The sequence below is a fragment of the Bacillus cereus group sp. MYBK15-3 genome (assembly GCF_051916765.1).
GTDB lineage: Bacteria > Bacillota > Bacilli > Bacillales > Bacillaceae_G > Bacillus_A > Bacillus_A cereus.
Window position 1 is genome coordinate 1 of sequence record NZ_JBQAHG010000011.1, and the last position, 54464, is coordinate 54464.

The following is a 54464-nucleotide window of genomic DNA, read 5'->3' on the forward strand; positions in this document are numbered from 1 at the left end:
TTGATCCGTCTCTTGGTGTGGACTTTCTATAATACTTCCAGTCTGCGAAAACTGTTTTTGCTCTACTGTTTCAAAGTTCTTATTTAGTACCTTTGGGGTACTTTCTGGTTGATGAAATTCTTGGTTGATGTGCTGTGATAACTTAGAGGATTGCTTTTGCAATTTCCCTTGATCCGTCTCTTGGTGTGGACTTTCTATAATACTTCCAGTCTGCGAAAACTGTTTTTGCTCTACTGTTTCAAAGTTCTTATTTAGTACCTTTGGGGTACTTTCTGGTTGATGAAATTCTTGGTTGATGTGCTGTGATAACTTAGAAGATTGCTTTTGTAATTTCCCTTGATCTGTCTCTTGGTGTGGACTTTCTATAGTGCTTACAGTTTGCGAAAACTGTTTTTGCTCTACTGTTTCAAAGTTCTTATTTAATACCTTTGGAGTACTTTCTGGCTGATGAAATTCTTGGTTGATGTGTTCTGACAGTTTGGATGATTGCTTTTGCAATTTCCCTTGATCCGTCTCTTGGTGTGGACTTTCTATAGTACTTACAGTTTGCGAAAACTGTTTTTGCTCTACTGTTTCATGTACCCTATCTACTACCTGTACTGCACTTTCTTGGGGGTGAAATTCTTGGTTGGCATGTTGTGACAGTTTGGATGATTGCTTTTGTAACTTATCTTGCCCTGTATCCTGTTGTGAGCTTTCTATAACGTTCTTAGCTTGCGAGGTACTTTTTTGCTCTGCTGTCTCAACATTCTTATCTAATTCCCTCATAGCACTCTCTTGTTGCCGAAAATTACTATTTGATTGATTAGATGATTTTTTCCTAATCAAGTTTCAGCAGCTCCCCTCATCATGCATTTGCAGTTGCTCTCAAATGCTTAATCTCCTCTGGTTTTGTTGTCATAACCGGATATAAGGAATTGTTTTTAGGGAACTTATCCTTAAATGGTAAAATGACACCTGAATAAACAATTAAACCTTCTCCCTCTTTAGAGTTAGTTATATAGTTTGCTTGATAATCACTAATACCAAATTTGCTTTGTAATATTCTTCTATCGCTTGTTGCTTGATTTAAGAGATAAACAAAGTCTGTATTATCAATGATTGTTTCAATCTTTGGACTTGATAATAAATCTTTAACGTTTTGCGTCATACCTGTTGGTATACCGCCCCATTTTCTAAATCGCTTCCAGAACTCTACACTATAATTTGCTGTTTGTTCTTCAGCTAAAAGTTTGTGGAATTCATCCATGTAATACCATGTCTTTTTATCTAAATTACGGTTTATCGTTACTTTGTTCCAAACGTGATCCTGTAGGACTAACATGCCTAATTCTCGTAAGTTAGCACCTAACTCTTTAATATTGAAACAAATCAAACGATTATTAACGTTAACAGATGTACGATTATTAAATACATTTAATGAGCCATGAACATATAATTCTAATGCATCCGCAAGTTCTATTCCTTCTGCTTTCCCAGTCTCATTTAAAGCATTATATAAATCCTCTAAAATTGGTATATTTTCATCTATTGGATTGTCAAGGTAGGAACGATATATAATACGAACACATTTATCAATAATTGTTTTTTGTTTTGCTGTTAACCCTGATTTCCCTCCTGCAACTACTTCCATCATGGTAAGAACAAACTCCGTTTTGAAAGAAATTGGATTTTCTCCTTCCCCATAATCTAATGAAATATCTAAAGGATTAATAAATTGCTTTGAGTTTGCGGATATTTTAATTATTTCTCCACCAAGCCTGTAAACAAATGGAGTATATTCCGCCTCTGGATCACAAATCAGAATATCGTCTGTAGTTCTCAAGAAAGTATCTATTATTTCTCGTTTTGAAGAGAAGGATTTCCCCGAACCAGGTGTACCTAAAACTAAACCATTTGGATTTTTAAGTGCTTTTCTACTAACTTGAATTAGGTTTTTACTTAGTGCATTTAAACCGTAATAAACAGGTTCTTTTTCTTCTTGATATAATTCTTGTGTTGTAAATGGTACGAATATAGCGGTAGATGAAGTTGTCAGTCCACGCTCTAATTCCGTTTCGTTTAAGTTTTCTCCAAGTGGTAAAGCACTAATAAAGGCTTTTTCTTGCTGTAATTTTAATCTTTTCAATGTACAATTTTGTTTTTGAGCAACTGAATTCAATCTAAAGATTGCATTATCTAAGTCTTTACGAGAGTTTTCAAAAACCACTATAGTGAATGTCAAGTAGAAATACCTTTCATTTTCCCTTTGTAAATCTTTTAAAATTTTCCTACTTTCTTCAACATGCATATTTAAATCAGTTGGAAGAATATCCATGTCATAACCACTACGCAAAGCCTTTTTTTGTTCCTCGATTTTTATACTATCAAGGTCAGAAGTTTTTGATTTAACCATTTTGACAGCTTGTTGTTGTCCAAGGCTACGAATGTGCATACTTACAAGCAATTCGAGGTCTAAATCTAAAAAATCTGCTAAAACCCTATCTGATAATTCTGTAGCTTCAATTTTCAAATGCAATACTGATCCATGTTTGTTATTTACTTTGAATTCATCTGGATAGGACTCAAAATCTATATTCTTTGGTGCAATCAAGTCTTTAGTTGTTCCGCTATTTAATTGTTCTTTTGATAAATTTCCTAATTCTATATAGTGTTTAGAATTATTATTTAATAAATAATTAATGATTGATAATCTTTCAATTCCGTTTAGTTCTTCTACTCCTACGCCTAATGTTTTAAAGTGATCTTTAATATTCTCTTCAATACTTGCCAAGCGTCTAACAGCATTGGTATAGGATTCATCTGTAATTGAAAAGAGTAAATATTTATTTCGAGAAATACCATTATTACCTTTCTGTCTTTGTTCATCTAGAAAAGAAAAGTACTCCTCTCGCATGACTTCAAAGTCCTCAATATTACTCATACTTTTGGTATAAGTAAGCACTTCCTCGTTTTGTTCGCCAGTCATACGATAATTAATAAAACAAAATTGTATTCTAATACTGTCATCGAACAAGTTTAGTAATGTACTATATTGTGCGAAGATCCTTTGTTTTATTTCGTCCTGTGATAATTGATACGATATATCCGAAAAGCAAATCATTTTGTTATATACATTTTTTCCTACATGACAAACTCCATTTGGATACATCCTGTTGTAATTTAATGTTTCTTGAGTGGTTTTTCTTTTTACACGCTTAGAATCAATCAGCTTTTGTAACGCTTGAAATAGATTTAGTCTTTCTAACCTTGCTGCGTTTTTCATTCACCATATTCCTTTCTTTTGCTACTTTAATGTTCCTTTTTGATACTTTAAAGTATCTCTTTTGCGGATTTAAATATTTATATTCTAAATAAAGCTTAATCCACGTTTCAGCAGGCATACCGTCTTTAGTGAAGATTGTAGCGAAAATCACTGGACTTGCTGTAAAGAAAAGACCATATAAAGCTGCATCTAAGCTAAAGCTTTTTAGGAAGAAAAAGACTGGCAATCCCAACGCTAAAGCGACTGAAAATCCTATTAATTGTCTTTTTGTTAAACCGAAAAACAATTTAGATTTTATATTCTTTAACTCTTTGGGAATAGATACAACGAAATTGTTATTCATTCTTATCTAACCCTCTCTTCAGTTCACTAGGCATATCTTTCAAAAATCGTAATTCCTCTATAAATAAGGCATTGTTTATTACCTTTTTATTTGGAAAGATAACCTTTAGAAAGATAAAGATAAATGTAAATGTCCAAAGAGCAAGAAGTGTCAAATTGAACACACCTAGTAAACCAACAGTCTTTAAATTATCTGAAATGATATTTTTTGTTGAGTATTCGTATAAATCTTCTGCATTACTTACAATTAAGTTTATTTCAAAAAGTGTTACTATCAATGTCATTAGGGAAATTACACCAAACGTGATTAATAACTTCCTATTTTTAGTGATCCATAGCTTCATTTACATTGCCCCCACTACAGATTTAGCAAGTGAATGCGTTCTAGTTAACGTTACTACCAGAATGGCCATAGAAACGATCATTAACATTAATCCGTATAAGCCAGTTCCTTCCGTACTTATTAAGCCACTTGCTTTTTCAAGTAATCCAGCATATACAACCAAGCAAACTAACATGAAAAATCCCTGAAGCATTAAAGCCAATAAATTTTTAACGTATGCTTGCCCGATACTTCCAATCCATTCACGATTTAAAAACGTTGCAAACGGAAGAGGAGCAACCGAAATGTAAAGCAGAATTGTAACGATTCGACTCCAAGCTACTAAATAGATAATCCCACTCATAACGAATGTTATGACCAATGCAATACCTGAAACAAACCACATTGAGATTGCAGCTCCTACATCGCCTTCTTCCATTGAATTAAGAAGGTTATCCTTTATAGAATCAGGAATCTTTAATGCCGAGGATGGAACTTGATCTGTTATCCATTTACCGAGATCGAATACAGCAAGTGTTATATCGAAAGCATTAGTTAACAAGTAAATCATTGCACTTGTTTTAATAATTAAAAACATCAATTGTCCCGTTTCAAAATCGCCACCGCGGTTTTTTTCAACAACTAGTTGATATAGTTCGTAACAAAACACATATGTTAAAATCAGCCCTGCAACGGGCAATATGGCGGTGTCGGATATTACCCTAAGATTATCAACAATTGTTTGTGAGAACTCTGTTGGTGTTTCTGAAACATTTGTTTGAACTGTATCAACGCTTTTTTGGAACAATTCGGTAATCATATTAAGGAAGCTTTCTGTACTCCCCTTAAACATTTCAAAAAAGAATTCTTTTATGCCATCGATGATACCGTCTAACATTTAGCCACCTCGTTTAATTCAAGTCAATATAAACAAGTTTGTTTGTATTATTTAATTTTTGAACTACTTTTAGTTGTAAATTTTTGTTTTCAGCGTATTTATTCGGTATTGCTAATAAAACTTTTCCCTGTTGCTCTGAAGTCGATTTTGCTCTCCAATCGGTAGTAATATATTTTTGCTGGTATTCTAAGAATTCATTCTCACTAGCTAATTCATTTTCACCGATTACAAGCCCTGAACCTTTATTTAATAGATAACCTTCATGTGGGTTACTTCTCGCTGTTTCATTTATTTCATGTTTCATATTAATGATTAGTAGTTTAAAATCATTTTTGAGGTTTAAATTTTTTTTAGTTATATAATCGTTATGTCGATCCCGAAAATCAAGTTCAGATGTTTGGTCAAAATCTTTTATTTCAATATTTGTAATACTGCGAGTGAATGTAACCTTTTGCCCTTCAATGTTATAGTTGTTATTTTCGAAAATATTGACTGGCAAATTTACTGAATCATTCTTTTTGACACTTTTTATTGGTGTCTGCTGGTGTTCTTTTACAACACTGTCATTTTGACCACTACATGCTGATAACATTGAAACTGATAACATTAAGAATAAAGCTTTCTTTTTTAACTTCAGTTTAATTTTCTCCTTTCTCATTAAATTTTAGGAATAACATGCATTAATTTTGTGAAATTTTTCATTACAATATAATGTAGGAAGTGTAGTGTTAACATGGTGAGTACATCATAATGAATAGTAAGTAACGGATCTTTCATTCTTCTTTCTTTGCACTATACGTATTTGGTTCAAACAGATATTCAAGGGGTTCTTGCAGACACAGGCTAATGGCCTTTGCTCTTTTTGCATTTACTCCACTCTTTCCTACCTCAATTCCATACAAAGTGTTCTCAGGCACATTGGATTTTTGAGATACATCTTGAATAGTTAGACCTTTAGCTTCTCTAACCATTCTTAAAACTGTTGAACCATCTTTCGGGATATTGACCAAGTTACCACCCCCTTAATTACATTTTATTGGATTATTAATCCAATGTCAACGTTTAGTTCAAATTATTTTAACTATTTGTTCACAACGTTTAGTTTATAACCTTTAAACCATACGTTTAATTTTACTTGCATTTTTAAAAGACTGGATTTAATACTATTTGAGAGGTTGATTCGAATGGAAAATAACACTTTTGGACAGAATCTTAGAAATTTAAGAACACTAAAAAAGATTAGTTTACACAAGTTAGGTGCAGAGTTAGATGTGACAGGAAGTGCAATATCTGCTTGGGAGCTTGGAAAAAAAGAACCCAACTTTGATATGTTAAAAAAAATCGCGAGCTATTTTATGGTTAGTACTGATTATTTGCTAAATCATCAAGTTCTGAACAATGAAGAACAAAAAAAGGCAGTTGTTACGCAGTTAGCAGACGAATTATACGAGAAAAGTCAGGATATTCCCGTATTCAAAGAGGAACTACTTTCTTATATTGCTTATTTGGATTTCAAGAAAAAATCTGAACAAACAGCTTTAGAGAACAATGAAAATGAGGATACAAAACAAAATTCTTAAAATAGTGTATAACTCAATTAAAATTTATAGAAGTAGAGCATCTATTAAGATGCTCTACCCTCTTTTCTTTCTATATAATTAAGTACATTTAATAGTTCATAATAAAATTCCATTGGATTACTTTGGTCATGTAATACTTCTTCAAGTAGAGCTTTAGTTATATTCTCCTTATTTCTTTCCCCTTCATTCGCTCGCATCATCTCTTTACATCCCTTCATATGTTTTCATGAACCCTCCATACTTGCAAGTGCACTTGTAAGTACACTTGCGATAAAGCGATTATTAAACTTTTATTTTGATGTAATTTCTTGATGTTTATTAGTTTTAAGGATTTAGCTCTTGTCTCAGTTTATATAAAAATTATATGACTTTTTAACACCGTTGTACAGAACATATATTCGCATATACTTTGTGAAAAATTAGCATTTGGAATAATTACTCCCCTTTTTAAGAAATTCATTCCATCCCTTAAAAGTACAAAATGACACTGCAAGTGCAGTGTCATTTTCTTAATGCTATGATATTTTTCGAATTCTATGTAATAATCAACCTCCGCCAACACCGGGATCAACCATCATTCGTACAACCGTGGCGACAAGAGGACTAGCTAAGATACTGAAAGTAGTAATATAAATAACGGTTTTTAACTTTTTCATAAATTGTCACCCCCCTTGTAAAACCCCATATCTATTATAACTTATCTTGAGGCAATTTTGCATAATATGGATTTTTTTTGCGCAAAAATTCGAAAAAGGATTTTTTTAGCATTTCCCTATCTCCAGTTGCAATGCCCCAATAATACATCCAAAACTCAGAAACTTTAGGAGATTTTTGTTTTTGTTCTTTTAAAATCAGTATTGCTTTCTCTTTATCTCCTTTTTGAATATATAAGTAGGCTAATTCCAATGGATCTACAGGCTTAATTTTATCTAAATCTACTTTCCAATGAATATGTAAAAAATCCAATGTATTTTTTACTTTTAAATATCTATACTTCATTTTTTCATTACACGGATTTTCAACCAATTGTAAACTTTTTTCAAGGAAATGCTTCGATTTTTCAAAATCCGTCAATATATATGATTCTCCAATCAAACCGTACGCTATAGCCTTTGTCAAAGGAAAATGGTTTTTCTCACTATTAATAATTTCTTTACACAGCTTTCTGCACTCTTCTAACTTATTATCTTTATGTAAACAAGATGCTATCATTTCATTTTTCCGTAAACCTAATGTAAATTGAAAATATTTATTTTTCACCTTATTAATCGATGGTTCAAGTCTTTTTGTGTATTCATGTACTATCTCATACTCTCCTAAATCAAAAAAGGCATAAATTAAAGCGAATTCTAACAAAATTTCAATCTCTTTACTTACTTTTTTTGTATCCGTGCTTTTAACTATATTCCGTACTTCTTGTAAGTACTCTTCTTTAGACTTTTCCTCAGCGTTTCGTGAGTGCAATAACTCATATACGTTACAAAAGTCTTTATTGGTTTTATTATCAGATGTTTTCCCTTTTTCAATTAGGGTTTTTAATAATTCTAATTCACCCGTCAAATTTGTGTACTCTAACTCTAATGGGAGATTATTTTTTCGTTTTGTTGTATCACAGAAATTATAAACTTCGTTTTTTATTAGTTGCAGATCCTCAGGATATAATAAGTTAAGGATTCCTGTATATATAGAGAAGTCAAAATCTCTTTTCCCTGACAACATATCATTTATTGTTGAATGACTAGTATCAAATATATCTGCTAGTTTTCTGTTACTTATTCCCTTGGAATAAAGATCTTTATGAATTTTTTCTAAAATCATAAGTAATTCTCCTCCTTAAACACACAGTCAACCTAACCATTACAAAATCAGAATATTTAAATATTTCTAGATAAACTTTTGCTTATTAGTCAAATTATACAAGAATTTAACAAACAATCTATTAATACATAACAAATTTACCAATAAACTACATTTGATAAAATTTTTTCAGAATTTTCAATTTTAAATTCCGGAATTTTTTTAAGTAATGTAATCCAATTGCGCACATAATGTTTTCATTTTGTTGAATTTTTCGGAGAAAAAATATAAAATATATAACTAAGTAAGAGACAATCTTGTGGTATAGTTGTTTTATAGAAAAAATTATAGAGAATTTTGGAATAAATTTCAAATTAAAATAAAAAAGCACAAAAAAAAACTCCACCCACAGTTTTTAATTGGTTCAAAGTTTGGCGACCGAGACCAATTAAAAACTCCCGTTAGTAGAGTTCTTAATCACAAATATTAGTTATGAGTAAATTATAACATAACTAATTATATTTTGTGAATAAAAAACTCGCTAATTTTCCGATATTCGGGTGGAAAAATTAGGGAGGTTTTTTTAATGGTATCACGCTATGAAAATGTATCGGCTACTGATCTAGTTGATGGCATTCAAGTAAACACACAATTACCAAAAACAAATATGAATCTTTATAAAAAGATGACAAAACAAAGGTTCCTCATACACGGTCCAAAGTTTTTTTATGGACTCCTCAAACTTCTAAAAGGTGAAGATGAACTCAAAGAACTTCCAGCATCCGCATTAGCTGTATATGTTGGGATGCACTACATGGTAAGTGATATTGGATTATTACCAAGCGATTTTAAAATTACTCAAATTGCAGAAAAAATCCGTTTACCTTATACAACCGCACATACAGGCTTTGAAATCCTTTTACAGCGTGAACTCGTAAAAGAAGTATTTACAAAAGATGGATTACCAATGTACGAGATTTGTCATTATGCGTTAAACAATCGAACAAAGAGTGAAGGTAATCAAGAATACAAAGGATTATCCTATTTCCGTATTCCAAACTCACTACTGGATACAAACATCTTACGTGAATTAGTTAGACATCGTGACCGTAAAGGTATTTATTTATTATTAGACCTATGCATAAATTTTACACATAAGCTCTATCAAGACAGTCATGATGATGTACAACAATACACTGTTGAAAGAACAATGAAAACATTAAAGAAGTATTTTAATAAGAACGCAAAAAGAGTAAGAGAATATGTAGACTTACTGTCACCTATTTTTTCTTTTGTTCCTACGTATACAAAGGTACGACAAGCAAAAGAATCACGTATTACACGTATTCGTAAAGCTGTAGCTCAAATTGTAGTTCCTAAATTTAATATCCATATGGCTGCGTCATGTGTATTGGAAAATACTGATACTGATGTGAAACAATATGAAGCGAAAATGCGAAAAGAAGCGGTATCACGTTTGAAATCTATAGGCTATGCACTTTCTAATAAAGACCGTAGAGATCTTGTTGTTACATTCCGTGATGAAATATCTAAGATTGCCTATTTATTAGAAAATAAGACTGCTAGAGCAAAATTAATGACTTATACAATGTCCTATGCGCTAGATGCATTAGAAAAGTACGTAAATACTACTAATAAAAAGGTGAAGTCGGTTGGTGCTTTTGTACGTAATAAATTACGTGAATCACTTCCATCATGGCGTTTAACATATTTAAGTGAGCACGACCGCTACGAATTGTTTATCGCTTTTAGTAATAAAAAGCTTGAAGTTCCAGAATGGTTATATATGAACTACAAACCAGATTTGGATACAGCCATATAAGTTAAAAATTTAAAAACAAAATACTTATTTTAGCTTTGTTCAAAAAATTTCAAGTGAACAAGGCTATTTGTCATGTAAATATACAATAAGCGTAAAATATCCTGTACTCCTGAATGAAAAACAATAGGTTTTCCACTTAAAATCTATTGTTTTTTTATTTTTTAGGATTACGATACTTCACTTGTGAATTGTTGATACTCCAGATTAAAACTTGTGCAATCCGTGAGTAATTGCTTTCTTAACTTGTGAATTGTGATTTCTTTGGTAATTAACTTGTAGATTGTGAGTTTTACATTTTATAAATTATTAAATCTCTCAAATCCCTTGGGCCCCAAAGGATTCAACGATTTCCATTTTGCCTATATATATATTTGATTCTTTTATATATTTTTTTGATTACTTTATATATCTATTTGGAAATTTATACATTTTATATGTGTTTTATACTTAAAAAATGAAAAAATAATAATAAATAGAATCTCTTCAATAAGATTTAAATGTTTCAAAAAATTTAGGGAATCTTGATATTCCTTGTAAATGTATAACATTTTTTTTAGGGAGACTTGACTAGTTTTGGAGAAGATACAGGCATCTTTTATAGTGTGTAGAATGTTTGCAATAACTCGCTCGATCTTCAAATCTTATTTTAGGAGTTGATTGCATGAGTCAAGTTATCCACTTAGAACGTTTACAACGTCCATTAAACAGTTTGGACGTTGCAAGCACACTAAACATACCTCCAAGTACATTACGGACGTATACGGGGCATTTCAGACGTCTAGGGCATTCATTTGAAAAAAAGAATGGCCGTATAGTGTATACGATACGTGATGTAGAACTATTTAAAGAAATGCTGAAGCTACATGAACAAGGTTTTGGGACAATTCGTGAATGTGTTTACAACGTTATAGACGTCCAAAACAACGTTGTAAACATTGAGGACACCAAGGACAACGTGGACAAACAAAACGAACAATGCAAACAAACCCAGGACACCTCTTCACCAAATGAAACAGAAAATGAGATAGCAAGGATCAAACAAGAAATGACGGAATTACGGAAATATGTTGATGAAAGCATAAAGAAGCGTGATGAATTATTGCTGCAAACATTACGGGAAGTATTAGAATCAAAACAAAGGAAAAAGAAAAAGAAGTGGTGGCAATTTTGGAAGTGATCCTTTTACTGCTTAACTATGAAAATTAGAGTTTTTAAATATAGAGTCCTAGATGAGTTGTACATTAGGACTCTTTATTTTTCCCCTCACCAATTTTAATTTTCTATTTTTAATTGGTATTCCGCATTAGTATTTAAAAAACTTACATTGTATCAAGCTCCCTAAATACATTTTTTATATGATTTTCATAGATTACTTGCGTTACATATATACCTGAAAGATACTTAAAATACGTTTTTAGAAAGATTTTGAAATTGCAAATTAATATTATATAAAATACATATAAAAAATATATAAAAATTATATGAAAAATGTATATTTTGTGTTGAAAATTCAGAATAAAATGTTTATAATGTAATTAAGATATAAAAAGGCTATAAAAAATATATAAAAGGTGGTTGTTAAATATGATGATGAGAACGGTCGCTGATATTGGAAATAGTGAATTGAAAATGGTGATTAATGGTGGGGAGATAATCAAACTACCAAATGTGAATAAGCGTGTATTTGGCCGCGTGAAAAATAAAGAAGGAAGTTTAAAACAAAGCGTAACTAACTTAATGAAAGAGATTTGTACTCATGTAACGAGTGATGCAATTGAACGTGATGGAAAATTCTATATAGGATACCGTGCTGCACACTCAAATGGTAAGCCTGATAGCCTTGACATTGAATTAGGAGATAAATATAAACGAGATATACCAGTGGTTAATGTTCTATCTGTTATGGCAACTAAAGCGGTTCAAACGATTTATGAAGAAGTAGGAGAATTACCAAAAAGTATAGAGGTACCTGTATCTCTAATATTAGCAATTCCAGCTTCTGAATATGAAGGGAAGAAAGCTCGTTTTCTAGAAAGTCGTTTTAAAGAAAATGTGCATATTGTGATCGTGTATGTGGGTGAAGAAAAAGTAACAGTACAAATCGAATTTGAAACTGTAAAAGTAACTCGCGAAGGTATTCCGGCTTTATATGCCATCTTTGAAGGAAATCAAGATATGTTTGATGACTTTAATAAATTGTATAAAAAAGAAACAGATAGTAAAGAAGATGATAAAGAGGTTAAAAAGAGAAAAGCTAATCTAATGCTAGAAGAAGAAGTAAATGGTGAATATTTTAAAAACAAAAAAATTCTGCACGCTGATATTGGAGATGGTACCTCTGAATACATTTTCTCTGAGGGTTTAAACCCTGTTCCATACGCTTGTTGGGGAGATAAAAAGGGGATTGGTCATGCAATAGAGGGGGCAATTAAATTATTGCAAGAAGAATATGAGGGTGGCGTAGATATTAATCGTCAACAATTCAGTGAATTAGTTACTGATCCTAACGATAAAAAATATGATAAGGCTGTAGAGTTTTTAGAAGAAACTCGTTATATACAAGCTCAAGGGATTTATGATGATATCGAAAAAGCATATGTTTATAAAACAGCTAGCCAAGCTGAAGTTCTCGCGGTTTATGGAGGGGGAAGCATTGCGCTAAGAGAAGATTTGTATAAAAAAGCATTTGAGTTTTGTGAAGTAAATGATATGCAATTACTGTGGATATCACCAACTTATGCAACAGAAATGAATGTTAGAGGTATGGAGATTTTAAGCGGAAAATTATTGTCTAAGGTGAGTCAGAAATGAGCGAACAAAAACAGAGAGAACAATACAACTGGAATTTTAAAAAAGAAAAAAATTTAAAATTTCATGATTGGCTAAATGCACAATCTAACATATCAGAATCATTAATTACATTAGTTTTACATTTTGTCGATCAATATGGAATAAATGATGTAACAGACTATGAAGTATCTAAACAAATGCAAAGAGATCTCTTCATGAAAGAAGAGTTTTATCAAGGTATTTCTGCTTTATTAGAAAAAGAAAATGTAAACAATATTAACCTAAATAATAACGCATCAACTGTTAAAGAAGCCATCCCGAAAGAAATTGTAAAATTCAATGAGAAAGTAAAGAAAGAAGTAAATGTATCAAAAGAACACGAAGAACCTAATTCAATTGAAAAAAAAGATGATGATTATATAAAAAAAGTTGATGAGAATAAAATATTTGGTGACTAATAAAAAAATAATAAAAACCTCTTACTGATAAATTTGAAGTAAGAGGTTTTTATATTTACTTTACGATGATATTTAAAAGATCTTCATAATCTATATTTTTTTAGTTTCATGAATTTCTAAGGTTAAAGATTGATTTAAAGCCCTCAGAATAGAGCGAGAAACTTTTAAAAAGATATACCTTAGAAAAAGGGTACTGTGAAAATAAAAAACCCACCAGGAGACGACAGGAGGGTTTAAAAGGTTTAGAAACATAGTTTTATTTAAATTTAATTAAAAGTCTCTCCTTTAATTTAAGGAATGTGTATCACATTAAAAATTCATCCCTTTAATACTTTTGGGTCCTTGATCCAAAAGCACCGAGAGTAAAAATAACTAATGCAAAAAAAACTACAAACTTAATAACTGCAAATGAAATTGTGATTGTAAATATCAATAGCTTTAAAAAGGCCCTAATAATAAATTTAAGAATACTCATAGATATTTGCTCCTTTATAACTCTATATCATGACTCTTTCGTTTTACTTTCTTCTCTTTTTTCTCGTCATTATCCTCTTCTATTTCTTTATTGGTTGAGTTTTTTACTTTGTCCAAATCTCCAACAGTTTGAACAGAATTTTTTGTGTCGTCTATATCTATGCGATCAGGTGTCCCATCATTATCTAAATCCCGTTCTTTTGTTATCTCCTCATAGCGCATACGAATGATTGGATCTTTAGCCATTATTGTATCTAATGTACCAGGTCCTAATTTGGTGTCTATTTCTTTTAAATCTAATGATTCAATACTTGTCAAAAATGACTCTTTATATTGTTCTTCAAATAGGTCTTTAAAAGAGGTGTAAGTAATTACTTGTGAAGGAAACATTCTCTCTTTATCTTCCAAATTAAATGAGGAAAATTCTATGTTTCCATCATTTTTTTCTTTGAAATTTTCAAGGAAACTTTTTTCAAATTCACATAATGTTCTATATGGGATTTCTTCTCTTTCTTTATCCATAATATTCATTCCTCTCTTTAGATTATTTTAAAAAAACGATAGATAAAAAATATCTATCGTTTTAAATACCTATCGACTAATGGATTGCTTCTTGTTCTTATCTTTTGAAGTTTCTTTTTCTTCTTTTTTAATTCTGACATCTAGTTCCTTAACGCCATCCATTGAAAACTCAACTTTCTTTTGGTTAGGCGTATCTTTTTCTTTTGCTTTCTCTTTTGCTTTTTCTATAGCCATTTCTTTATTCATTTCTTTCTTCACATCTGTAAAAATACTTTGAAAATTGTCAACGTGAATTTTCCCATTTTCTTTCTCGGTTGAATATGAAGCTGTAGTAACATTTTGGTTAACAACAGCAGTCACTTTTTCAATTTGCTCAGGAGTGAAATTTTTCACCATCTCTTGAAATTTATTTGACTCTTTATTTGAACTTTTATTTGTAAGCTGATTATTTAAACCTTCTAACATAACTTTTGTATGTTGAACCATTAATTTCTGTTCATCATTATCCAATGAATTTAGCATATTTCTGACTTGATCTTTATTATCTTTAGTATTTGTTTTAACTTGAGTTTGTTCTTTCATTGATTCATTTTTAACTTTTCTCAATAAGTCAGAAAATACATTGGCATTAATTTTTCCTTCTACAATGGCCCCAGGTTTAATGTCTGAACCAATATTTTCAGAAGCTATTTTTTCAATTTTTTCGATTTGTTCTGGTGAGAAGTTCTTTTTCGTTTCATTGTATTCATTCTCACCAATCTTTCCAGCAACTAATCCAGCCTTCTTCTCTAAAAGATTTTGCTCTTTTTCATCCAAATTAGATGCAATTTCTTTTACTTTTTCTAAAGGTTTCTTTTCTCTTTCTTCCGTAACAATTTCTTTTACTTTTTCCAAAGGTTTTTCAGGAAGATTTTCTTTTTCCACAATATTTTCCTTAATTGATTCATTTTTAACTTCGTTTAATAAATCATCAAATATATTTTCAACCTTCTCAATTTGTTCAGGTGAGAAATTCTTTTTCATTTCATTGTACTCATTTTCGCTAACTTCTCCGGCAACTAATTCAACTTTTTGGCCTAAAAGGGATTGTTCTTTTTCATTCAATTCAGAAACCTTTGTTCTCACTTTATCCAATGGAGTTTTAGAAGGAATATCTTTTTCCGTTTGCTTCTCTTCCTTGCTAATATCTGCATCTTGTTTATAACGATTTTCAAAAAGTTTTTCAACACGATTTACTTCTTGTGAGTATAAACCTCTTTTAACTTCATCGAGCTCTTCTAGTTTCGCATAAAGAAGCTTTTCTTGTTTTGATAAACGATCATAGTTAATATTATTTTCTTTTGGTTCTTTCTTTTCTGAGGTTGTAATTTTATCATAAATTGCTTTTACTTTTTCAGCTTGATCTGGAGTTAATTCTTGACGTATTTCTTTCAATTCTTTTTCCGCTGTCTTTACTTCTTCTTTTTCTAATACTGCACTTTTTCTTTCAACAATATTTTTTAATGCTTTTTCAATTACATTTGCCTGTGCTGCTGAAAAGAAGAAAGAATAATCTTCTTTACCGTTCCTCACTACAGAAAAATCCACGCCTAATTTTTTTAACTCTTTTTGATAATCATTTAACTGTTGTTTCGTTAAGTTTTCATCTAAAGCAACTATACCGCCAGTTTTTTCATGTTTTCTCATAAGATCGCTAATTTTTTGTTTTCCAACTTTAGTTTTATCATCAAATATAAAATCTTTTGGTTGTTGTTCTTTGCCTTCAAGTAATTTTGATAATGCTTCTAAAAGACGTAATAAAGTTTGCTCTGATATTTTTAAAGATTGTGCTACGACTTCCATTGCGACCTGTGTATGTTCATCGACAGAAACCATTTTCAGACCAGCCCCTTTATAAAATATTTAACTAAATTATACCATATTTTGGTTTGAAATGATATAATTTTTAGAAAGAAATATTGTGTTTTTAGCAAAGGGCAAGCTACGGGTGTGTGACCACACACCCCAAAAACGTTGTTTTTGACTTGGTAGGAGATTCCTACGACCTTTACAAATATAAATAAGCGATTTTTTGCAAAATCACTTATATATTTGTTGTCGCTGCGCTCGAATTTTTTTAAGAAAGAAAGGAGTTTTTTTATATGGCAAGAATTAAAACTGATTTAAAAATATCGTTATCAAATGAGGATAAAGAATATATAAAAAATAAAGCTAATGACTTAGGTTATAGAACCGTATCTGCATTTCTAATTGATAGTGCAAAAACACATTTTAAACTTAATGTAGATATGAAAGTTTATAGGGATTTAACTAAAGAAATAAACTATATTGGTAAGAATATAAACAGCTTAATTAGAAGGATCAATACAGACGGAATTTATACAGATAGTGATATTGATTTTTTAAGAGTTAATCAGAAAAAAATTATAAATTTAATTAATACTGAATATGACCGTTTAATTGATTTGAAAACCAAGTTTAATAGCGACAGCTTGAGTAAAAAACAAAAGGAAAAATTAATACAATCGTTAACTGAAAATCAAATACAGATACCAAAAAAACTAGCATTAGAGGAAGTGTACGAAAAGATTAAAGAAGATTTTATTTATATCATTGAATGTATAGAAAACTCGCCTGAACAAGATAAAGAAGTAACAGAATATGTTTGGCAATATTTATATGGAGATACGCTATATAAGTTGGATGATAATCAATTAATTGAATTGGCCGATAGTATTTTTCTTTTTGCACAGAAATTGAAATTTAAGTTGTCAAAACTTGATAATGTTTTTGAAGATGATGATTGGTTTAAACTTAAAGATATATTAGATGAATTTGAAATTTATTAGGTAGGGATTGATTATAATGTCTATTGTTAAAATACAAAAAGTTAAAGACTTAAAAGCTGTCATTAATTACAGTACGCAAGACCATAAAACAAATGAAGATTTAGTTACGTCTTACGAGTGCTCTATAGAAACGATAGATAGGGATTTTAAAAGTGTTTTAGTTGACTACAACGAAAAGAATAATAATGATAAAAACCTAAGTGCAAGAATGATAATTCAATCATTCGATAGTGATGATAATTTAACACCAGAACAAGTTCATCAATACGGAGTGGAATTTGCTGATAATTATCTAAAGGGGAATCACCAATATGCAGTAATTACACATACAGAAACGGATAATTTGCATAATCATATTATCTTTAATGATATTGATTTTAATAACTTAAAAATGTTTGATTCTAAGCGTGTAAATACTTTAGACAGATTACGAGAAGAAAATGATAAAATCTCTGAAAAGTATGGTTTATCAATAATTGAAGAGGGAAGAAAAGGGAGAAAAAAATATTTAGCTTTTAATGAGTATGTAGCTAGATCAAAGAAGAAATCGTTCAAAGGAAAATTAGAAGAGATAATTGATAAAAACATATCAAAAGCAAATTCGTTTAATGAATTTTTAAACTTAATGCAAAAAGAAGGTTTTGATCCTAAACAGGGCAAATATTTATCATTTATGAATCCGAAGTCTGGGAAATTTATGCGAACCAAAACAATGGGATTTAATTACCTTGAATCCTCTATCAAATATAGAATTGAAAATAAAAATTATAGACCAATTAAGACAAGTATAATTAACAGACAGTGGATAGATAAATCACAAGAAAAGTTTAAAAATAATAAGGGACTTCAAAGATGGGCTACTAAACAAAATATTAATTACCTAAATGAATTAAGTTCTAAACTATATAAACTCAATGTTTCGCTTTCGGAACTTGAGGAAATTGAAGCGAATAAGGAAGCTCTAATTGACAGTTTTGAAAAGCAACTTTTAGGTATTGATAACGAGATTTTTAGATTAAATAAAATGAAGGGCTGTTTCCGTACTTATAAAAAGAGTCATTCTTTAATTGTTGCCTATAAAAAAGCTGAAAACAAAATGGCATTCAAGCAAGAACGTTATCATGAATTTAAAGAATATGATGTTGCAAAACGTGATATGAACTATCTTAAAAAGAATTATGGTATTACTGATGAATCTGAATTACAGTATAAATTATCATTACTGACCAAAGAAAGAAATTTACTTTATGGAAGTTTAGGAAAAGAAAAAGAAGTGGAAGTAAATAAACAGGAGCAACAAAGACAACAGCAACAACAGCAACGTAGAAAAGAAAATGAAAGATAAAAAGATGTAGCATCAAAAAAAAATGATGTTGTATAGTTTTTATGAATGGAATAAATAAATTCTAATGTTAGGAGGTGAAACGTTTTTGTCATACATATGGAATGAAATCTTTACAGCTCGTGAGGCAAGTATAAAGTTAGGTAAAAACCCTAAATACATATATTTTTTGTGGAAGAGGCATTCAAATATTTTATTAAAGGATAGCGTAAAAATGATCGGTAGAGAGCTACTGATTACAAGAGAAGGATATGAGTACTTAAAAATTTTAGTAAAAAAGATGAATGACCTTACTATTTTTTTACTAATAGTAAGGTCTATATGGAACGAAATAAAACCGTTAAAACTTTAACAAGATTAACTCAGATTACAGTTAATCTTGTTTTATTATGTTAAAAAATTGCTTATTTAAGTACACCTATAGCTTTATACGAATTGTGGGCTTTTGTTCTTTAGATACGGTATGAGGAATTTTTTTATTTGGAGAAGGTTTTGCATCGAATAGATGAACTAGATCTGTAACATTTGGGGATTGCACAATACGTAAAACATTCGTTTCTATGTTGTATCGTGTATCTGTTATAAATAAAATGATTGGAAATACTTTTTTATCATTCCTTTGCCATTCAAACTCCTTCCAGGTTTCTGAAAAATAAAACGTTTCATACCTACCGATCTTTTCTTTCATTACCTTCTCTGAATAGACATTTCTTTGTATTTCAATAAAAAATGGTGTCCTTTTAAAAATGCAAAATAAGTCTGGTTCTATTGTTCCTTTTTCACCGAATTTTGGTTCTACAAGTACATGAGTTGGTTCATCATATTTTTTCATTTCGATAAAAGTATCTGCAATGGCTAAAAAATGTAATATCTTCTGACTGCTTTCTTTTATTTTAGAGTCCACAGGGCCATATACAAATGGCTGGAAGTTTTTGAATGCTTTTATATACCTTCGGTCCTGTAATCGCTTTAGAACTAAATTACAAGTGCTAACGGGTTTTTTTAAATGAGAAAAGTGTAATCCTATAATTTGATCTCTACTTAACATACGAAAACGATATAAATCATTCACAATGGCCTTATCTCGTTTATTCATAATGATTCCTCATCCCCCAACATTCCAAAAATTGATTCATCCTCAACAAAGTTATTCCCAATGTTATGACACTCTTCCCCCTTTGTATTTTTAAAATTCTTTAGAATTAATTTCGTTTTATCTTCAGATAAAAACGGAGCCTGTATGGTTTCTAGAGTATCAAAATTAAGTATCATACGTCCTTTAGCTGTCTTAGGTATTTTTTCTGCACCTGGGCAATCCATGACATTTGCATTTATGGCATTTTTACAGCGAAATCCCATAGTCACATTTAAATTATTTTTTATTTTTCCATCAATTACTTTGGAATCTGGTCTTTGCATTGAAAGGATGAGTAGTACACCGTTGGTTCGGCCAATTGCACTAATTTCTTCTACAATATCAGTAATTGCTTTTTTATGCTGCAACAATGGATATTCATCAATACACAGAACAATGTAAGGAAGTTTTTTAGGTAATTGGTCTATATGCGAATGTCCATATTGATTGAGAATTTCTCCTCTTTTTGCTATTTCTTTTTTTAATTTCACTAACACAGGGTAAAGAGATTCTGCTGTATACGTAGTACTTTTTACATGTTTTACATTTTGAAATAAATGAAATTCTGATTTTTTTAAATCACACAAATAGAGGTGTAATTGTTCAGGGGTTTTATGTTGAATTAGAGTTGCTAATATTGAGCGTATTTGTGTACTTTTTCCACTACCTGTAGTGCCAGCAATTAATAAATGAGGATGTTCTACCATGTCATAAATGATGTATTGATTAAATTTATTTATTCCGCATACTACAGGTAATTTTTCGTTTTTTAAAGGGAAAGCATGATAGTCATATAAAACATTTTGTATTTCATTAGGGAAAATACGTATCACAAATTTTAAAGTACCTGCTTCTAGTTCTGCACGATCACTCAGATATTGCTTAAATACATATTCCTTTTTTTTAACATCTTCAGGATTCATACCACGAGGAATCGTAAATACAATTTCTGCATAATCCATAATTTTTATGCTACGTATCTCAGGGTAAATATACACTTTTAAATCCGTAAACTTGTCTTTTTGGATTAAAAATAATTGTGCTGAATGAAAAGCTTTCGTCGTTTTGGTTTTAATTATTTGAACAATTTCTTTCTCCTCTTTTTGTTCCTGGTATTGTCGCCATAAAGTTTTTAATTGAGTAAGCAAATTTACTTCCCCCTTTTAACATTGATGAAATAAATTAAAATTTTTTTCGTTTTTGTGTATAAAAGGTTTGGGAATTGGGCATGATGGGCTTCCCTCGGCCTCCCGTCCTCGTCGCCCATAAACATTCCTATTCTTTCTTGATATTGTTAGGTTTGGACAGTTAAAACATAGGTAATGCTACATAAGTAAGTGCTGATGTAGTTGTTTAAGTAATTTTTTTGATTGCTACATGTAAATAACTTATGTAGGAGTTATGTAATTTGTGCTCATCCGAATTGTTTAATGTTAAATAATTAAGAGAAGAGGTGAGACAGATATGATTGGTTTTTTGATTGTAATAGTGGCTGCAATATTCTTTTATGTTCTAGCTAACATGATGGGAAAAAACTCTTATGATCCTGAAAGCGATATAAAAAGAAAACAGTGTGCGAACAATTTAGAACGAAAAGTGTATGACCATTTACGTTATATGGGAATTTCCCCTACTGTACAAGAGAAGGTTGGAAAGTATAGATTAGACTTTGCAATATACGGGAACAACGGGAAGAAATTATGTATTGAAGTTGATGGTTATATATTTCACAACACCCCTGAAGCTAGAAGGAAAGATGCTATACGGGATGCATATTTAAAGAAATTAGGCTGGGATATTTTTCGAATTAGTGATCGTCAACTAAAAAATGATTTAAATGCATGTATGCGTAGAATTGAAGCGAAACTTTATGACTTAGACCTACTTCCTGAAGGACACCCGAGTATGCAACTAAAGTTGCAACCTAAAAATGAGTAGCGAATAGCTACTCATTTTATTAGAATTATAAAATTTCACGTATCGTAATCTAAATGAAAATAAGTTACATATCCCTTATGATATAAGTACACTCGCAAGTATACTTATAAGTGCACTTGCGAAAAAAGATATTTTTCTGACAATAAGGTATATCTTGTTGTCATTCGTTTGAACAAATGGTACAATTAAGTTGATCGATTGGTTCAATTAAATGTTAATGGTATAGAACAAATATGTACTTATAACAAATGGAAAGGGTGACTTTAATTGATTAATTTAGCTGATTTATATCCATACTCATTTTCAGATTTGGGGAAAGCTCCAACTACTACAAATAATTCTCTTGCTCTTGGAAAGCCAGGAAAAGGTATAAAAACTATTTTTTTTAAAGAAAGTGACTTTAAACCAGAGCTTGCACCAAAAAATGCAAAAGTTAAACGTATTAAAATGAATGATAAAAACCTAGTAGTTATGTCCTATTAAAATCACAAAAAATCCAGTCATTTAAGAACGGCTGGATTTTTAATATTAAAGCATCTAAGTAATAAGGGAGTACAAATTCATGGGAAAAATAGGATATATCCAAGTGAATAGTAAAACCCAAAATGTAGACGGACAAATAAGCAAATTAAAGGGTGTTTTTAAAGTGTTTGTTGATAATATGTGTCTTCAATCTACAGACCATTTACAACGTCTACAACACGTACAACGTTTACAACGTCCACAACACATACAACGCCCACAATTAAAGGCTATGTTGGATTTTATTTGTGCGGGTGACATTGTTGTTATTACTGAGTTAGATCAACTCAGTAAAAAGAAAAAAGAGTTAATAAAAATTATGAAGGATATTCAAAGGAAGGGAGCAACCTTTGAAGTCCTTAATCTTTCTACATTTAGAGGAATAGAGAATGATAATTTAAGAGGATTAATTAACAACTTAATAATTGAACTTTATAAATATCAAGATTACCAAGAAGACAGTGAAAAGAAACAACTTAAAGAAAGGCAAGTGAAAGGAATTAGAATAGCAAAAAAACAAGGGAAATTTAAGGGCGGTAAGCCTAAATATGAATTTGATAGCCCGATTTTACAACAAGCCTTTAAATTATATTTAGAAGGCGAAACAGAAGGACGTATAGAGAAAATAACAGGCATTAATCGTAGAACTTTTAGAAGGTATAGAGAGAAATACGATGTTTATAGAAAAAGTAATGAACAAGCAAAAAACAAGAAACAGGAGTGTAAAAAGGAAATTGCGGATTACTAGGAGGCACTATTTATGGGAAAAACGTTATTTATTGCTGAAAAACAGAAGGTAGCTGTTGAATTATTAAAATCACCTAGATTTAGAAATTCAAAAAAGCATTCAGGAAGTATGCCATATTATGGATACTATGAAAATCAAAATTATATTATTAGTTGGTGCCGGGGGCATTTATTAGAATTAAAACATCCAGAAGAGATGGATTCGAAGTATAAAGTATTTAAATTTGAGCATTTACCTCTAATTTATCAGCCAGTTTATAAAGTAAAACAAGAATATGCTGAACAACTACAGACACTTGTTAAACTGTTGCAGCGTGATGACGTTGACCACGTGGTAAACATATGTGACGCGGATCGAGAAGGAGAATTAATCTATAGAGAGGTGTACGAGTATGCTGGAGTAAATAAAAAGCAGTCTCGTGTATACAAGTCATCTTTTGAGGCCGCAGAATTAGAGGGAGCATTGAATCGATTAGAACCATTAACTGATTATGACGGGCTTGCAAAATCAGCTAAAGCAAGACAATACCTGGACTATATTCTAGGAATTAACGTGACAAGGGGCTGTACATCAAAACTAGCCAGAAACCAATTTTTATTAGCTTCAGGACGTGTTCAAATGTGTATTTTGAATGAGATACGTCAAAGGGAAATTGCTATCCAAAATTATAAAGAACAAACCTATTACAATTTAAAGTTACTAACAGAAAATGGCCTATCACCATTGATGAAAACAGAAGATCAACTGTTAGATCCATCTCCACTACAAAAACTTGGGGATAGCTTGAAAGAAACAGATGTAATTGTAACGGAATTTAAAGAAAGCACGAGAAAAAAGAAACCCAAATTATTATATAACTTAACGGACCTCTACAAAGATGCACATGCCAAACTGAAGATAAATGCGGAGACAGCCAAAAAATACATTCAAACTTTGTATGAAGAAGGCTTTATCACGTATCCACGTTCTTCATCCAGGCATTTACCTACAGAGCAAGTCGAACGAGTAAAGGAAGTAATGGGAGCATTAGAAAAAAGCGCCTATGCAAATCTCGTACAACAAGTAACTCTATCTTCTATTACAAAAAAACATACTACATTTAATGATGAACTAGTCAGCAGTCATTTTGCAATTATCCCCACAACAAGATTCTATGACGGAACTAACCGAGAGCCAATAGAAAAACAGTTATATGACTTGATTGTAAAGCGATTTATTGGCAACTTTATGAAACCAGCAATCTACTTAGTAAGAGAAGTACATTTTATAGACCAAGAGGGCAACAATTACAGCACGAAAGAGAAAATCCTACAGGAGAAAGGATTTTTAAGTGTATTTCAGGAGGATATAGAAGAGGGATCAGTTGAGGCTTTTCAAATACCTGTTTTACAAAAAGGGGACTCTCTTAAAGTCGTTCAGTATGAATTAATTGAGTCTCGAACAAAGAAACCAGCTCTTCATACGGAAAGTTCTATTTTAACTTTTATGGAGACAGCGGGACGTAAATTGGATGATGAACATTTAAAAGAACTTATGAAAGGAAAACGGATAGGGACAGTCGCAACAGAAGAAACCTTTATTCCAAAATTGCTAGAGCGTAACTACATTGATGTTACTAACAATCAAATTCGCACTACCAATATTGGTCGTGCGTTTATAGATGCTTTTCCGGTAGATGAAATCAAAAATCCAGCTTATACGGCTGAAATGGAAGGGATGATTTACATGATCGAAAAAGAAGAAATGGAATTTGAAGAATTTGTAGAGAAAACAAACACGTTTGTAAAGGATACAGTAGAACAGATTGGTACAATGGATGATAAAGTTTCAGATGACATTATTAATACGTGGAATCAGCAAATTGAAGTGTGTCAATGCCCTTGTAGAAAAGGAAAAATCCTTCATAAAGGCAATTTCTACGGTTGCAGTAATTATCCAGAATGTGAAATCTCCTTACCGAAGAAAATTAAAGAAAAAGCGATTCCAGAGGCACAAGTAAAAAAACTATTTGAGGACAAAAAAACTGACCTTTTAAAAGGGTTTAAATCCAATGAGAAGGAATTCTCCGCTTATATAGTGTTTCATGAGGGGAAAATCAAGTTTCAGTTTCCGACAGAAGAGGAGCTGTCATTTGGTAAATGTCCAAAATGTAAAAAAGGGGAGATACTTAATCGTAAAGCATTTTATGGATGTACAGAGCATAAAAACGGTTGTGATTTTACATTACCAGCCAAGATAAAAGGAAAAGCGATTCCTGGTAATCAAATAAAAAAATTAATTCAGTATAAAACAACAGATTTTATAAATGGTTTTCAAGGGGAAAAGGGAGAATTTACAGCAGCCATTTATATGGAGACAGTCGGAAGTTTAAAATTCCGTTTTCCAACGACTGAAGATCGTACAATTGGTAAATGTCCATTATGTAAGAGTAGAGTTCTTGTAGGGAAAAGTAATTACTTATGTGAGAAATACAAAAAAGGGTGTGATTTCATTATTTTTGGTACATTCTCCGGTAAAAATTTAAGTACCAACCATGTGAAAAAGTTATTAGAAAAGAATGTGACAGATCAGATTAAAGGGTTTATTTCAAGCAAAAATGGGAAGAAATTTGACGCTCGTTTATCATACAGCGTACAGGAGAAGCGTTTAAAATTCTTATTTGGCAAATAAAAATTAAATATATCAATTCAGATCAACACTTGCAAGTGCACTTGTAAGTGTTGATTTATAAAGAGGTTTGATTAGAAAAGGAGGCTTTTGTAAAATGGGCATTCGAGAAATAAACGATAAATTTTTTAAAGAAAGGATAGAACATTATAAAATTATTGGAGATACAGAAAATGCTAAGGAATGCGAAGAATTCTATAAAAAGTTAAAGGCTCAAAGACAAGGTTTAGATGAAGACAATAAGCGTATCATTAATAAACTTACCAAATAAATCTACACCATAATTAAGTAAAAAAAAACACTTGCAAGTGTACTTGTGAGTGTTTTTTTATTTTAATATTTTTGAAATAAAAAGCTTAATTTACAAGGTTCAAGTGAAAATATGCGCGTCTTCTTTTTAGAGATTGGAAGAAACAAAAAACACTTATAAACACACTTGTAAGTGCACTTATAAGTGTGTTAAAATGAAATTAAGAAATAAAAGGGAAAATCTAATACTTACGCATGAAATTTCAAGGATTTCAGATAAAACACAAAAAATTAAAGGATTTAAACAGGTTCTTCAAAATGAAAGGGGAAGTTAAATAGTGAAAATTATTACAGTAAACATAAATAAAGGTGGTACAGGTAAATCAACGATTTCATATACTTTTGCCAAGTGGTTAACACAGGTTAAAAAGAAAAAAGTATTACTAGTTGATGGGGATCATTCATGTAATTTAAGTTATTCATTTTCTTGTGATAGCTCAACGTCCATTTTAGGAGTTTTTACAAAAGAGAATGTAGAAATCCATAATGTAGGGGAAAATCTTGACTTTATCAGAGGTTCTGAACACTTAGAAGACAATACTCTTGATTTAAAATCTAAACAGAATAACTGCATGTTATTATACATGTGGATTGCTGATAATATAGAAAAGCTACAAGAATACGATTATATGGTTATTGATACTCACAATGATACAAGTCTAGTTACTTCAAACTTTTTAGCGGTTGCTGACATTGTTCTTGGGGTATCTGAACCTTCTCGAAATGGTTTCCGAGCTTGGTTAGAATTAGGGAAGACAATTGATTACCTAAAAAAAGAGCTAGTAGACATTAAGTCGCGAGAAACATATGTTACGGCAACGCCTTATTTAATCGCTAATAAGGTTGACCATATAGGAAACAGTAGTAAACAATTTGTTGATTTGGCAAAGGAACAACCTAATTATATTGGAATGATACAAAAGAAGGAGTTACTTGTAAAAACTTTATTAGAAGATACTAGTATTTTTGAAATGAAAGAAGAAATGAGTAAGAAAGAAAAAGAAAGACATGAAAAATTTTATGACCATGTTGATGAGGTCTTTTCAAAAGTAATTGAAATTGCAGATAAAACAAATTAAAGGAGAAATCAAAGATGAATAATTCAAAGTTGGATAAATTTAAAAATCTTAATATGAGTGAAAATGCAGATCCAAACCCAAATCCTTATGCAAATGCGGTGACAGAAGTAGAAAAAAACGAAAAAGTTACAGCACCTAATATGCCTGCAATGGATATTCCAAAAGGAAAAGAAAAAAAAGAACAAATGTCACTTATGTTTACCAGAACACATAAAGAAAAAGCTCGTAGAATCTCAAAAAAACATGGTATGAGTGTGAGTGAATTATTTGGTTACTGGTTAGACCAATATGAAGAATAAGAGTAAAAGTATTATTAGAAAAAATAATTTTTAAGGGAGGAGATTAATATGAAGACAGTTATTTTTACGTTAGAACTAGTTGAAGGGAATCCTATTACAAAAGAAGTGGAATTTGATATTAATACCCCAGATGAAGTTATAGCAAAGCAATGGAATGATTGGATAATACAGACACTAGGGGATAAAGCAGACTGGCATATTAAATAATACAAAATTTCGAATGGTTAAAAGTAAAAGCTTTTTTTATGGCTAGAACAGTATGATGAAGAACAATAAAACAAATAAGTGCACTTATAAGTATACTTACGAGTGCACTTATAAGTGTAATAAAGAATTTTATCTATTTGAAAAGTAAATAGAACAGATTTATAGAAAAATATTAAAGGGGTGGATTTAATGTTTTCTAAAATGTTCAAAAATAAAACCAAAAATAATGCAGAGGATTTAACAAACCAAAAAGCTATCGTAAATACCATATACAAAAAATTTGAGTTTCGTAGAAATATTGTAGATGAAGTAATTGAATATGAAGTTAGTATGACTGATACAACTACAGATGGTAATCCGTATGCTTTAAGAAATTACACAATTAAAATTTCTCATGATATTAGTTTTTCTTCCAAAACGTTCAATTTAACTAACAAACTGACTTCTAGCTGTTTTGAAGTGATCCCTTGCTCTGGGATTGAGAAGGTAACTACTGAATTCAATTGTAATCTTAATTATGGATATGATTACGATTTTAATTTTAAATTTTGGCATGGAACTGCTGAAGTGCCCCCCGCTTCTGATAAGGCGTATATATATTGGGGATTAGGGGGAAGTGTAAGAAATCCTGAATATCCTGAAGGTTTGGAGGAACTGATTTATCAAATACAAACAGATATGCAAAAAGCCATAGAGAACGCTAGAAGATAATAGTAAGAGCCGAAAACAATTTTGGTGTAATATTATTTTTCCTGGCCATACTAAATGTTTATTGTGTATATAAAAACCAAAAGGATCAGTTAGTATAGAATTTGTTGAAAACAGGGGTGTATTTATGGGAATGAAAAGTTTAAAAAGTTTGAAAGAAGAACTTAAGGATAATGTGTTATCTTCATTTGTTATTTCACTAGGTACACTTATCAGTATAATTTTTGGTCATTTAACTAAGAATCTCTTTGATACTAATATATCCGTGTGGCTATATATTATTGCATGTTATGTTGTGCCGTTTATTTTCATGCTATTAGGGATTTGGCTAGTTGTAAGAACGAAACGAATTGTTAGAGAAATAAACAATTTACAATGAAAAATGATTTAAAGGTAATGGGGAAATATTTAAGAGAAAATAATTATTGTAGTCGTTTATAATTTTAGAACAGCATACTTATAAGTGCACTTATAAGTATGCTGTTCTAAGTTTGAAAAAAGAATCGAGGAAATGAACCCATTTTTTCACTATTTTATTTTTATTCTATCAACGCTTAATATTGTATCTTCTTGTAATGGAAAAATTACTTCTTGTTCCTTTAAAATAGCTGGCGTGACAAGATTTCTACCCTCAAAATTTTTCATGAATTCTAAAAATCCAATGATGCTAATTGCAGGATTATCTTCTGTTGCTTCTGCTGTAATTATTGTATGAGAATACGATGGATAGAACCAAGATATGTCGTCAAGATTTTCAGCTAATGTCCATGACACATAATGATTATCATAATCCACTTCATTAAGGTCTTTATGAACCCTTCTTATTTTTCCTGTATACAGTAGACCCTTTGCATGCTCTCTTACTTCTATATCTTCACTGTTTATCCACTTACGTATATCCTGTATTACTTTTCTCCAAATTTTATCAGTTTGGTCTAAGTTACTTCTACGATCTCCTTCTTTAGTATGATTTATCCACGTTAAAAAAACTTTTTCTAGATTCATATTTTTTACTCCTTAATTTTAATATATATCATTATACTTTCTTAGATAATTATATATCTTTTATATCTAAAAATTAAAATGACAAAGATCAATTGGGCTCATGAACAGCCTGTAAGTCAGCAAAAAACGCTGACTAACAGGCTGATAACACCGCTCCCCACCTACTCCACGCGCGAACCCGCTCTTGTAAACAAGGAAGGAAAGGCAAAGGAGAAAACAATAGCTGGGTTCCAGCCTGTCGCTAAACGGTGTGGCCGGAGCGTTTTTCTAAGATCGGCTTCGAAGAAGAAAAGATTTGAAAGTCATTCAAGAAGAATAAAAGCAAGCCCGCTTCACAACCCTTCCACTTCTTGGCCTGTCAGCCCAATGAGGCTATCATGGGGAAACGCTCGGCAATTCGCAAAACCCATGCGAATTGTTCCACTACGCTTACGCTGCGTTTCAGGCAACGCTGGGTAGTATTTTTTTGAGAACCCCACTCAAAAAAATCTCCACCCGCTAAGAACGCCCCCTTCGCGCACTCTCCCCATGATTCGTTGCCAGTGCGCCAGGACCCCTCCGTTTCAGTGTTGTTGCGCTCAGTTGAAATCCCTAGATTTAAAGTTTTGTCGAAACTTGTCTATCAAAACATACCAAAAATATCTTAAATTACTTCAAATAATATGATATTTTTGGTATAATTAATTTAAGGGAAGGGGGAAGAAAAAACCAATATAAAGAGCAAATCCTAAAGGCTCATATAACCGATTTAATAATAAGTTGAGGAGTGAAGAAAATGAAATCTGCTAAAACAAAGGTTGAATTTCGTATTAAAGAAGAAGGTATTAATTGGGAGGATACACCAGTCATTGAAATGGATTTAGATGTACCTGAAAACAATGTCTGGAATGCGGTTCACCTTGTAGCGGAGCAAATGGCAGTAAATAGCGGAAAACAGGTAAGGTGGAATTATTACGGACAGTTAAAAGGTTATTATACTCGATAATCACAAAAAGGAAGGGGAGCATATCCCCTTCTAATCAAAAAATCTAATACTAGGGGGACTACATTTGGAAACAGTATATGAGGTTTTAAAAATTAAGCAAGTTGGACGTAAAAAGAAATGGAAATTTGATTTTGACCCAAAAATTAGACTTAGCTCTCCAGACACCGCTGCAAAAATTGCAGAGTATTATATCGGTGATGAAGATAGAGAAGTATTTTTTATAATATGCTTGAATACAAAGAATGAAATTAATGCCATACATCGGGCGCATGTTGGCTCAATAAATGCCTCGGTAATCCATCCGAGGGAAATATTCAAATGTGCCCTATTAAATAATTCCTTTTCTTTACTTTGTTTCCATAATCATCCATCTGGTGACCCGACTCCAAGCCCTGAAGACATTGAAGTCACAAAACGCTTGAAAGAATGTGGTTTGATACTAGGGATTGAGGTTTTAGACCACATCATCATTGGGAAACATAAATTTGTAAGTCTAAGAGAAAAAGGTCATATGTAATATTTTTTGAGGCTGGTAGATCTAGCCTCAAAAAAATTCCAAAAGGAAGCGACATAAAAACACATGTCGCCTTGATTGAAAAAGCAAGCTGAAGCTTGCAAAATACAGAAATCCCAAAATAGAGGAGGAATTTAAAATGAACTTAAATATGTATATAGATTTGAATATAAATCAAAATTATCAAGAAGAGTTCTGTTGTAATGTATGCGGGAAAGTAATGCATGAAGGTTATGTTGTATACAATGGTCATTATTATGAGTATTACGATTTGAAAAGATGCTTACATAGTGTTTATACTCCTAAAGAATATGAACAAATGGAGGAAGAAGATAGAGCATATAAGACACAATATATTTAATAAAAGAATTGTCAAATATAAGTTTAGGTAAATATGCCTATTTTCAGTAAATTTTGTTAATTAATGACTGATTTGTGTTATAATTAAATTATGAAAGTGAAGGGAGGTGATAAAAGAAAGACTAAGGAAAGGAGGTGTAATCTTGGGGGAGTTGGAGAATCTGTTAAAATTGTTGTTAATGGTTGCAACTATTCTTTCTACAGTAGCAATAGCATTTACCAATATAATTACTGGTATAAAAAACCTACAGGAAATGAGAAAGAATAGTGCCAACAAGAAAAAAGACAAAAATAAAGAGCAACGAAACCGACCAAAGAAACGTTGCTCCAAATAACCATTTAATTGCAAAGCAGGTGGAAAGTCCTATGACTTTCTTCCTGTTCTCCAACTTAATTATAACATATGACAATTAAAAGAGGAAAATTCCATTCATCTAACTTCCAAATGTTGTTTATATTTTGCATTATATTTGCTGTTGTTGTTGATTTTCAGTCTTTGGGTGCAATAGATCATATATTTATTGCTTGTTTTGGTGTCTGGGTTTTCAGTGTACTTACTGTCATAGTACTAAAGGATTTGAGCAATAGAAAGTGAAAATTTTAAGTGTACGGTACACGTTTTGCCGTACACTTTTACATCTATAGAAAGGATAAAATAACATGAAAGAAATAGGGAAATGTGATTTTTGTAATAGTGATAGCCGATATTTAAAGGAATTACTTGATAATTTTGGTGAGCCTATAATGGCAGAATGTTTTTATGGTTGTGATGATCCCCGAAGTATTCCAAATGAAAAGAAAGAAGCAATTGAAATTTTATCTATAAATAAGACAGATTGCACTTTGTGGTATGATTCTAAATGGAAAATAGAAGCATTAATAGATGGCAATTATAAAGCATTTCAGATTATCCGTTATTTTAATCAAAATGAAGATGAATTAATAAATGTTCTTGCAAACTGTACTAATCAAAATGACATTTTAAGATTGAATAAATATGTTTTTAATAATTAAAATTGTAAATATATGCTTTCTGAGTAAATGTAAAGTATGTTATAATGTAAAAGTGGTGAGCAATCACTATTCTTCAACTTATTAATAAATCGGTTAGAGCCCTCTGTTCGGAAAAACAGGGGGCTCTTTTTATACAAAAAATACCGTATACACTTTACTATTTATGATATTTTTAGTATAATTTAATTAGATAGTAATCCATTAAACCGATTTATTAACTAAGTGGAGGGAATAACATATGAAAAAAACACTATGGAAAGTAATAGATGAATCAAAAAAAGGAAAAGCGTTTGTTACAAGTAAAACTCAATTTAAAAATCTTGAGAATGTATTAGCAATGATGGATAAAGAAAACATAGTTAAGGTACATGAGGAATGGCAGTTAATTTTAAGCAAATGGCAAAAAGATGGTGATCTCAAAAAATTTTTAGTAGAGAATGGCGGATTTATAAATGTTGCTTGTGATGACACGCTTTATATAGACTTCGGTAATTGGCTAGTTGTACAAGGAGAAGAATTATTTAATGCATTTCAAGAAAGAGGTCATATAGCTGTTATTGAATATAAGAAAAAACACAAGATTCAAAGAAAAGATTTCTTATTCGAATGTATGTCTTACGTTTTTCGCCCCTATTTTTCATAAGGAGACATAAGAAATGTATCAATACAAAATCAAAAAAACAAATAGTATTTGGGCTCATGAACAGTCTGTAAGCCAGCAAAAAACGCTGGCTAACAGGCTGGTAACACCGTTCCCCACCTACTCCACGCGCGAACCCGCTCTTGTAAGCAAGGAAGGAAAGGCAAGGGAGAAACAATAGCTGGGTTCCAGCCTGTCGCTTAACGGTGTGGACGGAGCGTTTTTCTAAGATCAGCTTCGAAGAAGAAAAGATTTGAAAGTCATTCAAGATGAATAAAAATTAAATCCGTTCCGCAACCCATCCACTTCCTAGCCTGGCAGCCTTTACGTTCCAGTGTTGCTCCACTCAGAATAAATCCCTAGTTTACGAGTTTTGTCGAAACTTGTCTATCAAAACATACCAAAAATATCATAAAACACTTCAAATTATATGATATTTTTGGTATAATTAATTTAAAGGAAGGGGGAAGAAAAAGCCAATATAAAGAGCAAATTCTAAAGGCTCATATAACCGATTTACTAATAAGTTGAGGAGTGAAGAAAATGAAAAGATATGAAGATATTTTACAATCAGATGAAAGGTTTAGGTATCAACTATTAAGTCGTTTGCAAATGGATTGTAATTATTATTTAGGATATGGAAATAGAGGTAAAAATGCACTTTGGGCAAAGGATGAGAAAGAGCAAATTGAAATAATGAAAGAGTTGTGGAAAAGTTTTGCGGAAGGTAATAAACCAGAATGGCTAACATGGGACGATATTATGAATTATGAATCTAAGATGATTGAATAAAAAGTGTATTTTATCTCCTGTATGCCCATATAACCGATTTAATAATAAGTTGAGGAGTGAAAGTATGAACGCTAAAAAATCATTTTATCGCACAATGCTTGAAGAGAAGAAGCTTATGCATAAAACATTTATGGTGAAATGTGAAGGTGTGACACACATTTTCAATGTTGAAAGAATGGTTGCACTGATTGAAGAGGCTCCTGAAGAAGAGCAAGTTAAAGTCAGAGAAGTATTTTCATACTTAGATTTTCATAATGGCGATTTAATGCACTATCTAAACTTTTTAGCGGAATGCTACGTGATGATGAATTACCAAACAGCATAAAAATAAGGCATGGTAATAATGAAAATGGTCAACCAATTATTAGATATGAAAGTGCTCAAGCGCACATTAAGTTATCACAGTAATTGAATGGGGGACAACGCAAATGAGAAAACAAGAACTATCAAAAAGAAAATTATTAAATCGATTAAATAAAGAGCTTAGTAAAATGTATTCAGTCAAAGAACAAGAAAAAATAGAGTGGGCGCAAGATAAAGAAAATAAAGAAACTTACTCTTGGAATTACTTTGTTAAAGGTTTGGAATATTCACTTGTAATTAATAAGTATACTGGTATGATAACTCGTGTAGGGAGGAGTTAAAATAATATAAATTTAATTAAGCTTATATACCGGATTTATCTAATAAAAGATAAATTCGGTATAATTTATAAAAGAGGTTGTAAAATGATTAAACACTAAAGCCCAGTGAAATTAAGCGGGACTTTAAGCATTTAATTGTTCAAAATTAAAAACACTTAAACATGTAGGAGGATACTATGCAAATACCTATAATTGTTCTTGTTGATTATGATATTCACAATGGAGGTACTGGAAAAGAAGTATTTCTGTTTTTAGATATGAAAAAGGCAAAAGAATACGGTAAGAAATTAGCTAAAGAATATTTAAAGAATAACAATCTTACAAGAAAAAATTTTCAAGGGGATTTTGATACATTTGAAGTGAAAGAAGACGATTCAGGATATTCATTTATTACATGGTTAGATTCAGAGTATGACAAGTACAATGTGGTTGTTTATAAAGGGAAATTCGAGGATATTTGCTAATAGAGGATATTTTGTTATAAGGGGATTTTCCCCTTATAACAAAATAAATAATATAGATCAGGTAGAAATGCTACGCATGGATGCGACATAAAAACACATGTCGCTTTGAAATAAACGCTGGTATCGAACCAGCGAGGGAATTACTTTTTGCTGAAGCAAAAAGTAATTCCTTGAAGGCCCATTCACCGAAGAAACCCCATACTCCCAAAAAAGTGAAAAATTCTGAGTTTTCATTACCATTTTAGACAGATTCGTGTTACAATTAAATTGTAATAAAAATTCTTTTCTAAGGTGAACATATGAGTAAAAGACAGTATAACTTTTCAATTGATGAGCCGATATTCAAGTTATTTAAAGAGAAATGTCCAGCTCGTCTCCAAAACAAAATGATTCAAAAAGCTATTCCTAATTTACTAGAACAAAAGGAAATAGATTTTTGGGGTATTAGAAGGGAAGTGAGAGAGCCTGTATCATGTCCTTTTCGCCTTGATATAGAGAATAGTAATACTCTAGATAGGCTAGTTGAAAAGTACGCTGTAAAAGGCAATAAATTAAACCGTTCTGTTATTATGGAATACGTATTATATCAAATTGCTACAGGTGAAATTGAACAGCGTGAAAGCAAAATAAAAACTTATTACATTGAAGAACATGTTCATGAAAAAATACAAAAATATCTAGTAGGTGAGCATCTAAATCACGCTATCGAAACATTTGTGTTGGATTATTTTGATGAGATAAAAAGTGAAACTACATCATTAAAATCACCGCAAAAGACACAACAACTTAGTACATATTTTGATGTTAGAGTTTCAAATAAATTAAAAAAAATAGCTAGCGATCATGTACCGAAAATGTCAGAAACAATGGTTTTTCGAGACATGACTAGACAGCTTGTAACACATTTACAGGAAAAAAAGATTGCAGAAATCAAAGAAGAAATTCAACATCAAATATTAATTCTTCAAGATTTAGGCGAAGATCCTAAAGCATTCCTAAAAAAATTAATTGATGAGGAGGGTTTGTAATGTACCAATATCCAATTCAGGAGGAACGTATCATTATTCCTAAAGATAATGAAGAACGTATTTATGTGGTTTAAGTAGGGAAATTCAACTCTAAAGCGTGATGAAGCGTAACTAATTGTAGTGGGTAAACAGCCAAGAATAATTGAGAAATTGTTTGTTACAGGTGAATAAATTGTAATATGTGCTTGAACTTATTATCAATCGGTTATATATAGGCTTGCGATATGAAATCGCAAGTTTTTTTTGATTTGAAAATCAAATTATTTTTTCATCTTCGAAAACTGGATCACAATCATCACAATGGATTCCTTCCCAAACTAGAACGCCACATTGAGTACACTCTGTTGGAAGTTCTAAAGGTGTAATAAGTCTATTTCGAATCTCTTCTCTCTTTATGTAATCGTAGTATACAAGAGCTTTATCTACACTCAAATATTCAAACATTGTATATTTAATTTCAACACCAAAATCCTTATATATTTTATCAAACACATTTAGTATTTCAGCTTCATCTTTTTTCAGCTTTAGACTTAGTTTTATTTTCTTTTTTTCCTTACCATGTTTTAAGTTACTCACTTCATTCTCAGCAGCAATTTGACTTGTATATAGTTTTTTATATGAGACAAGAAACTTCTTTCCTGTTGTTCCCTGACACCATGCACCCGTTCCTTTTTTATTCTCATTTATGAGTTTAACTGATATAACAGTATTATTTCTAATAGCAAAATACATTTGTATCCCTCCTTAAATATATGTATTGCCAATGTTTTATTTTTCTAATCTTTTCATTAAGAAGAAAAAGCATTAGAGATTCAATATAAAAGCTGCAACTTCATTTTAAAAATACATTTGGGCTCATTAACAGTCTGTAGGCCAGCAAAAAACACTGGCTAACAGACTGATAACACCGGCCCTCACCTACTCCACGCGCGAACCCGCTCTTGTAAGCAAGGAAGGGAAAACAAGGGAGAAACAATAGCTGGGTTCCAGCCTGTCGCTTAACGGCGAGTCCGTAGCGTTTTTCTAAGATCAGCTTCGAAGAAGAAAAGATTTGAAAGTCATTCAAGAAGAATAAAAGCAAGCCCGCTTCACAACCCTTCCACTTCTTGGCCTGGCAGCCCAATGAGGCTATCATGGGGAAACGCTCGGCAATTCGCTAAACCCATGCGAATTGTTCCACTACGCTTACGCTTCGTTTCGGGCAACGCTGGGTAGTATTTTTTTGAGAACCGCACTCAAAAAAATCTCCACCCGCTAAGAACGCCCCCTTCGCGCACTCTCCCCATGATTTGTTGCCAGTGCGCCAGGACCCCTCCGTTCCAGTGTTGCTACGCTCAGTTGAAATCCTTAGATTGTAGATTTTGTCGAAAAGTGTCTATCAAAAAATACTAAAAATATCATAAACGATGTACAAATTAAGATATTTTTGGTATAATATAATTAACGAGATGAGTTATTTATTAGAATCTAAGAAAGGGAGTTCAAATAAAACAATAATTGTATTATGTGAACAAATGATATGTTTTCCTGAAATTTAATAATTTAGGAGGAAAGGTTATGACTGAATATCATTTTGATGATGAAATATATACAGATTATAAAGAATATCAAAAAGCCCGTGCAAAAGATTGGTACAAAAAATACAACCCATATATGATTAAAGAATTTTTCTATAATGGTAGAAAATTTATTTACAATGGAATTGAGCATGAAGTCTTAGATAATAATGCGGAGGGAGTACCTGGATCAAAAGGTTGGTTATATTTAAGGGCTCTAGGAAAGAAGCATCATTATAATTGTTGGATCTATCCTCGTAAAGTACTTAAGAATGAAATATCATTAAGAGAGGAGTTGGACCAGATGCTAAAAGATATTGAACTGAATGAAATAGAAATATATGAGCAAATAGAATTATTTTAACTATTAAGGATTATTTTTTACAAAGGGAGGTTCTTTGAAATGAAAGAGTTATTCATTGTGGATGTTAAAAAACTAAAAGATTATAAAATAATTGGTTTTGAACAAGAAGAAGTAAGGGGAAAGGAAGCGTGTTCACATTGTGGAACAGCTATTAAAAATATATTTATTGTATCAAATGGGGAAAATATTGTGAAATTGGGTTCTGAATGTGTAAAAAAGATTGCGGAGCAAACAAATGTAATAATATTAAAAGGAATTGAAAATGTTCCTAAAAAGTATCAAAGGTCAGTAAGGAGAAAGCTAACATTTGAAGAAATTGATGATTTGTTACCATTCTGATATTTAAAAACGGTAATTTAATACAAATTGAATTTTGTAGAAAAGGAGAATTGAAATGAATTCATTTTTATTTGTACCAATTAATTTTATGGCATTTGTAATACTATTTATATTGCTGTGTGTCTTAGTAAATGTGGCCTTTCTTTATTTTGAAAAGGAATTACCTGATCCATTGAAATTGGCATTACCAGGAATGCTTACGTGTCTAATTATGCTTTTAATTCTTCATTTTACCAAATAAGGTGTAGCACCAACATTTTGACAATTTTGTACGCTAAGAATAAATCCTTTGATATAAGGTAGCTTTATTACAAATACACAGTTAGTAATATATAAATATGAGGTGATTATATGGAGACGCTTAACAAAAGATGTAGGATTGCTGTATTGATTTTATTATTATTTGTGATAATAGGTTTATGTTTTTTTGCCGCTTTTTTATTCAAAATAGAAAAGCATAAGAATATAAGAATCGAAACGGAGATAGAACAAACGAGGAAAAATGTAAATATTGCAGAGGAATTAATAGAAAAAGAAATAAATAAGGATAGAAAATATTTCAAGTTAAGTAATGGAGATGAACAATTATTGAGTTCGGACACAAATATATCTTGGGTAGATAAGAACTTAGTATGTCATGTATTATTAGAAGGTGAATCATATGAAGTATATTTTAAAACAAATAAAATAATAAACAAAGAGGATTACATCAAAATATATGAGCCAGTTGTAATTGATAAGTTTATAAAAATTAAATAATACAAATCTATAATTTATATTATCTAATTTTATAGAAAAGGAGATATAAAGAATTATGTATGAAAAGGAAATTTTTTTAATATCAAGTCTTTGTGTAGTCTTAATTGCAATAATAGGAGTAACAGTACTTTTGAAAAAACTTTTTAATCCAGGAGAAATACAAATGACCGGAAAAGATGTAGATAGAGTTGTTGACTATTTGCATGATAATGAATTGAAATCATGTAAATTAAGTTTGAGTGAGAATGAAATAGAAATATCTAGCGATGAAACAAGTGTAGTTAGAAAATTTAACAGAAATGAGTGAGTAGATTAATATTTCAATAAGGGAGATCAGAGTGATGAAAAAATTAATAAAAAAATATAAACTTGAAAAAGATTTATATTTACTTGAAAGAAAAAAAGATGACTTAGTAAAAGGAATTCAAAAAGGCGAGTATAAATTCAATGATGATGCACTAATTATAGATTTTTCAAGTTTGCTTACATCAAAGCTAAAGAAATGCTATGAAATAAATGGTGAATTAACTCCTTTTGAAGTCAAAATATTAAATAAAGCTGTAAAGGATGGAATTGATGATATAAGTTTCTTTTTATTATCACAATTAAAAGATGAAAATAAAGAAGAAACAATAAAAGAACTCCTTTCTAACGGTTTTCAATATCTTGACAGTGTAGGCTATGTTAATATCAATCAAAGAATCCCTTTTATTCAAGTTCATAATAAATAAAGGGAATTTTGCCTAAGTTGAAATCAATAAAAGATAACTTTGTTATCTTTTATGGTATAATTGAATTAGATAACAAAGTTATCAATTATAAAAAGGGGATGTTACTTGTGGAAGAATTTCTTATCAACTATCATACTGGTATTACAGAGCAAGTTGAAGTCCATGACTTGAATAAGGCCAAGGAAATTGCTAAAGAGGGTATTGCTTACACTCAAGAAAACATAACAATTGAAACACTGGATGGTGAAGTTGTTACAACATCTTATTGGTATGGTGTGCAACCTCAAGAAGATGATGAAGTCCTTGAAATCGTTGGTTCTGGTTTTTACCAAGTTTGGAGTGATGAACTGGGGGAGTAGTTCCACCACTCGTTGGTTTAAAAGAATTTGCAGAGATACTTGGCTGGGAAAAAGCCCGTTTAAGCACAAAATACTCTCGACAACGAGATGGTAAGAAAGTGAGACCATTACTACCAGAACCAATTCAAATCCTTGCTTCGACACCTATTTGGACATTAAAACAAGCTAAAAAATATAAAGATATAGTTGATGGAAAGCCTTCTTATAAAACGTAGGCTTTTTTTTATTACTGTTAAATACATTAAAAAGGTTCAGTTTCTTAAAGGAGAATCTTAGAAACTGAACTGTCCACACTATGCATTCTGCAGCATAGTCCTGTATTAAGGAAAAAAGTCGATCGCAAATCCATCGTAGCATACTTTGAAGGTAATTTAAATTATCAAAAGATAGCCCTTTAGATCCAAAAGTCTGTATAATCTACATTTTTTCCAGTAAGTTTACGAAGTGCTTTAAGAATTTTACTAGCATTTTTAGCCGTAGGAGACACGCTACTTATATTACATACACGGCTAAGAGTTGCTTCCTTTACACCACTTGCTTTAGCAACTTCATTTTGCTTCAGATCATGAGCATCTAAAAATTTTCCTAATTTTGAACGAGGTTTCTTAAACAAGGACAAATGAGACACCTACTTTTTCTTTTTAATAGTAACTTGTCCATTAATTTCATTTTTTAAACTTTAGAAAATGGAATTAAATAAAAATAAGATTCATATACTAATAACAAAAAGATAGAAAATGTAATTATTTTTCGGAATATAGCATACATATTAATAGCTACAAGCTGCGAATAAACTGAAGTATAAATTGCAACTTGTTGCAACGGGTATTCTTATAAAATAAAATGGCCTAATCCCTTGATATATAAGGAGTTAGGCTTTTATATAATATGAGTATTTTTAATTCGTAAAAAATAGAATTAAAAATTTCACGTACCAGATTAGAAAATAAAAAAGAAAAAACACGAAATAAGGGATTCTAGGAGTACTTAAATTTTACTTGTTTTAAAAAATTATTTGAATGTGCTATAATCTTTATGCGTATATTGTAGTTGTATTTTAACATCTATAATAAAAAAAGACAGCGTGGATTTCCACGCTGTCTTTTTGTTTATTTTGGTGAATTTATATTACTTTTTATTTGGATTTACTTCTTTCATTTGAATTTGGAAAATATCACTGTCTTTTATGCCCAAGACCAGCATCTCATCTTTTAATGAACGCCAGGACTCAATTTTGATGGATTTAGTTGTTCTATCCCGTAAGGTGTATTCGTGAATATAATATGTTTTATCATTTTTCTTCATCGTAAGCCTCTTTTATTTTATATCGATTAATTCTTCAAATTTAAATTGTATATGTGTATTGAAAGCATCGAAACAATGAATTAATTTTCTCTCTGGATCTATAGAAGTTACTGTTATGTACTGGTGATGTAAATATCCATTCCTGTAATAAGAGAGGAATATTTCTTCATTACACGTTAGGGATTGTTGTAAGGATCGCTGGATTCGTTCTTTTGTATCTTCAGTAAGTATAGGCTTATTAACTTTGTCTTGGTCGCTTATCATCTTATTAATCTCATCGTATTGTTCTACTACAGATTTAAAGGGGCTCCATTTTACCATTCCCCGCCCTTTAATCTTTGGTGCTCCCCAATTTTCCATGTGATGTCCTCCCAAAAATGATGTATCTACATTATACAAGAACATACGTTCCTTGTAAAATTATCGTTAAAATGTGTAATTATATAAAAACTACATATTAACCGACACCAATAACAGAATTCCTTTTATTTAATAAGGTATTCAGTTTCCGTTAATTCACCTACGCCTTTTACATAAGGCTCAATCCAAATTAATTTACGCTTTGACAGTCCTTCTCCATAGGGCTGATTTCTCCAATGCCCTCTAACAATCCATTGACCATTAAATTCTCTTCTTTTTCTTGGTTGATCTTTAAGATGATTAAACTCTCTATATATTTGCTTATGTTTATTATCGATAGTTACTTTTTTTCCAATACGAATATAAGAAGCTGTAAGTGATTTTTTATTTATTTTCGCTCTCTTTTTTACTTTCTTGTTTTTATGATGTTCAGTATGCTCTCCTACATGTTCTAGGATTGCTTTATCAGATTGTAAATATAACAGTGTATTTATAATTAAGATTGAAAATTGTTCGGCTATAACTCTACTATTTCTATTTAAATAGTAATCGGCAGCATCTACGGTAACAGAATTTTTAGGGAAGTAATCATCTAAAACTGTAGTAAGTGAATCAAATATATTTTCGTTATCCAATATCGGTAATCTAATCCATATAGATATTTCACCATGATTAGGATTTCCCGTTGCTGTCTTTTGGACTTTTAGAAACATTGCAATCCACCATTGTTTTTTATTATCTTCTCTTACTTCTGAAACATAAGCTCCTTGAGCAATTGTTCGGTAAAGACATTCATCGTTATCATCAAGAAATTCAATACCGACTAAATCTTCAGGAACAGTAAAATATACAACTGGAAATGGTAATTTAAGAAAGGAAGAGTTAACTTTATGAATATCTGTTTGAACTAATTTATTTGCCAGATCTTCTTCAATATGAAAATGCCTTTTTCCTGATAACCAATATAAATATGCTATTTTAAATTCATTTATTAGCATTTCAAACGGCCGTTTACTATTACGTAAAAAGTTTACTCTTGTAATAACTTCAGTACTTTGCATGTTGACCCAATCATCAACATGCTCAGGATCAATCGAATGAAAATCAATGTTGTCAATTCTTTTATCCTTAACATAATTATGAAAACGTTGAAAAGAATTTTTTCCAAACAATACATCAAATCTTTTTTTTAAATCTTCAAAATGTATATTCATAAAAAATAGCCCTCCCTTTACTTTTAGACAGAATTATTTTTTTCTTTTTCCATTTTCCTTTTAGCACGTTGCAAGGTGCTTACACTAATTCCTGTTATTTGCTCTACTTTCCTGTAAGATTCACTCTTTAATAATTTAAGAGCGTAATCAAGTTTCTCTTTACTATATTTCTTTGGACGTCCTTCTTTAAAATTAGGATTCAACTTCGCGATTGCTTTTCCTTCTTGTGTTCGTTCTACAATCATATCTCTTTCAAATTCAGCAAATGCACTCATGATGTTAAACATCAATCTACCTGTTGGTGTATCTTCCACTATTCCCATGTTAAGTATGTGAACTTTAACCCCTTTATCAAATAACATTTTTATTGTTTGGATTGCATGCTCAGTTGAACGTGCAAAACGATCTAATTTTGTTACAACAAGTGAATCTCCACTTTTTAGTACAGAAAGTAATTCCTGGAATTTAGGCCGATCAAACTTAGTACCTGTAAATTTTTCAGAGTAAATTTTCTTGCAGCCTTCTTTTTCTAACATTTGAATTTGAGATTCCAAATCTTGGTTTAATGTACTCACCCTAGCATATCCATATTTAACCAAAAAATCACCTTTTCTACGTTTACTTTTGACCATAAGTTTTGATGTAGGTCAATGTACTGATTTTATCACATCGCAACAGCATGTTCAAAACTTTTAAGTTATGAACATGCTGTTGTTGGAACCATACATCTTCTTAATAAAATGTAAATAAAAAATTCAGAAAAAACATTTATATTTTACGATATTTTTAATATCATTTAATTAAAAGTAAAAATTGTAACGACAAATTTTAGGAGGGATTAGAAATACTCATAATCATCGGTAGTAAGGTCGTTTTTCCAGTACCAATAGAACCTACTAATAATGATTTAGGAGTAAAACATATGAAATTCAATAAAAATTTACATGACTATGTGGAAATTTTTCGATTTGATAATAAAGGTTTTTTTTGCAAACCTTATAACTCTGATGCATATGATCATATTTTTGAATTTATAGATGTCGAGGTAACAGATCTCACATTATTTAATCAATCTATACTGAAAGAAAAGGTCCATACACCACAGATTAATGATACCAATTGGTCAGGTTGTTTTTGTTTTCTAAGTGAATTTGCGAAAAATATTACCAAGGATGATGGTCCATTATCAATGAGAAAAGGCCACAAACTGAATATGGCTCTATTACCTAGAAACACAATTATTTGGGTTAGAAATTGCAGTTACTTGGGTGAGGCAGATACTTTTTATAACGAATTCACCTATCAAATTGAACATGAAGGAAATTTATTTTGGACCTCCAATAGTCAAAGTTATAATTGTTATTGTTGGGTGAGAATGAGCGTTGAATTAGCATTAGAACGAATTGAATTATGGAAGACAAATCATGAAGGATATGAACCACCTGAATGGTTAACAGAATTCTATCTAATGGAAGAACAATTAGAGATACTCTATCCTCTATCCTTATGGGATAGGATAACTTTGTCTGTACAAAAATTCAAAACGTTTATTATAAAATAAACGAATGTTTTTTAACTCATAAGTTGGCCGAAACGTTTGGGTCATTTTATGCTTCTTGTTGCTTCCTATCGCCAACTTATGCTTCTCGTTTTAAAAAGTCAGAAAAAATAAACAAAACTATTTATATTTTATGATATTTTTGTTATAATTTAATTAAAGGTAAATATTGTAACAATGATACTTTAGGAGGGTTAATATTGAAGGATGTATATTCATTTGTGGCAAATAAAGATAATACAATTGTAGGTTGTGACAGTCATTTATTAAGCAGCAAAGAAGAAGCATATGAAATAGCAAATAACCTCTTAGGCATCTTTATAGATGCTAATTACATTGAAATTTTCAAGTACAGTAATAATAAATTTGTATTTTTCGGCACAGTACGGGAAAAAGAATGAGTTTTGATATATCACAAAACGGAAGACTTACAAGTACATTAAGTGTGGAGGGATTTAAATGAACGAAAAAAATCAGAGAGAAATGAAACGATTAGATGAAACATTTAAATCTATAATGATTAGTAGTTTGGCGTGTTTTCTCACTATAATGATGGGAAATTGCTTACATGAAATGGGGATAGTTCCTTTGTGGTCTACCCTACTTGTAGATTATATACTTCCTTGGATCTTTGCATTAACAAATATTATATTACTCATTAGGATTGTAAAAATTACAATGAATATTGAAATTCTAAAATAAAGCCGTTATTTCAATGGAGAAAGGGATGAAAAAGGTGAAATTTGGAGTTTATTTAGGTGGAGAGTTGATGGAAGAATACGCTGATATTATAAAGGCTTATGAAGAGGCTATATATGTTACAAAAGAATCCGGAGTTCCGCATGAAGTGAAGATAATTAGTGAAGAAAATTAAACCAGGTGTTAACTTAATGAATTGTGAATTAAATACAAAAAGGAGATTGTCTTATGGGATTTATTGTACAGTTCTTTAAAGAGTTTTATAGTAATCCAGTGGGATTCTACTTAATCGTAGCATTGCTATCTATGTTAGCATTTACTGTTTTTTATTTTATTTTCATGTGTATGATTTCAACTGAGCGAGCTTATGATTTTTTAGGAAGGTTATTGAGAGACCTTTTTCCAGTAGTTTTTCTATTTGTTATTTTTCTTGTATTAGGCTCTTTTCTGTACTATGCAGATCTTTAATAAAATTTGAATTTTGTTAAGAAAGGGAGATGAAGATATGAATAATAGTACACATAAAGAAATTGGATTTTCTAAAGTGAAAGCTGAAGTCCAACAAGAAAAACAATTATTAGTGGAAATATACAAAATGGCTTTTGAACACTTTTTAAATAATGTATTTACAACAAAGTTTTTAAAATCACGAATAAAAGAGAAATTGGGATATGGTGAAAATGTTTTAATTTTTAAATTCGCTAAAGATAAATACGGAAAGACTATAACGGATTTTGAATTCGCTAATATGATAGCAGACGTATTTTTTTACAAGTGGTTAAAGGAGGCAATAGGTTTTGCATTAGTCAAAAGTAAGTTTAAAAATTATAAAAGGTTAATTAAAGATAATTTTATTTGTGATACTTCTAAACTTACTTTACAAGAGATTAAAGATTTAGTTATAGATAAAAGTGAAACATGGCAGTTGCTCTTAAAAACAATTGAGGACGAAAATATTAAATATGATTTTTTTCAAGGTGATGATTGCTTGATATTCAAAATGAATTTTTAAATAAAATCTTTATTTTGTAGAGTTCCATCAAATTTGAATTTTGTTAAAAAGGAGTAGAATATGAGCATATTTGAAGGGATTATGGGTGTAGTTTTTGTTTTACTTGGTCTTTTTGCCATAGAACATTGTTCTAACAATAAATAAAATCGTAAATTTATAGAGTTTAATCAAATTTGAATTTTATTAAAGAGGAGATGGAGAAAATGAGAGAACGTGAAAATTGGGATGTGTTATGTGAGGTTTGCGATAAAAAGATTGAACGTGGAGTAGCAACAGAATCTGGCGATAATTACTGTGACTCGTGCTACAACAAATTAGGTGGAAAAACAATAAATTTAAAGCTAGAAAATAAAACATCAACATTGAATCCTCTTGAAATTAACTTAAATAGTGAATTGAATAAGCGTGTTGTCGAACCTTATATTGTAGAAACAGGTATTAAGCGAGAAGATATTCAACTAAGCAAGCTAGCAAGATGGGTGGAGAATAAAGTGGAAAAAATTAACGATAGAAAGAAATAGAGTGCTTTTATAGATTTGAATTTTGTGTAAAACGAGGGGAGAATAATTTATGGGAGTATCTTGGACTTATTTTAAACGATTTGAAATCATAAGCCATGAAGAAAATGATTTTAATGAGATGATACAATATTTTGATGAAGGTAAATTGAGTTATACTTACGCAACGAGTGGAACATTAAGGGCAGTATTCGCAAATTACGGAATACATATTCCAATATATTGTCAATTTCAACCTCCAAACTCAAAAGAATTAGAATTAGTTTCTCCTAATATAATAGTTCATGCCTGTGAAGATTCCATAAAAATTTTAAAAGAAGGAATTAATCCAGAATTTAAGGATTTTGATGGAAAGAAAAGTTTGTTATGGGAATTGGATGATCTTGATGGACGAAATGGGGGCTGTAGAACCATAGTAGAATTAAATGAAAAGATAATTGATAGTTTAGAACGTATAAAGTTAATTTCTAGTCAGGGATATTACCTTGTTGAAGATGAACAATAAGTAAAAAATTTCACTTATAAGTATGTATATAAGTGCACTTATAAGTATAATGAAATGAGGTGGAGGGATGAGCCGATTAATCACTTCTATAAAATCAACAATTCAATTGTTTAGAGCACCTAAAAGAATAGGCGAAACAATTGAATATCAAGAATGTTTATATCTGATTATTGGTATTGAGCATTTTAAAATATATGGGCAAGAATTGTCTATTTGGTACACAGTACAAAACCTTGAAAAACACGATTTTATTTCAACACAATCAAAATATGTAGAACGAGAATTAGATGAAATGTATGTGCAATATAAGTATGATGATGAACGTTTTCGTAATCTCCAAATAGGCAGAACTATCCCATATAATAATGAACAATATAAGATTGTTGAATATACCGACATTGTTTTAAAAGGAACAGATATAGAAATATCATTCTTCGTAAGTAAGGTATTACCGATTGATCGCAAAGCAGCAAAAATAAGATATTTGAATGAAAAGAAAAATAAGTTAAAAATTGATGTTCTATAAGAAATTATAATCAAAATGCTTTAAAATTATTGTAGTAATATTTTATTAAAGTATAAAAAAGGGTGGGAATTTATGAAATCTACAGGAATGACACGAAAAGTTGATGAATTAGGTCGAGTGGTACTTCCAATTGAATTGAGACGTACTTTAGGAATTGTAGAGAAAGATCCTATTGAGATATTTGTTGATGGTGACAAAATCATTTTACAGAAATATCAATCCCAACAAGCATGCATGATTACAGGTGATATTTCAAATAAAAATATTTCATTAATAGACGGAAAAATTATTCTTAGTCCAGAAGGCGCAAAAAGAATAATTCAAGAATTACAACAATACCTAGTTAAATAGATAATGAATACTAAATTAAGGAGATAAATTAATGGAAATTCGTAAAGAGTTTACTATAGAAGTTAGTGACAGTTGGGGAGATACTATTGTTATTAGCAACAGTGGAGTTTTACCTGGTACTAATGAAAAAGGAATATTGATTGATTGTGTTAGTATGAACAAATCATCTGGAAGGGTATCATTCACAAAAGAAGATATTGATGAATTTATAGAAGCTCTACAGAAAGCTAAGGAAGCAATCTCATGATTTATTACAATATAATCGGTAAGCCATGAAATATTCCACAACTGAGTTAGAAGATAACAAAAATACAATAAAAGCTTTAATTTCTTATGATTATACTCGAAATTAAAGCTTTTTATTGTATCTACATATATATTAAACTTTAAAGATTCGGAACAAATTGAACTAAACGAGTAAAAAAAATGAACAAAATGCTTTGAATTTATAAGATAATTTTGTTATAATTTAATTAAGGGTTGGGAATTTTATGAAATTTAAATCTAAATTTTAGGAGAGTGTTCTTATGTCTGGAATGAATCGTGTTATCTTGGTTGGCCGTTTAACTAAAGACCCTGATTTACGTTATACTCCAAACGGTGTACCGGTAGCTACTTTTACTTTAGCTGTTAATAGGGCATTTGCTAATCAACAAGGGGAAAGAGACGCAGATTTTATAAATTGTGTTATTTGGCGCAAACAAGCTGAAAATGTTGCTAATTATTTGAGAAAAGGCAGCCTAGCAGGTGTAGATGGCAGGTTACAAACCCGTAATTATGAGGGGCAAGATGGGAAAAGGGTGTATGTTACAGAAGTTTTAGCGGAAAGCGTACAGTTCTTAGAGCCACGTAATAATGGAAGAGAACAACGAAATTCATTTAATCAACAGCCAGTAGGGGCTGGTTTTGGAAACCAGGGGTCTAGTCAGTTTGGTCAGTCTAGTAATCAAGGAAACTCTGGATTAACAAAAAATGATGATCCATTTTCAAATGTAGGTCAACCGATAGATATTTCAGATGATGACTTGCCATTTTAAAATTCAACTTAGTGTAACTTTATAAAAAAGTTTGATTAAAACTTATGAGAAAGGAGTTTGATGAAATGAGCAGATTGAATCAATTGTTTGATTGGGAATGTCCAGTTTGTAAAAATAAAAATAAAAATGATTTTTACTCAAATGAGACAGAGCAACCCTTGTGTTCAAATTGTAATGAGAGATGTGATGTATATTTAGACATAAAAATTAGTGTTAGAAAAGTTGTTCCACAAGGAAAATAATGGAGGTAACTATATTTGAAAATGATTGAAAGACCGATTTATAACATCAAACAAATTGATTGGGGCGCTGTTGCTTGGATCGGCGTATTTTTTATAATTCCAATGACACTTTGGATATTCCCAGCACAAGCTAAAATGGGATTAACAGAAGCTATTACTTATTTATTTTCACCTAATTTTTACACAGAAGCAACTGTATCAACAAATATAGTTGCTTCTGTGCAGAATAAAACATATTTGATACTTAATATTGGTAAAGTAATAATTTGGATTTGGACACTTATTATTGTATTACGATTTTTATTTAAAAAACCTAACGGAAATGGGGAATGAATAATGAATACAGTAACCCAAAAAGTGATTGTACCACCCGAAGCGGATTTTGAAGGATCAAATATTAAACCACCAAACTATTTAATTGAAGGTAGAAAAGGAGATAATTATTCATTATATAGGGAAATTGGGCAAGATGAAGAGTGGGATTTTGAAGGTGAGTTTGTAATAGCTTATCAAGATAAGTGCTATCTAAAGATAGCCAACTTACCTGATGAGGAACATGCGATGGCAGCTATCAGCTCGTATTGGAGAGCAAGTAAAGAGCTTAAAAAGTTGGATGTTATTGATCAAAATAATAAAAATTCCATTGAAGAACATGTCAATTATATAGAAGAAAATAAAGGGGAAAATAAGAAGATAGCATATGGATATATTTTTAATTGGCATGGTTTTACTTATAATGATTTGAAATCAGATTATTCTTTTGATGCAACAATTAAATTTAATACTCATAAATTTGAAGAGGATGCTATTGATGGTGTAACAAATTATTTGTCTGTAAAAATTGATATACACAATGAGAAGTTAATTACAGAAATAGACTCTAACTCTTTATTTGATAGTGTTGAAATAATTGAATTCTTTATTGATGATATAAACAGTAATTTCTACAAAATATTAAGTATCGAAGAAGGAATGACACTTCTTAAAGAGTTTTGTAGACAAGCAAAAGCGAATGAGCTTCCTTATCTTGAATTAACAGCTTCTCCAGTTGCGTTTAAATACGTAGATTAAATTCATTTTGAACTGGAAAAATGTTCGAAACTTAGAATGGTGAATTATTTGAAGATGAAGAAGGAAGCGTCAAGTAACAGATAGGGGAGGCAACCCTTTATCTGTTACTTTATAAAGTCTTATTAAATTTAATTTTTTTAGAAAGGTAGTGAAGTTAAATTGAAAACTCGAAAGTGTAAAAAATGTAATGGAACAGGAATGACATTTGAAAAAACATGTTCCATTAGAGGATTTAAAATATATGAGGTTAGAGAAAAAACACCTTGTTCTAAGTGTTTTGGCAAAGGCATGAAATAGAGCAAAAGTATTATATATAAAGTTATCATTTTGTCTACAATAGGAGGTTATAAAATGGATGCGCTAACAGAATTAATAACAAGAAATGATTGGAATTTGCTATGTTGGGAAGATAGATATGGTAGAGGAATATGGGCTATAGTTGCACCTCATCCGAACCACACATATAAAATAAGAGAGATCACAGATGAGGAAGGTATGCTAAGTACAGAATTAGGATTTTATTTCCATAATGAAGGTTCTTGGCTTCCTGTTGCTAATGGAAATAATGTAAGGGATGTTCTTATAAAGCTCGATGACAAAATTAAATTGATGATTGATAACACTATATGGAGAAGAAGTGTAAATGACACTTTTCAACACTTTCTTGAAGAAAACTATAGTAATTTTGGTTTGGAAATTGCTCTTAAAAATAAAGTGAACATTTTATTAAAACCAGAACAATTATAGAGGATTATCTTTATGAAATATGAAGGGTGGCTAACTAATGACGAAACTAAAGGAATCAGATTTATTCACACCTGTAAAATCATTTTTAATTAAAAATGGCTGTTCAAACGTTTATGGTGAAGTATTAGGATGTGATGTATTAGGAATAAACGGTGTTTGTGATATTATCGTTGAATTAAAGACAACGTTAAGTTTTAAACTAATAGATCAGGCCCTAGATAGATTAAATCACGGGCATTATGTTTATATTGCGATCCCACAACGTAAAGGTCATACACCTAGGTGTGTAAAAAAAGTTTTAGAACAAAATAAAATTGGGTTACTTGAAATAGGAAAAGACAGATTTTCCGAAGATATAATCGCTCACATATCAATCCCAGCAAAATATAATCGTCTTCCAAATGAATTAAAAAAGAAGGGGTTTAAACCAATAAGAAATTTTATTAAAGACTACCATGAAACACAAATTGGTGGTGTTAAAGGGGGAGAAGGTACTACCGATTATTCACTTATGATTGATAATATAAAAGCGTTTCTACGCTATCATAATCGTGGGAAATGGACGAATGTAGACGAAATATTAAATTATTGTGAAACTCACTATGCAAATCCAAAACCAAGTTTAATTGCGACTTTACAAGCTAAATGGAACAGTGATTGGTGTGAATGTAAACGTGAAAATGGCAAAGTATACTTCAAATTTTTAGATAAGTCAAAATCCTTAATTGGATAGTTGTATTTTGTATAAAAGGAGTGATTAGAGTGAGGAAATATAAATATAGAGAATTATTAACAGAAGTCCAAAATATTGAAAACGAGATGAAAGAAATTGAAAGAAAAATAAAAAAGGATTGGTCAAGTGAACTTATAGAGAAACACAAAGAATTATATGCTCGGTATACAAGTCTATATATGAAAACAAATCCAGGAAATTTAAGGCATGTTATTTATTCTCTATATACAGAAATGGGATTATCTATGAAAGAATTTGCAAAAGAGCTAGGTGCTAAAGAATCTGAGATTCAAAATATAATAAAACAAGGTATTATAACGGAGAAACTTTTAAATACCATTTGTACTTATTTTCAAATTAATAAAACAGAAAAATTTATTCGTTATATTCAGCAGAATTAATTCTTAATTAAAGAGAGAAATTAAATAATAACCTTATTGGATAGATTACTATACAATTTGAATTTTATAGAGAAGTAGATAACAGTGTGCCGAAAGGTAGTCAGTAAAAAATGTATACGACTTTATAATGGAGGAATTACTTATGTATAAGGATGGAGAATTTTTATCGGCACCTAGACCTGAAGGTTATTTGCCACATTTGGGTGCGTTGATTTTCATTGTGTCTGTGGTGTCATTTTTTGTTTACGCAAAACAAAAAGAGTGGGAGAAATGTATGAATTGTTTTAGTGGGGCTCTGGTAGGAGTTGTATTATTTTTCATAAATGAAATCGGTAGTTTTATAGCTTTAAATTAAATTCCAATTTGAACTTTGTTAAAAAACGAGGAACAAAGATTAAAAGGGGAGTGAACAGGTTTATGGGGGAAATCATATTGTTGTTTGGTTGCGTGTACATTTTGTTGATCTTTGCTATTTATATGACAATAAAAGATTTTTATTTTGAGCAAGAACAACCTAGTTTACTTGTTGTTCTTGCTGTATGTTCATTACCTTTATCGGCAGTGTTTACTTATTTTATAAATAAATTGCTTGATTATATTTAAATTTGAATTTCATTAAAAAGGAGTGAAGGGTTATTTATGTGGGCTCAAGGGATATTTGCAATCTTATGCGTAATTAGTTTTATATCATTCTATTGCGGTATATGATAGTGCAATACTGGTGGGAGCAACATCAATTACAATTAATATTTTGTAGACCATTGAAAAATCCAATATAAAACACTTATAAGTACACTTACAAATATACTTATAAGTACTTTATAAAAAATAAAGGTTGATGAATTATAATGATGGATCTTATGTTATTTACATTCATAATGGTAGCAACCACAATCCTTATAAATGTATTCTGGCTTTATAGAAGTAAAATCCTAAGACTATTTAAATTCCAACGAAAATCGAAAAGTAATGAGAGTAAATAAAACTAAAAGACTTCAATATTTTTATAAATAATTTTTAAATAAACCAACCACCCCCACCCCCCGCCAAGCTTGGCAGGGGCTCACTCGGCGCTAGCCAGGGCAAACGGGTTAAGAAGATCATTTAACCCATTTTGCATGGGTTCTAGCTTCTTTGGATAGATAATGTATCAACTCCTTATCCTCCTTGTCCCTTACGGGCTCAGTCCGGTACCGTTGACACATACCATATTTATGGCCACTTCCTTTTAATCCAGGAAACCGTAATATACGCCGGAGGCGAAAACACATCTATCCATATTTTATATTAGGATTTTATATACTAAAATTATCATAAATACCTTTACCTAAAAAGATATATTTGGTATAATTTAATTAAGGGAGGGAGATATATTGAAGAAATTTATATCTAGTGAAGGAATTTCGTGTTTAGGTAACGGTTTCCTTGAAGGAAAGGTGGAGGTAAGCGAGCGAAAAGAAATTTATACTGTAGTATCATGGGATAAAATAGAGGTTTTATCATCTAAAAAAGAATTAGAACAAAAATATGGTAGATTTTATTGTGGAGAAGTTGAGGGATATTCAGCTCTTGTTAGTTATAAAAGTTGCCTAACTTTTTGCTTTGTAAATGCTAAAAAAGATTTTATAAACGCAGCGTATAAAAAATATATCCGTGAACTTCAAAATGCTTTAAGTGAATACAACAATTTTTTGGAACAAGATCCGCGATTTATTGCACAGATTCATGAAAAGATAAACACATTTAAGAATTTCTTAAATAAAGAACCTATTAACATATAACCGATTTATTAATGAGTTGAAGGAGGGATTTATTTTGGCAAGTATTAATGATATTGAGATTAAAACGTATACTACTTTTAAAGGAAGTGGGGGGCAACCGCTACGACAAGCTACAGTTTACATGGATGGTAAAAAAATTGGCTTTATTAGTGAAGATCCTTGGGGTGGGCCAATGAATATAGAATTAAAAGATTATATAGAAGTTGAAAAAAGACTATTTGCATATGCATCACATGAAAAATTTGCGGTACATGCATTAAAGAATATTGAACTATTATTTGGGTTGTTATTTGACCTAGTTTCCGTAGAAAAAAGAGCAAAAAAAGCCTGGAAACAGAATGATAAAGCAATTATTATTTCAGCGGGATTACGTGATTATCACTTGCATGAATTTGAACAAATAAAGCATATACCTATGTTAACGATTTACACAATAAATAAAAAATTAACTAAAAATCAGCTTATGGAACGTTTAGAACAGGTTGCTAATGAAAATAAAGCTGAAGCCTTAGTTTTCAAAACTCTTCAGGATTTCTCCTTAAAAGCAAGTTAGTTAATATATCCCTCAGCATAAAAAGAAGACTTATAGAATTTATAAGTCTTCTTTTTATTAGTAATTGAATACTAATCTTTTTACTACTCATAAAACTCTCCTAAGTTATTATTTATTTCAATTTGATTCCAAATATCGTTAATTTTTGTAGTCTCAAATCGTCTAAACAAAGTTGAGATACTAATTTCACTCTCCTCTTTTAA

At 30.8% G+C, this 54464-nt stretch carries 78 protein-coding genes and 1 pseudogene (1 of these 79 running past the window's edge); 58 read left to right on the forward strand and 21 right to left on the reverse strand.

Annotation, left to right across the window (positions count from 1 at the left end; genetic code table 11):
- The 7 genes and pseudogenes from ACTFR8_RS28275 to ACTFR8_RS28305 all read right to left on the reverse strand — a co-directional run.
- Window positions 1-828 (reverse strand): annotated as a pseudogene (locus ACTFR8_RS28275) (hypothetical protein); the annotation flags it as partial.
- Window positions 829-847: 19 nt separating this feature from the next.
- Complete coding sequence (locus ACTFR8_RS28280) at window positions 848-3265, reverse strand: VirB4-like conjugal transfer ATPase, CD1110 family (RefSeq protein WP_440028784.1); 2418 nt, start codon at window positions 3263-3265, stop codon at window positions 848-850.
- A complete protein-coding gene (locus tag ACTFR8_RS28285; protein WP_277499111.1) occupies window positions 3204-3608 on the reverse strand; it encodes a PrgI family protein in 405 nt (134 codons plus the stop codon). Before ACTFR8_RS28285 ends, ACTFR8_RS28280 begins: the two co-directional genes overlap by 62 nt.
- Entirely contained in the window at window positions 3601-3951 is a 351-nt protein-coding gene (locus ACTFR8_RS28290; protein WP_440028787.1) for a hypothetical protein, read from the reverse strand. Before ACTFR8_RS28290 ends, ACTFR8_RS28285 begins: the two co-directional genes overlap by 8 nt.
- Entirely contained in the window at window positions 3952-4827 is an 876-nt protein-coding gene (locus ACTFR8_RS28295; protein WP_016084144.1) for a VirB6/TrbL-like conjugal transfer protein, CD1112 family, read from the reverse strand.
- A gap of 13 nt (window positions 4828-4840) precedes the next feature.
- A complete protein-coding gene (locus tag ACTFR8_RS28300; RefSeq protein ID WP_440028790.1) occupies window positions 4841-5434 on the reverse strand; it encodes a hypothetical protein in 594 nt (197 codons plus the stop codon).
- Window positions 5435-5600: 166 nt separating this feature from the next.
- Entirely contained in the window at window positions 5601-5837 is a 237-nt protein-coding gene (locus ACTFR8_RS28305) for a helix-turn-helix domain-containing protein (RefSeq protein WP_016084146.1), read from the reverse strand.
- 174 nt (window positions 5838-6011) lie between these two features.
- On the opposite strand from ACTFR8_RS28305, the gene ACTFR8_RS28310 reads away from it, so the two are divergent.
- Window positions 6012-6407, forward strand: coding sequence for a helix-turn-helix domain-containing protein (locus ACTFR8_RS28310; protein WP_016084147.1), 396 nt, complete (start codon window positions 6012-6014; stop codon window positions 6405-6407).
- Between the two features lie 44 nt (window positions 6408-6451).
- Here the strand turns inward: ACTFR8_RS28310 and ACTFR8_RS28315 are convergent, their stop codons facing one another.
- Together ACTFR8_RS28315 and ACTFR8_RS28320 are read right to left on the reverse strand one after the other, a co-directional pair.
- Window positions 6452-6607, reverse strand: a complete 156-nt coding sequence (locus ACTFR8_RS28315) for a hypothetical protein (protein WP_440028793.1) — start codon at window positions 6605-6607, stop codon at window positions 6452-6454.
- A gap of 490 nt (window positions 6608-7097) precedes the next feature.
- Complete coding sequence (locus ACTFR8_RS28320; protein WP_440028796.1) at window positions 7098-8225, reverse strand: AimR family lysis-lysogeny pheromone receptor; 1128 nt, start codon at window positions 8223-8225, stop codon at window positions 7098-7100.
- A 565-nt stretch (window positions 8226-8790) separates the two neighbouring features.
- Between ACTFR8_RS28320 and ACTFR8_RS28325 the strand changes: the two genes are divergently transcribed.
- From ACTFR8_RS28325 to ACTFR8_RS28340, 4 genes are all read left to right on the forward strand, one after another.
- A complete protein-coding gene (locus ACTFR8_RS28325; protein ID WP_440028799.1) occupies window positions 8791-10047 on the forward strand; it encodes a hypothetical protein in 1257 nt (418 codons plus the stop codon).
- Window positions 10048-10708: 661 nt separating this feature from the next.
- A complete protein-coding gene (locus tag ACTFR8_RS28330) occupies window positions 10709-11224 on the forward strand; it encodes a MerR family transcriptional regulator (RefSeq protein WP_016084152.1) in 516 nt (171 codons plus the stop codon).
- A gap of 407 nt (window positions 11225-11631) precedes the next feature.
- Entirely contained in the window at window positions 11632-12858 is a 1227-nt protein-coding gene (locus ACTFR8_RS28335; protein ID WP_016084153.1) for a ParM/StbA family protein, read from the forward strand.
- Complete coding sequence (locus ACTFR8_RS28340) at window positions 12855-13295, forward strand: hypothetical protein (protein WP_440028802.1); 441 nt, start codon at window positions 12855-12857, stop codon at window positions 13293-13295. The genes ACTFR8_RS28335 and ACTFR8_RS28340 overlap by 4 nt, the downstream gene beginning before the upstream one ends.
- A gap of 489 nt (window positions 13296-13784) precedes the next feature.
- On the opposite strand, the gene ACTFR8_RS28345 is transcribed toward ACTFR8_RS28340, so the two are convergent.
- Both ACTFR8_RS28345 and ACTFR8_RS28350 read right to left on the reverse strand, forming a co-directional pair.
- Window positions 13785-14291 (reverse strand): hypothetical protein, encoded by a 507-nt coding sequence (locus tag ACTFR8_RS28345; protein WP_277499093.1) that lies wholly within the window; start codon window positions 14289-14291, stop codon window positions 13785-13787.
- 69 nt (window positions 14292-14360) lie between these two features.
- Window positions 14361-16166: a hypothetical protein gene (locus ACTFR8_RS28350; RefSeq protein WP_440028805.1), complete on the reverse strand. Its 1806-nt coding sequence runs from the start codon at window positions 16164-16166 to the stop codon at window positions 14361-14363.
- 266 nt (window positions 16167-16432) lie between these two features.
- Here ACTFR8_RS28350 and ACTFR8_RS28355 point away from each other — a divergent pair, with 266 nt between their 5' ends.
- The 3 genes from ACTFR8_RS28355 to ACTFR8_RS28365 all read left to right on the forward strand — a co-directional run bounded on the left by ACTFR8_RS28355 (window position 16433) and on the right by ACTFR8_RS28365 (window position 18834).
- Window positions 16433-17140 (forward strand): hypothetical protein, encoded by a 708-nt coding sequence (locus ACTFR8_RS28355; RefSeq protein ID WP_277499090.1) that lies wholly within the window; start codon window positions 16433-16435, stop codon window positions 17138-17140.
- A gap of 16 nt (window positions 17141-17156) precedes the next feature.
- On the forward strand, window positions 17157-18485 hold the full coding sequence (locus ACTFR8_RS28360; protein WP_440028807.1) for a relaxase/mobilization nuclease domain-containing protein: 1329 nt from the start codon (window positions 17157-17159) through the stop codon (window positions 18483-18485).
- A gap of 85 nt (window positions 18486-18570) precedes the next feature.
- The gene (locus ACTFR8_RS28365; RefSeq protein WP_440028809.1) at window positions 18571-18834 is read left to right on the forward strand and encodes a hypothetical protein; all 264 of its coding nucleotides are present in this window, start codon (window positions 18571-18573) and stop codon (window positions 18832-18834) included.
- 66 nt (window positions 18835-18900) lie between these two features.
- On the opposite strand, the gene ACTFR8_RS28370 is transcribed toward ACTFR8_RS28365, so the two are convergent.
- Both ACTFR8_RS28370 and ACTFR8_RS28375 read right to left on the reverse strand, forming a co-directional pair.
- Window positions 18901-19578, reverse strand: coding sequence for a replication-relaxation family protein (locus ACTFR8_RS28370; protein ID WP_440028812.1), 678 nt, complete (start codon window positions 19576-19578; stop codon window positions 18901-18903).
- Window positions 19575-20765: an FtsK/SpoIIIE domain-containing protein gene (locus tag ACTFR8_RS28375; RefSeq protein ID WP_440028815.1), complete on the reverse strand. Its 1191-nt coding sequence runs from the start codon at window positions 20763-20765 to the stop codon at window positions 19575-19577. The genes ACTFR8_RS28370 and ACTFR8_RS28375 overlap by 4 nt, the downstream gene beginning before the upstream one ends.
- 316 nt (window positions 20766-21081) lie before the next feature.
- On the opposite strand from ACTFR8_RS28375, the gene ACTFR8_RS28380 reads away from it, so the two are divergent.
- From ACTFR8_RS28380 to ACTFR8_RS28425, 10 genes are all read left to right on the forward strand, one after another.
- On the forward strand, window positions 21082-21555 hold the full coding sequence (locus ACTFR8_RS28380) for an endonuclease domain-containing protein (protein ID WP_277499079.1): 474 nt from the start codon (window positions 21082-21084) through the stop codon (window positions 21553-21555).
- 267 nt (window positions 21556-21822) lie between these two features.
- A complete protein-coding gene (locus tag ACTFR8_RS28385; protein ID WP_440028818.1) occupies window positions 21823-22038 on the forward strand; it encodes a hypothetical protein in 216 nt (71 codons plus the stop codon).
- A gap of 79 nt (window positions 22039-22117) precedes the next feature.
- Window positions 22118-22825, forward strand: coding sequence for a recombinase family protein (locus tag ACTFR8_RS28390; RefSeq protein ID WP_440028821.1), 708 nt, complete (start codon window positions 22118-22120; stop codon window positions 22823-22825).
- Between the two features lie 12 nt (window positions 22826-22837).
- Complete coding sequence (locus ACTFR8_RS28395) at window positions 22838-25495, forward strand: DNA topoisomerase (RefSeq protein WP_440028824.1); 2658 nt, start codon at window positions 22838-22840, stop codon at window positions 25493-25495.
- A 94-nt stretch (window positions 25496-25589) separates the two neighbouring features.
- A complete protein-coding gene (locus tag ACTFR8_RS28400) occupies window positions 25590-25763 on the forward strand; it encodes a hypothetical protein (protein ID WP_440028826.1) in 174 nt (57 codons plus the stop codon).
- A 316-nt stretch (window positions 25764-26079) separates the two neighbouring features.
- The gene (locus ACTFR8_RS28405; RefSeq protein WP_440028829.1) at window positions 26080-26880 is read left to right on the forward strand and encodes a ParA family protein; all 801 of its coding nucleotides are present in this window, start codon (window positions 26080-26082) and stop codon (window positions 26878-26880) included.
- Between the two features lie 14 nt (window positions 26881-26894).
- On the forward strand, window positions 26895-27179 hold the full coding sequence (locus tag ACTFR8_RS28410; protein WP_440028832.1) for a hypothetical protein: 285 nt from the start codon (window positions 26895-26897) through the stop codon (window positions 27177-27179).
- Window positions 27180-27227: 48 nt separating this feature from the next.
- Entirely contained in the window at window positions 27228-27386 is a 159-nt protein-coding gene (locus ACTFR8_RS28415; RefSeq protein WP_440028833.1) for a hypothetical protein, read from the forward strand.
- A gap of 189 nt (window positions 27387-27575) precedes the next feature.
- Complete coding sequence (locus ACTFR8_RS28420) at window positions 27576-28097, forward strand: hypothetical protein (RefSeq protein WP_440028835.1); 522 nt, start codon at window positions 27576-27578, stop codon at window positions 28095-28097.
- Between the two features lie 124 nt (window positions 28098-28221).
- Complete coding sequence (locus tag ACTFR8_RS28425) at window positions 28222-28473, forward strand: hypothetical protein (RefSeq protein ID WP_440028837.1); 252 nt, start codon at window positions 28222-28224, stop codon at window positions 28471-28473.
- Between the two features lie 149 nt (window positions 28474-28622).
- On the opposite strand, the gene ACTFR8_RS28430 is transcribed toward ACTFR8_RS28425, so the two are convergent.
- Window positions 28623-29099 carry a hypothetical protein gene (locus ACTFR8_RS28430; RefSeq protein WP_440028838.1) on the reverse strand — a complete coding sequence of 159 codons (477 nt, stop codon included), beginning with the start codon at window positions 29097-29099 and terminating at the stop codon, window positions 28623-28625.
- A 775-nt stretch (window positions 29100-29874) separates the two neighbouring features.
- On the opposite strand from ACTFR8_RS28430, the gene ACTFR8_RS28435 reads away from it, so the two are divergent.
- The 12 genes from ACTFR8_RS28435 (at window position 29875) to ACTFR8_RS28490 (ending at window position 35540) form a co-directional block, all read left to right on the forward strand.
- Window positions 29875-30084 carry a hypothetical protein gene (locus ACTFR8_RS28435; protein ID WP_098785718.1) on the forward strand — a complete coding sequence of 70 codons (210 nt, stop codon included), beginning with the start codon at window positions 29875-29877 and terminating at the stop codon, window positions 30082-30084.
- A 64-nt stretch (window positions 30085-30148) separates the two neighbouring features.
- A complete protein-coding gene (locus ACTFR8_RS28440) occupies window positions 30149-30601 on the forward strand; it encodes a JAB domain-containing protein (RefSeq protein WP_440028841.1) in 453 nt (150 codons plus the stop codon).
- A 136-nt stretch (window positions 30602-30737) separates the two neighbouring features.
- Window positions 30738-30959, forward strand: coding sequence for a hypothetical protein (locus tag ACTFR8_RS28445; protein ID WP_440028843.1), 222 nt, complete (start codon window positions 30738-30740; stop codon window positions 30957-30959).
- 142 nt (window positions 30960-31101) lie between these two features.
- Window positions 31102-31293: a hypothetical protein gene (locus ACTFR8_RS28450; protein WP_000504239.1), complete on the forward strand. Its 192-nt coding sequence runs from the start codon at window positions 31102-31104 to the stop codon at window positions 31291-31293.
- A gap of 325 nt (window positions 31294-31618) precedes the next feature.
- Window positions 31619-31972, forward strand: a complete 354-nt coding sequence (locus ACTFR8_RS28455; RefSeq protein ID WP_098563658.1) for a hypothetical protein — start codon at window positions 31619-31621, stop codon at window positions 31970-31972.
- 238 nt (window positions 31973-32210) lie between these two features.
- Complete coding sequence (locus ACTFR8_RS28460) at window positions 32211-32615, forward strand: DUF4240 domain-containing protein (RefSeq protein WP_440028846.1); 405 nt, start codon at window positions 32211-32213, stop codon at window positions 32613-32615.
- Between the two features lie 13 nt (window positions 32616-32628).
- Window positions 32629-32793 carry a hypothetical protein gene (locus tag ACTFR8_RS28465; protein ID WP_440028849.1) on the forward strand — a complete coding sequence of 55 codons (165 nt, stop codon included), beginning with the start codon at window positions 32629-32631 and terminating at the stop codon, window positions 32791-32793.
- Window positions 32794-33155: 362 nt separating this feature from the next.
- Entirely contained in the window at window positions 33156-33404 is a 249-nt protein-coding gene (locus ACTFR8_RS28470) for an LPD11 domain-containing protein (protein ID WP_440028851.1), read from the forward strand.
- Between the two features lie 64 nt (window positions 33405-33468).
- Window positions 33469-33729 carry a hypothetical protein gene (locus ACTFR8_RS28475; protein ID WP_440028853.1) on the forward strand — a complete coding sequence of 87 codons (261 nt, stop codon included), beginning with the start codon at window positions 33469-33471 and terminating at the stop codon, window positions 33727-33729.
- A gap of 103 nt (window positions 33730-33832) precedes the next feature.
- Window positions 33833-34048: a hypothetical protein gene (locus tag ACTFR8_RS28480; protein WP_098563654.1), complete on the forward strand. Its 216-nt coding sequence runs from the start codon at window positions 33833-33835 to the stop codon at window positions 34046-34048.
- A 176-nt stretch (window positions 34049-34224) separates the two neighbouring features.
- The gene (locus ACTFR8_RS28485; protein WP_016084188.1) at window positions 34225-34512 is read left to right on the forward strand and encodes a hypothetical protein; all 288 of its coding nucleotides are present in this window, start codon (window positions 34225-34227) and stop codon (window positions 34510-34512) included.
- A gap of 299 nt (window positions 34513-34811) precedes the next feature.
- A complete protein-coding gene (locus ACTFR8_RS28490; RefSeq protein ID WP_440028856.1) occupies window positions 34812-35540 on the forward strand; it encodes a hypothetical protein in 729 nt (242 codons plus the stop codon).
- A 255-nt stretch (window positions 35541-35795) separates the two neighbouring features.
- Here ACTFR8_RS28490 and ACTFR8_RS28495 read toward each other — a convergent pair whose 3' ends face one another.
- Window positions 35796-36272, reverse strand: coding sequence for a hypothetical protein (locus ACTFR8_RS28495; RefSeq protein ID WP_440028858.1), 477 nt, complete (start codon window positions 36270-36272; stop codon window positions 35796-35798).
- Between the two features lie 825 nt (window positions 36273-37097).
- On the opposite strand from ACTFR8_RS28495, the gene ACTFR8_RS28500 reads away from it, so the two are divergent.
- From ACTFR8_RS28500 to ACTFR8_RS28525, 6 genes are all read left to right on the forward strand, one after another.
- Entirely contained in the window at window positions 37098-37460 is a 363-nt protein-coding gene (locus tag ACTFR8_RS28500) for a hypothetical protein (RefSeq protein ID WP_440028861.1), read from the forward strand.
- Between the two features lie 39 nt (window positions 37461-37499).
- The gene (locus ACTFR8_RS28505; RefSeq protein ID WP_440028862.1) at window positions 37500-37799 is read left to right on the forward strand and encodes a hypothetical protein; all 300 of its coding nucleotides are present in this window, start codon (window positions 37500-37502) and stop codon (window positions 37797-37799) included.
- A 351-nt stretch (window positions 37800-38150) separates the two neighbouring features.
- Window positions 38151-38558, forward strand: coding sequence for a hypothetical protein (locus tag ACTFR8_RS28510; RefSeq protein WP_440028864.1), 408 nt, complete (start codon window positions 38151-38153; stop codon window positions 38556-38558).
- A 55-nt stretch (window positions 38559-38613) separates the two neighbouring features.
- On the forward strand, window positions 38614-38865 hold the full coding sequence (locus ACTFR8_RS28515) for a hypothetical protein (RefSeq protein ID WP_440028866.1): 252 nt from the start codon (window positions 38614-38616) through the stop codon (window positions 38863-38865).
- Between the two features lie 34 nt (window positions 38866-38899).
- Window positions 38900-39289, forward strand: coding sequence for a hypothetical protein (locus ACTFR8_RS28520; RefSeq protein ID WP_440028869.1), 390 nt, complete (start codon window positions 38900-38902; stop codon window positions 39287-39289).
- Window positions 39290-39297: 8 nt separating this feature from the next.
- Window positions 39298-39648 carry a hypothetical protein gene (locus ACTFR8_RS28525; RefSeq protein ID WP_440028871.1) on the forward strand — a complete coding sequence of 117 codons (351 nt, stop codon included), beginning with the start codon at window positions 39298-39300 and terminating at the stop codon, window positions 39646-39648.
- Between the two features lie 394 nt (window positions 39649-40042).
- On the opposite strand, the gene ACTFR8_RS28530 is transcribed toward ACTFR8_RS28525, so the two are convergent.
- From ACTFR8_RS28530 to ACTFR8_RS28550, 5 genes are all read right to left on the reverse strand, one after another.
- Window positions 40043-40267: a helix-turn-helix domain-containing protein gene (locus tag ACTFR8_RS28530; protein ID WP_440028874.1), complete on the reverse strand. Its 225-nt coding sequence runs from the start codon at window positions 40265-40267 to the stop codon at window positions 40043-40045.
- Window positions 40268-40776: 509 nt separating this feature from the next.
- On the reverse strand, window positions 40777-40953 hold the full coding sequence (locus ACTFR8_RS28535) for a hypothetical protein (protein WP_277499194.1): 177 nt from the start codon (window positions 40951-40953) through the stop codon (window positions 40777-40779).
- A 12-nt stretch (window positions 40954-40965) separates the two neighbouring features.
- Window positions 40966-41313, reverse strand: a complete 348-nt coding sequence (locus tag ACTFR8_RS28540; protein WP_440028876.1) for a YolD-like family protein — start codon at window positions 41311-41313, stop codon at window positions 40966-40968.
- A 125-nt stretch (window positions 41314-41438) separates the two neighbouring features.
- Complete coding sequence (locus tag ACTFR8_RS28545) at window positions 41439-42527, reverse strand: hypothetical protein (RefSeq protein WP_440028878.1); 1089 nt, start codon at window positions 42525-42527, stop codon at window positions 41439-41441.
- Window positions 42528-42550: 23 nt separating this feature from the next.
- On the reverse strand, window positions 42551-43159 hold the full coding sequence (locus tag ACTFR8_RS28550; protein ID WP_440028881.1) for a recombinase family protein: 609 nt from the start codon (window positions 43157-43159) through the stop codon (window positions 42551-42553).
- 290 nt (window positions 43160-43449) lie between these two features.
- Here ACTFR8_RS28550 and ACTFR8_RS28555 point away from each other — a divergent pair, with 290 nt between their 5' ends.
- The 22 genes from ACTFR8_RS28555 (at window position 43450) to ACTFR8_RS28660 (ending at window position 54261) form a co-directional block, all read left to right on the forward strand.
- Window positions 43450-44088 (forward strand): hypothetical protein, encoded by a 639-nt coding sequence (locus tag ACTFR8_RS28555; protein ID WP_440028884.1) that lies wholly within the window; start codon window positions 43450-43452, stop codon window positions 44086-44088.
- Window positions 44089-44285: 197 nt separating this feature from the next.
- Window positions 44286-44486 carry a hypothetical protein gene (locus tag ACTFR8_RS28560; RefSeq protein WP_440028887.1) on the forward strand — a complete coding sequence of 67 codons (201 nt, stop codon included), beginning with the start codon at window positions 44286-44288 and terminating at the stop codon, window positions 44484-44486.
- Window positions 44487-44544: 58 nt separating this feature from the next.
- A complete protein-coding gene (locus ACTFR8_RS28565; RefSeq protein WP_277499181.1) occupies window positions 44545-44787 on the forward strand; it encodes a hypothetical protein in 243 nt (80 codons plus the stop codon).
- A gap of 13 nt (window positions 44788-44800) precedes the next feature.
- Entirely contained in the window at window positions 44801-44959 is a 159-nt protein-coding gene (locus tag ACTFR8_RS28570) for a hypothetical protein (protein ID WP_440028893.1), read from the forward strand.
- A gap of 53 nt (window positions 44960-45012) precedes the next feature.
- Window positions 45013-45252 carry a hypothetical protein gene (locus ACTFR8_RS28575; RefSeq protein WP_440028895.1) on the forward strand — a complete coding sequence of 80 codons (240 nt, stop codon included), beginning with the start codon at window positions 45013-45015 and terminating at the stop codon, window positions 45250-45252.
- Between the two features lie 37 nt (window positions 45253-45289).
- The gene (locus tag ACTFR8_RS28580) at window positions 45290-45796 is read left to right on the forward strand and encodes a hypothetical protein (protein WP_440028898.1); all 507 of its coding nucleotides are present in this window, start codon (window positions 45290-45292) and stop codon (window positions 45794-45796) included.
- Window positions 45797-45999: 203 nt separating this feature from the next.
- Window positions 46000-46317 carry a hypothetical protein gene (locus ACTFR8_RS28585; RefSeq protein ID WP_257203011.1) on the forward strand — a complete coding sequence of 106 codons (318 nt, stop codon included), beginning with the start codon at window positions 46000-46002 and terminating at the stop codon, window positions 46315-46317.
- Window positions 46318-46366: 49 nt separating this feature from the next.
- On the forward strand, window positions 46367-46819 hold the full coding sequence (locus ACTFR8_RS28590) for a vacuolar protein-sorting protein 36 (protein WP_440028899.1): 453 nt from the start codon (window positions 46367-46369) through the stop codon (window positions 46817-46819).
- Window positions 46820-46886: 67 nt separating this feature from the next.
- Window positions 46887-47345, forward strand: coding sequence for a hypothetical protein (locus ACTFR8_RS28595; protein ID WP_440028902.1), 459 nt, complete (start codon window positions 46887-46889; stop codon window positions 47343-47345).
- Between the two features lie 72 nt (window positions 47346-47417).
- Window positions 47418-47696 carry an AbrB/MazE/SpoVT family DNA-binding domain-containing protein gene (locus ACTFR8_RS28600; protein WP_016084214.1) on the forward strand — a complete coding sequence of 93 codons (279 nt, stop codon included), beginning with the start codon at window positions 47418-47420 and terminating at the stop codon, window positions 47694-47696.
- Between the two features lie 31 nt (window positions 47697-47727).
- On the forward strand, window positions 47728-47943 hold the full coding sequence (locus ACTFR8_RS28605) for a hypothetical protein (protein ID WP_277499167.1): 216 nt from the start codon (window positions 47728-47730) through the stop codon (window positions 47941-47943).
- 289 nt (window positions 47944-48232) lie between these two features.
- The gene (ssb, locus tag ACTFR8_RS28610) at window positions 48233-48733 is read left to right on the forward strand and encodes a single-stranded DNA-binding protein (RefSeq protein WP_440028957.1); all 501 of its coding nucleotides are present in this window, start codon (window positions 48233-48235) and stop codon (window positions 48731-48733) included.
- A gap of 65 nt (window positions 48734-48798) precedes the next feature.
- Window positions 48799-48975 (forward strand): hypothetical protein, encoded by a 177-nt coding sequence (locus tag ACTFR8_RS28615; RefSeq protein ID WP_180232625.1) that lies wholly within the window; start codon window positions 48799-48801, stop codon window positions 48973-48975.
- A gap of 21 nt (window positions 48976-48996) precedes the next feature.
- Window positions 48997-49308 carry a hypothetical protein gene (locus tag ACTFR8_RS28620; RefSeq protein ID WP_180232629.1) on the forward strand — a complete coding sequence of 104 codons (312 nt, stop codon included), beginning with the start codon at window positions 48997-48999 and terminating at the stop codon, window positions 49306-49308.
- A 3-nt stretch (window positions 49309-49311) separates the two neighbouring features.
- The gene (locus ACTFR8_RS28625) at window positions 49312-50046 is read left to right on the forward strand and encodes a hypothetical protein (RefSeq protein ID WP_440028905.1); all 735 of its coding nucleotides are present in this window, start codon (window positions 49312-49314) and stop codon (window positions 50044-50046) included.
- 351 nt (window positions 50047-50397) lie between these two features.
- The gene (locus tag ACTFR8_RS28630) at window positions 50398-50793 is read left to right on the forward strand and encodes a hypothetical protein (RefSeq protein WP_440028908.1); all 396 of its coding nucleotides are present in this window, start codon (window positions 50398-50400) and stop codon (window positions 50791-50793) included.
- 37 nt (window positions 50794-50830) lie between these two features.
- Window positions 50831-51526 (forward strand): hypothetical protein, encoded by a 696-nt coding sequence (locus ACTFR8_RS28635; RefSeq protein ID WP_440028910.1) that lies wholly within the window; start codon window positions 50831-50833, stop codon window positions 51524-51526.
- 29 nt (window positions 51527-51555) lie between these two features.
- On the forward strand, window positions 51556-51927 hold the full coding sequence (locus ACTFR8_RS28640) for a hypothetical protein (protein ID WP_440028913.1): 372 nt from the start codon (window positions 51556-51558) through the stop codon (window positions 51925-51927).
- Between the two features lie 142 nt (window positions 51928-52069).
- Complete coding sequence (locus ACTFR8_RS28645; protein WP_440028915.1) at window positions 52070-52282, forward strand: hypothetical protein; 213 nt, start codon at window positions 52070-52072, stop codon at window positions 52280-52282.
- A gap of 62 nt (window positions 52283-52344) precedes the next feature.
- Window positions 52345-52530 carry a hypothetical protein gene (locus ACTFR8_RS28650; protein WP_440028917.1) on the forward strand — a complete coding sequence of 62 codons (186 nt, stop codon included), beginning with the start codon at window positions 52345-52347 and terminating at the stop codon, window positions 52528-52530.
- A gap of 770 nt (window positions 52531-53300) precedes the next feature.
- Window positions 53301-53708, forward strand: coding sequence for a hypothetical protein (locus ACTFR8_RS28655; RefSeq protein WP_440028919.1), 408 nt, complete (start codon window positions 53301-53303; stop codon window positions 53706-53708).
- A gap of 34 nt (window positions 53709-53742) precedes the next feature.
- Window positions 53743-54261, forward strand: coding sequence for a hypothetical protein (locus ACTFR8_RS28660; protein WP_440028921.1), 519 nt, complete (start codon window positions 53743-53745; stop codon window positions 54259-54261).
- An 83-nt stretch (window positions 54262-54344) separates the two neighbouring features.
- On the opposite strand, the gene ACTFR8_RS28665 is transcribed toward ACTFR8_RS28660, so the two are convergent.
- Window positions 54345-54464: the final stretch of a hypothetical protein gene (locus tag ACTFR8_RS28665; protein WP_440028922.1), read on the reverse strand. The gene runs 705 nt beyond the window's last position; only the last 120 of its 825 coding nucleotides appear in the window; its start codon lies off the right edge, out of view; the stop codon is at window positions 54345-54347.

What these genes read in the sequence shown, in the direction of transcription:
- ACTFR8_RS28355 (WP_277499090.1), top strand. Translation starts at nt 16,433, where the DNA reads ATGGCAAGAATTAAAACTGATTTAAAAATATCGTTATCAAATGAGGAT.
- ACTFR8_RS28340 (WP_440028802.1), top strand. Translation starts at nt 12,855, where the DNA reads ATGAGCGAACAAAAACAGAGAGAACAATACAACTGGAATTTTAAAAAA.
- ACTFR8_RS28445 (WP_440028843.1), top strand. Translation starts at nt 30,738, where the DNA reads ATGAACTTAAATATGTATATAGATTTGAATATAAATCAAAATTATCAA.
- ACTFR8_RS28515 (WP_440028866.1), top strand. Translation starts at nt 38,614, where the DNA reads ATGTATGAAAAGGAAATTTTTTTAATATCAAGTCTTTGTGTAGTCTTA.
- ACTFR8_RS28470 (WP_440028851.1), top strand. Translation starts at nt 33,156, where the DNA reads ATGAAAAGATATGAAGATATTTTACAATCAGATGAAAGGTTTAGGTAT.
- ACTFR8_RS28625 (WP_440028905.1), top strand. Translation starts at nt 49,312, where the DNA reads ATGAATACAGTAACCCAAAAAGTGATTGTACCACCCGAAGCGGATTTT.
- ACTFR8_RS28465 (WP_440028849.1), top strand. Translation starts at nt 32,629, where the DNA reads ATGTATCAATACAAAATCAAAAAAACAAATAGTATTTGGGCTCATGAA.
- ACTFR8_RS28395 (WP_440028824.1), top strand. Translation starts at nt 22,838, where the DNA reads ATGGGAAAAACGTTATTTATTGCTGAAAAACAGAAGGTAGCTGTTGAA.
- ACTFR8_RS28565 (WP_277499181.1), top strand. Translation starts at nt 44,545, where the DNA reads ATGAACGAAAAAAATCAGAGAGAAATGAAACGATTAGATGAAACATTT.
- ACTFR8_RS28300 (WP_440028790.1), bottom strand. Translation starts at nt 5,434, where the DNA reads ATGTTATCAGTTTCAATGTTATCAGCATGTAGTGGTCAAAATGACAGT.
- ACTFR8_RS28520 (WP_440028869.1), top strand. Translation starts at nt 38,900, where the DNA reads ATGAAAAAATTAATAAAAAAATATAAACTTGAAAAAGATTTATATTTA.
- ACTFR8_RS28280 (WP_440028784.1), bottom strand. Translation starts at nt 3,265, where the DNA reads ATGAAAAACGCAGCAAGGTTAGAAAGACTAAATCTATTTCAAGCGTTA.
- ACTFR8_RS28505 (WP_440028862.1), top strand. Translation starts at nt 37,500, where the DNA reads ATGAAAGAGTTATTCATTGTGGATGTTAAAAAACTAAAAGATTATAAA.
- ACTFR8_RS28495 (WP_440028858.1), bottom strand. Translation starts at nt 36,272, where the DNA reads ATGTATTTTGCTATTAGAAATAATACTGTTATATCAGTTAAACTCATA.
- ACTFR8_RS28605 (WP_277499167.1), top strand. Translation starts at nt 47,728, where the DNA reads ATGGAAATTCGTAAAGAGTTTACTATAGAAGTTAGTGACAGTTGGGGA.
- ACTFR8_RS28380 (WP_277499079.1), top strand. Translation starts at nt 21,082, where the DNA reads ATGATTGGTTTTTTGATTGTAATAGTGGCTGCAATATTCTTTTATGTT.
- ACTFR8_RS28290 (WP_440028787.1), bottom strand. Translation starts at nt 3,951, where the DNA reads ATGAAGCTATGGATCACTAAAAATAGGAAGTTATTAATCACGTTTGGT.
- ACTFR8_RS28595 (WP_440028902.1), top strand. Translation starts at nt 46,887, where the DNA reads ATGAGCCGATTAATCACTTCTATAAAATCAACAATTCAATTGTTTAGA.
- ACTFR8_RS28650 (WP_440028917.1), top strand. Translation starts at nt 52,345, where the DNA reads ATGGGGGAAATCATATTGTTGTTTGGTTGCGTGTACATTTTGTTGATC.
- ACTFR8_RS28555 (WP_440028884.1), top strand. Translation starts at nt 43,450, where the DNA reads ATGAAATTCAATAAAAATTTACATGACTATGTGGAAATTTTTCGATTT.
- ACTFR8_RS28325 (WP_440028799.1), top strand. Translation starts at nt 8,791, where the DNA reads ATGGTATCACGCTATGAAAATGTATCGGCTACTGATCTAGTTGATGGC.
- ACTFR8_RS28460 (WP_440028846.1), top strand. Translation starts at nt 32,211, where the DNA reads ATGAAAAAAACACTATGGAAAGTAATAGATGAATCAAAAAAAGGAAAA.
- ACTFR8_RS28315 (WP_440028793.1), bottom strand. Translation starts at nt 6,607, where the DNA reads ATGATGCGAGCGAATGAAGGGGAAAGAAATAAGGAGAATATAACTAAA.
- ACTFR8_RS28635 (WP_440028910.1), top strand. Translation starts at nt 50,831, where the DNA reads ATGACGAAACTAAAGGAATCAGATTTATTCACACCTGTAAAATCATTT.
- ssb (WP_440028957.1), top strand. Translation starts at nt 48,233, where the DNA reads ATGAATCGTGTTATCTTGGTTGGCCGTTTAACTAAAGACCCTGATTTA.
- ACTFR8_RS28425 (WP_440028837.1), top strand. Translation starts at nt 28,222, where the DNA reads ATGGGAATGAAAAGTTTAAAAAGTTTGAAAGAAGAACTTAAGGATAAT.
- ACTFR8_RS28575 (WP_440028895.1), top strand. Translation starts at nt 45,013, where the DNA reads ATGGGATTTATTGTACAGTTCTTTAAAGAGTTTTATAGTAATCCAGTG.
- ACTFR8_RS28285 (WP_277499111.1), bottom strand. Translation starts at nt 3,608, where the DNA reads ATGAATAACAATTTCGTTGTATCTATTCCCAAAGAGTTAAAGAATATA.
- ACTFR8_RS28310 (WP_016084147.1), top strand. Translation starts at nt 6,012, where the DNA reads ATGGAAAATAACACTTTTGGACAGAATCTTAGAAATTTAAGAACACTA.
- ACTFR8_RS28585 (WP_257203011.1), top strand. Translation starts at nt 46,000, where the DNA reads ATGAGAGAACGTGAAAATTGGGATGTGTTATGTGAGGTTTGCGATAAA.
- ACTFR8_RS28630 (WP_440028908.1), top strand. Translation starts at nt 50,398, where the DNA reads ATGGATGCGCTAACAGAATTAATAACAAGAAATGATTGGAATTTGCTA.
- ACTFR8_RS28620 (WP_180232629.1), top strand. Translation starts at nt 48,997, where the DNA reads ATGATTGAAAGACCGATTTATAACATCAAACAAATTGATTGGGGCGCT.
- ACTFR8_RS28615 (WP_180232625.1), top strand. Translation starts at nt 48,799, where the DNA reads ATGAGCAGATTGAATCAATTGTTTGATTGGGAATGTCCAGTTTGTAAA.
- ACTFR8_RS28415 (WP_440028833.1), top strand. Translation starts at nt 27,228, where the DNA reads ATGAAGACAGTTATTTTTACGTTAGAACTAGTTGAAGGGAATCCTATT.
- ACTFR8_RS28435 (WP_098785718.1), top strand. Translation starts at nt 29,875, where the DNA reads ATGAAATCTGCTAAAACAAAGGTTGAATTTCGTATTAAAGAAGAAGGT.
- ACTFR8_RS28455 (WP_098563658.1), top strand. Translation starts at nt 31,619, where the DNA reads ATGAAAGAAATAGGGAAATGTGATTTTTGTAATAGTGATAGCCGATAT.
- ACTFR8_RS28410 (WP_440028832.1), top strand. Translation starts at nt 26,895, where the DNA reads ATGAATAATTCAAAGTTGGATAAATTTAAAAATCTTAATATGAGTGAA.
- ACTFR8_RS28430 (WP_440028838.1), bottom strand. Translation starts at nt 29,099, where the DNA reads ATGAATCTAGAAAAAGTTTTTTTAACGTGGATAAATCATACTAAAGAA.
- ACTFR8_RS28645 (WP_440028915.1), top strand. Translation starts at nt 52,070, where the DNA reads ATGTATAAGGATGGAGAATTTTTATCGGCACCTAGACCTGAAGGTTAT.
- ACTFR8_RS28350 (WP_440028805.1), bottom strand. Translation starts at nt 16,166, where the DNA reads ATGGTTTCTGTCGATGAACATACACAGGTCGCAATGGAAGTCGTAGCA.
- ACTFR8_RS28360 (WP_440028807.1), top strand. Translation starts at nt 17,157, where the DNA reads ATGTCTATTGTTAAAATACAAAAAGTTAAAGACTTAAAAGCTGTCATT.
- ACTFR8_RS28580 (WP_440028898.1), top strand. Translation starts at nt 45,290, where the DNA reads ATGAATAATAGTACACATAAAGAAATTGGATTTTCTAAAGTGAAAGCT.
- ACTFR8_RS28500 (WP_440028861.1), top strand. Translation starts at nt 37,098, where the DNA reads ATGACTGAATATCATTTTGATGATGAAATATATACAGATTATAAAGAA.
- ACTFR8_RS28420 (WP_440028835.1), top strand. Translation starts at nt 27,576, where the DNA reads ATGTTTTCTAAAATGTTCAAAAATAAAACCAAAAATAATGCAGAGGAT.
- ACTFR8_RS28570 (WP_440028893.1), top strand. Translation starts at nt 44,801, where the DNA reads ATGGAGAAAGGGATGAAAAAGGTGAAATTTGGAGTTTATTTAGGTGGA.
- ACTFR8_RS28510 (WP_440028864.1), top strand. Translation starts at nt 38,151, where the DNA reads ATGGAGACGCTTAACAAAAGATGTAGGATTGCTGTATTGATTTTATTA.
- ACTFR8_RS28550 (WP_440028881.1), bottom strand. Translation starts at nt 43,159, where the DNA reads ATGGTCAAAAGTAAACGTAGAAAAGGTGATTTTTTGGTTAAATATGGA.
- ACTFR8_RS28320 (WP_440028796.1), bottom strand. Translation starts at nt 8,225, where the DNA reads ATGATTTTAGAAAAAATTCATAAAGATCTTTATTCCAAGGGAATAAGT.
- ACTFR8_RS28485 (WP_016084188.1), top strand. Translation starts at nt 34,225, where the DNA reads ATGCAAATACCTATAATTGTTCTTGTTGATTATGATATTCACAATGGA.
- ACTFR8_RS28475 (WP_440028853.1), top strand. Translation starts at nt 33,469, where the DNA reads ATGAACGCTAAAAAATCATTTTATCGCACAATGCTTGAAGAGAAGAAG.
- ACTFR8_RS28540 (WP_440028876.1), bottom strand. Translation starts at nt 41,313, where the DNA reads ATGGAAAATTGGGGAGCACCAAAGATTAAAGGGCGGGGAATGGTAAAA.
- ACTFR8_RS28295 (WP_016084144.1), bottom strand. Translation starts at nt 4,827, where the DNA reads ATGTTAGACGGTATCATCGATGGCATAAAAGAATTCTTTTTTGAAATG.
- ACTFR8_RS28590 (WP_440028899.1), top strand. Translation starts at nt 46,367, where the DNA reads ATGGGAGTATCTTGGACTTATTTTAAACGATTTGAAATCATAAGCCAT.
- ACTFR8_RS28335 (WP_016084153.1), top strand. Translation starts at nt 11,632, where the DNA reads ATGATGATGAGAACGGTCGCTGATATTGGAAATAGTGAATTGAAAATG.
- ACTFR8_RS28535 (WP_277499194.1), bottom strand. Translation starts at nt 40,953, where the DNA reads ATGAAGAAAAATGATAAAACATATTATATTCACGAATACACCTTACGG.
- ACTFR8_RS28545 (WP_440028878.1), bottom strand. Translation starts at nt 42,527, where the DNA reads ATGAATATACATTTTGAAGATTTAAAAAAAAGATTTGATGTATTGTTT.
- ACTFR8_RS28345 (WP_277499093.1), bottom strand. Translation starts at nt 14,291, where the DNA reads ATGGATAAAGAAAGAGAAGAAATCCCATATAGAACATTATGTGAATTT.
- ACTFR8_RS28600 (WP_016084214.1), top strand. Translation starts at nt 47,418, where the DNA reads ATGAAATCTACAGGAATGACACGAAAAGTTGATGAATTAGGTCGAGTG.
- ACTFR8_RS28480 (WP_098563654.1), top strand. Translation starts at nt 33,833, where the DNA reads ATGAGAAAACAAGAACTATCAAAAAGAAAATTATTAAATCGATTAAAT.
- ACTFR8_RS28370 (WP_440028812.1), bottom strand. Translation starts at nt 19,578, where the DNA reads ATGAATAAACGAGATAAGGCCATTGTGAATGATTTATATCGTTTTCGT.
- ACTFR8_RS28330 (WP_016084152.1), top strand. Translation starts at nt 10,709, where the DNA reads ATGAGTCAAGTTATCCACTTAGAACGTTTACAACGTCCATTAAACAGT.
- ACTFR8_RS28490 (WP_440028856.1), top strand. Translation starts at nt 34,812, where the DNA reads ATGAGTAAAAGACAGTATAACTTTTCAATTGATGAGCCGATATTCAAG.
- ACTFR8_RS28390 (WP_440028821.1), top strand. Translation starts at nt 22,118, where the DNA reads ATGGGAAAAATAGGATATATCCAAGTGAATAGTAAAACCCAAAATGTA.
- ACTFR8_RS28400 (WP_440028826.1), top strand. Translation starts at nt 25,590, where the DNA reads ATGGGCATTCGAGAAATAAACGATAAATTTTTTAAAGAAAGGATAGAA.